This window comes from Klebsiella sp. CB_Kp196 (assembly GCF_040061575.1).
Taxonomy (GTDB): domain Bacteria; phylum Pseudomonadota; class Gammaproteobacteria; order Enterobacterales; family Enterobacteriaceae; genus Klebsiella; species Klebsiella michiganensis.
Genome location: NZ_JBEAFH010000081.1, coordinates 167314 through 223833, shown reverse-complemented (window position 1 = coordinate 223833; position 56520 = coordinate 167314). Strand labels below are relative to the sequence as shown.

General features: G+C 56.4%; 58 protein-coding genes (2 of these 58 cut by a window edge). 19 read left to right on the top strand and 39 right to left on the bottom strand.

The window, feature by feature from the left end; genetic code table 11:
* Both cfa and punC read right to left on the bottom strand, forming a co-directional pair.
* Positions 1-730, bottom strand: partial view of a cyclopropane fatty acyl phospholipid synthase gene (cfa, locus tag ABLU87_RS27630; protein WP_014838673.1) — the 5' portion only. Its footprint begins 419 nt before the window's first position; the window shows 730 of its 1149 coding nt (coding positions 1-730); it begins with the start codon at positions 728-730; the stop codon falls past the left edge of the window.
* A 298-nt stretch (positions 731-1028) separates the two neighbouring features.
* Positions 1029-2213 (bottom strand): purine nucleoside transporter PunC, encoded by a 1185-nt coding sequence (gene punC, locus ABLU87_RS27625; RefSeq protein WP_348865974.1) that lies wholly within the window; start codon positions 2211-2213, stop codon positions 1029-1031.
* Positions 2214-2325: 112 nt separating this feature from the next.
* Between punC and punR the strand changes: the two genes are divergently transcribed.
* Positions 2326-3237 carry a DNA-binding transcriptional activator PunR gene (gene punR, locus ABLU87_RS27620; RefSeq protein ID WP_004851483.1) on the top strand — a complete coding sequence of 304 codons (912 nt, stop codon included), beginning with the start codon at positions 2326-2328 and terminating at the stop codon, positions 3235-3237.
* A gap of 18 nt (positions 3238-3255) precedes the next feature.
* Here punR and purR read toward each other — a convergent pair whose 3' ends face one another.
* On the bottom strand, positions 3256-4281 hold the full coding sequence (purR, locus tag ABLU87_RS27615; RefSeq protein WP_004851481.1) for an HTH-type transcriptional repressor PurR: 1026 nt from the start codon (positions 4279-4281) through the stop codon (positions 3256-3258).
* A 295-nt stretch (positions 4282-4576) separates the two neighbouring features.
* On the opposite strand from purR, the gene ABLU87_RS27610 reads away from it, so the two are divergent.
* Complete coding sequence (locus tag ABLU87_RS27610; protein WP_049082851.1) at positions 4577-4666, top strand: YnhF family membrane protein; 90 nt, start codon at positions 4577-4579, stop codon at positions 4664-4666.
* A 164-nt stretch (positions 4667-4830) separates the two neighbouring features.
* A complete protein-coding gene (locus ABLU87_RS27605; RefSeq protein WP_049082852.1) occupies positions 4831-5997 on the top strand; it encodes an MFS transporter in 1167 nt (388 codons plus the stop codon).
* Between the two features lie 56 nt (positions 5998-6053).
* Here ABLU87_RS27605 and sodB read toward each other — a convergent pair whose 3' ends face one another.
* Positions 6054-6635, bottom strand: a complete 582-nt coding sequence (gene sodB, locus ABLU87_RS27600) for a superoxide dismutase [Fe] (RefSeq protein WP_004851476.1) — start codon at positions 6633-6635, stop codon at positions 6054-6056.
* 124 nt (positions 6636-6759) lie between these two features.
* Entirely contained in the window at positions 6760-7614 is an 855-nt protein-coding gene (locus ABLU87_RS27595; RefSeq protein WP_122117303.1) for a C40 family peptidase, read from the bottom strand.
* A 339-nt stretch (positions 7615-7953) separates the two neighbouring features.
* Here ABLU87_RS27595 and grxD point away from each other — a divergent pair, with 339 nt between their 5' ends.
* On the top strand, positions 7954-8301 hold the full coding sequence (gene grxD / locus ABLU87_RS27590) for a monothiol glutaredoxin 4 (protein WP_004102692.1): 348 nt from the start codon (positions 7954-7956) through the stop codon (positions 8299-8301).
* A 51-nt stretch (positions 8302-8352) separates the two neighbouring features.
* Here the strand turns inward: grxD and rnt are convergent, their stop codons facing one another.
* The 4 genes from rnt to ABLU87_RS27570 all read right to left on the bottom strand — a co-directional run bounded on the left by rnt (position 8353) and on the right by ABLU87_RS27570 (position 11341).
* Entirely contained in the window at positions 8353-8997 is a 645-nt protein-coding gene (gene rnt, locus ABLU87_RS27585) for a ribonuclease T (RefSeq protein WP_014229602.1), read from the bottom strand.
* 106 nt (positions 8998-9103) lie between these two features.
* Positions 9104-9511 (bottom strand): lactoylglutathione lyase, encoded by a 408-nt coding sequence (gene gloA, locus ABLU87_RS27580; RefSeq protein WP_004119471.1) that lies wholly within the window; start codon positions 9509-9511, stop codon positions 9104-9106.
* 79 nt (positions 9512-9590) lie between these two features.
* The gene (locus ABLU87_RS27575) at positions 9591-10688 is read right to left on the bottom strand and encodes an alkene reductase (RefSeq protein ID WP_004851469.1); all 1098 of its coding nucleotides are present in this window, start codon (positions 10686-10688) and stop codon (positions 9591-9593) included.
* Positions 10689-10741: 53 nt separating this feature from the next.
* On the bottom strand, positions 10742-11341 hold the full coding sequence (locus tag ABLU87_RS27570; RefSeq protein ID WP_014229601.1) for a TetR/AcrR family transcriptional regulator: 600 nt from the start codon (positions 11339-11341) through the stop codon (positions 10742-10744).
* A 121-nt stretch (positions 11342-11462) separates the two neighbouring features.
* On the opposite strand from ABLU87_RS27570, the gene ABLU87_RS27565 reads away from it, so the two are divergent.
* From ABLU87_RS27565 to sodC, 3 genes are read left to right on the top strand one after another with little or no spacing between them, the layout of a single operon-like run.
* Positions 11463-11723, top strand: coding sequence for a DUF1289 domain-containing protein (locus ABLU87_RS27565; protein WP_162140793.1), 261 nt, complete (start codon positions 11463-11465; stop codon positions 11721-11723).
* Positions 11724-11771: 48 nt separating this feature from the next.
* Positions 11772-12668 carry an aldo/keto reductase family oxidoreductase gene (locus ABLU87_RS27560; RefSeq protein ID WP_032748921.1) on the top strand — a complete coding sequence of 299 codons (897 nt, stop codon included), beginning with the start codon at positions 11772-11774 and terminating at the stop codon, positions 12666-12668.
* 59 nt (positions 12669-12727) lie between these two features.
* Complete coding sequence (gene sodC, locus ABLU87_RS27555) at positions 12728-13249, top strand: superoxide dismutase [Cu-Zn] SodC (protein ID WP_122117302.1); 522 nt, start codon at positions 12728-12730, stop codon at positions 13247-13249.
* Here the strand turns inward: sodC and ABLU87_RS27550 are convergent.
* The 3 genes from ABLU87_RS27550 to ABLU87_RS27540 are packed head-to-tail and all read right to left on the bottom strand — an operon-like array spanning position 13242 to position 16409.
* Positions 13242-15266 carry an FUSC family protein gene (locus ABLU87_RS27550; protein ID WP_196942017.1) on the bottom strand — a complete coding sequence of 675 codons (2025 nt, stop codon included), beginning with the start codon at positions 15264-15266 and terminating at the stop codon, positions 13242-13244. The genes sodC and ABLU87_RS27550 overlap by 8 nt on opposite strands.
* On the bottom strand, positions 15266-16162 hold the full coding sequence (locus tag ABLU87_RS27545; RefSeq protein WP_014229597.1) for an HlyD family secretion protein: 897 nt from the start codon (positions 16160-16162) through the stop codon (positions 15266-15268). The genes ABLU87_RS27550 and ABLU87_RS27545 overlap by 1 nt, the downstream gene beginning before the upstream one ends.
* 10 nt (positions 16163-16172) lie before the next feature.
* A complete protein-coding gene (locus ABLU87_RS27540) occupies positions 16173-16409 on the bottom strand; it encodes a DUF1656 domain-containing protein (protein ID WP_004851455.1) in 237 nt (78 codons plus the stop codon).
* A gap of 171 nt (positions 16410-16580) precedes the next feature.
* On the opposite strand from ABLU87_RS27540, the gene slyA reads away from it, so the two are divergent.
* The gene (gene slyA / locus ABLU87_RS27535; protein WP_016810099.1) at positions 16581-17021 is read left to right on the top strand and encodes a transcriptional regulator SlyA; all 441 of its coding nucleotides are present in this window, start codon (positions 16581-16583) and stop codon (positions 17019-17021) included.
* A gap of 41 nt (positions 17022-17062) precedes the next feature.
* Here the strand turns inward: slyA and ABLU87_RS27530 are convergent, their stop codons facing one another.
* Together ABLU87_RS27530 and slyB are read right to left on the bottom strand one after the other, a co-directional pair.
* Complete coding sequence (locus tag ABLU87_RS27530; RefSeq protein ID WP_064357277.1) at positions 17063-18415, bottom strand: GGDEF domain-containing protein; 1353 nt, start codon at positions 18413-18415, stop codon at positions 17063-17065.
* A gap of 226 nt (positions 18416-18641) precedes the next feature.
* Positions 18642-19109, bottom strand: a complete 468-nt coding sequence (slyB, locus tag ABLU87_RS27525) for an outer membrane lipoprotein SlyB (protein WP_004851450.1) — start codon at positions 19107-19109, stop codon at positions 18642-18644.
* Positions 19110-19380: 271 nt separating this feature from the next.
* On the opposite strand from slyB, the gene anmK reads away from it, so the two are divergent.
* From anmK to pdxY, 5 genes are all read left to right on the top strand, one after another.
* On the top strand, positions 19381-20505 hold the full coding sequence (anmK, locus tag ABLU87_RS27520) for an anhydro-N-acetylmuramic acid kinase (protein ID WP_032748924.1): 1125 nt from the start codon (positions 19381-19383) through the stop codon (positions 20503-20505).
* A 92-nt stretch (positions 20506-20597) separates the two neighbouring features.
* Positions 20598-20921 (top strand): C-type lysozyme inhibitor, encoded by a 324-nt coding sequence (gene mliC, locus ABLU87_RS27515; protein ID WP_014229593.1) that lies wholly within the window; start codon positions 20598-20600, stop codon positions 20919-20921.
* A 57-nt stretch (positions 20922-20978) separates the two neighbouring features.
* A complete protein-coding gene (pdxH, locus tag ABLU87_RS27510; RefSeq protein WP_004851446.1) occupies positions 20979-21635 on the top strand; it encodes a pyridoxamine 5'-phosphate oxidase in 657 nt (218 codons plus the stop codon).
* Between the two features lie 253 nt (positions 21636-21888).
* Complete coding sequence (gene tyrS, locus ABLU87_RS27505) at positions 21889-23163, top strand: tyrosine--tRNA ligase (RefSeq protein WP_004851444.1); 1275 nt, start codon at positions 21889-21891, stop codon at positions 23161-23163.
* A 61-nt stretch (positions 23164-23224) separates the two neighbouring features.
* The gene (pdxY, locus tag ABLU87_RS27500) at positions 23225-24085 is read left to right on the top strand and encodes a pyridoxal kinase PdxY (RefSeq protein ID WP_009654806.1); all 861 of its coding nucleotides are present in this window, start codon (positions 23225-23227) and stop codon (positions 24083-24085) included.
* A gap of 47 nt (positions 24086-24132) precedes the next feature.
* On the opposite strand, the gene gstA is transcribed toward pdxY, so the two are convergent.
* The 13 genes from gstA to blr all read right to left on the bottom strand — a co-directional run bounded on the left by gstA (position 24133) and on the right by blr (position 35856).
* Positions 24133-24738, bottom strand: a complete 606-nt coding sequence (gene gstA, locus ABLU87_RS27495) for a glutathione transferase GstA (RefSeq protein WP_004851441.1) — start codon at positions 24736-24738, stop codon at positions 24133-24135.
* A 108-nt stretch (positions 24739-24846) separates the two neighbouring features.
* Positions 24847-26352 carry a dipeptide/tripeptide permease DtpA gene (dtpA, locus tag ABLU87_RS27490; protein WP_032748929.1) on the bottom strand — a complete coding sequence of 502 codons (1506 nt, stop codon included), beginning with the start codon at positions 26350-26352 and terminating at the stop codon, positions 24847-24849.
* 597 nt (positions 26353-26949) lie between these two features.
* Positions 26950-27585 carry an endonuclease III gene (gene nth / locus ABLU87_RS27485; RefSeq protein ID WP_004851438.1) on the bottom strand — a complete coding sequence of 212 codons (636 nt, stop codon included), beginning with the start codon at positions 27583-27585 and terminating at the stop codon, positions 26950-26952.
* Positions 27578-28285 (bottom strand): electron transport complex subunit E, encoded by a 708-nt coding sequence (locus ABLU87_RS27480; RefSeq protein WP_004851436.1) that lies wholly within the window; start codon positions 28283-28285, stop codon positions 27578-27580. Before ABLU87_RS27480 ends, nth begins: the two co-directional genes overlap by 8 nt.
* A 3-nt stretch (positions 28286-28288) precedes the next feature.
* Entirely contained in the window at positions 28289-28909 is a 621-nt protein-coding gene (gene rsxG, locus ABLU87_RS27475; protein ID WP_004851434.1) for an electron transport complex subunit RsxG, read from the bottom strand.
* A 10-nt stretch (positions 28910-28919) separates the two neighbouring features.
* Positions 28920-29972 carry an electron transport complex subunit RsxD gene (gene rsxD / locus ABLU87_RS27470; RefSeq protein WP_025105828.1) on the bottom strand — a complete coding sequence of 351 codons (1053 nt, stop codon included), beginning with the start codon at positions 29970-29972 and terminating at the stop codon, positions 28920-28922.
* On the bottom strand, positions 29973-32048 hold the full coding sequence (rsxC, locus tag ABLU87_RS27465; RefSeq protein ID WP_196942018.1) for an electron transport complex subunit RsxC: 2076 nt from the start codon (positions 32046-32048) through the stop codon (positions 29973-29975).
* Positions 32041-32619 carry an electron transport complex subunit RsxB gene (rsxB, locus tag ABLU87_RS27460; RefSeq protein ID WP_122117970.1) on the bottom strand — a complete coding sequence of 193 codons (579 nt, stop codon included), beginning with the start codon at positions 32617-32619 and terminating at the stop codon, positions 32041-32043. Before rsxB ends, rsxC begins: the two co-directional genes overlap by 8 nt.
* Complete coding sequence (rsxA, locus tag ABLU87_RS27455) at positions 32619-33200, bottom strand: electron transport complex subunit RsxA (RefSeq protein ID WP_004102633.1); 582 nt, start codon at positions 33198-33200, stop codon at positions 32619-32621. The genes rsxB and rsxA overlap by 1 nt, the downstream gene beginning before the upstream one ends.
* Positions 33201-33277: 77 nt before the next feature.
* Entirely contained in the window at positions 33278-33718 is a 441-nt protein-coding gene (locus ABLU87_RS27450) for a DUF2569 domain-containing protein (protein ID WP_004851426.1), read from the bottom strand.
* A 79-nt stretch (positions 33719-33797) separates the two neighbouring features.
* On the bottom strand, positions 33798-34013 hold the full coding sequence (gene ydgT / locus ABLU87_RS27445) for a transcription modulator YdgT (protein ID WP_004134363.1): 216 nt from the start codon (positions 34011-34013) through the stop codon (positions 33798-33800).
* A 219-nt stretch (positions 34014-34232) separates the two neighbouring features.
* Entirely contained in the window at positions 34233-35603 is a 1371-nt protein-coding gene (locus ABLU87_RS27440) for a GH1 family beta-glucosidase (protein WP_025105825.1), read from the bottom strand.
* A 103-nt stretch (positions 35604-35706) separates the two neighbouring features.
* Positions 35707-35856, bottom strand: coding sequence for a division septum protein Blr (gene blr, locus ABLU87_RS27435; protein WP_014229585.1), 150 nt, complete (start codon positions 35854-35856; stop codon positions 35707-35709).
* A 188-nt stretch (positions 35857-36044) separates the two neighbouring features.
* On the opposite strand from blr, the gene ABLU87_RS27430 reads away from it, so the two are divergent.
* Complete coding sequence (locus ABLU87_RS27430) at positions 36045-37085, top strand: oxidoreductase (protein ID WP_014838658.1); 1041 nt, start codon at positions 36045-36047, stop codon at positions 37083-37085.
* Positions 37086-37155: 70 nt separating this feature from the next.
* Here the strand turns inward: ABLU87_RS27430 and add are convergent, their stop codons facing one another.
* On the bottom strand, positions 37156-38157 hold the full coding sequence (gene add, locus ABLU87_RS27425) for an adenosine deaminase (protein WP_025105823.1): 1002 nt from the start codon (positions 38155-38157) through the stop codon (positions 37156-37158).
* Between the two features lie 272 nt (positions 38158-38429).
* Here add and metQ point away from each other — a divergent pair, with 272 nt between their 5' ends.
* On the top strand, positions 38430-39245 hold the full coding sequence (metQ, locus tag ABLU87_RS27420) for a methionine ABC transporter substrate-binding lipoprotein MetQ (protein ID WP_004851417.1): 816 nt from the start codon (positions 38430-38432) through the stop codon (positions 39243-39245).
* Between the two features lie 85 nt (positions 39246-39330).
* Here metQ and yedF read toward each other — a convergent pair whose 3' ends face one another.
* From yedF to malX, 5 genes are all read right to left on the bottom strand, one after another.
* Complete coding sequence (yedF, locus tag ABLU87_RS27415; protein ID WP_004102619.1) at positions 39331-39564, bottom strand: sulfurtransferase-like selenium metabolism protein YedF; 234 nt, start codon at positions 39562-39564, stop codon at positions 39331-39333.
* Entirely contained in the window at positions 39561-40772 is a 1212-nt protein-coding gene (gene yedE / locus ABLU87_RS27410) for a selenium metabolism membrane protein YedE/FdhT (RefSeq protein ID WP_049082715.1), read from the bottom strand. Before yedE ends, yedF begins: the two co-directional genes overlap by 4 nt.
* Positions 40773-40960: 188 nt before the next feature.
* Positions 40961-41164 (bottom strand): putative selenium delivery protein YdfZ, encoded by a 204-nt coding sequence (gene ydfZ, locus ABLU87_RS27405; protein ID WP_004851411.1) that lies wholly within the window; start codon positions 41162-41164, stop codon positions 40961-40963.
* Between the two features lie 183 nt (positions 41165-41347).
* Entirely contained in the window at positions 41348-42520 is a 1173-nt protein-coding gene (locus tag ABLU87_RS27400) for a MalY/PatB family protein (protein WP_049082717.1), read from the bottom strand.
* Between the two features lie 47 nt (positions 42521-42567).
* Positions 42568-44160 carry a maltose/glucose-specific PTS transporter subunit IIBC gene (malX, locus tag ABLU87_RS27395; RefSeq protein ID WP_116280995.1) on the bottom strand — a complete coding sequence of 531 codons (1593 nt, stop codon included), beginning with the start codon at positions 44158-44160 and terminating at the stop codon, positions 42568-42570.
* 174 nt (positions 44161-44334) lie between these two features.
* Here malX and ABLU87_RS27390 point away from each other — a divergent pair, with 174 nt between their 5' ends.
* Positions 44335-45363 (top strand): Mal regulon transcriptional regulator MalI, encoded by a 1029-nt coding sequence (locus tag ABLU87_RS27390; RefSeq protein WP_004851407.1) that lies wholly within the window; start codon positions 44335-44337, stop codon positions 45361-45363.
* A 25-nt stretch (positions 45364-45388) separates the two neighbouring features.
* Here ABLU87_RS27390 and ABLU87_RS27385 read toward each other — a convergent pair whose 3' ends face one another.
* Together ABLU87_RS27385 and manA are read right to left on the bottom strand one after the other, a co-directional pair.
* Positions 45389-46951 (bottom strand): YdgA family protein, encoded by a 1563-nt coding sequence (locus tag ABLU87_RS27385; RefSeq protein WP_014838654.1) that lies wholly within the window; start codon positions 46949-46951, stop codon positions 45389-45391.
* Positions 46952-47049: 98 nt separating this feature from the next.
* Positions 47050-48228, bottom strand: coding sequence for a mannose-6-phosphate isomerase (gene manA / locus ABLU87_RS27380; RefSeq protein WP_025105820.1), 1179 nt, complete (start codon positions 48226-48228; stop codon positions 47050-47052).
* Positions 48229-48425: 197 nt separating this feature from the next.
* On the opposite strand from manA, the gene fumA reads away from it, so the two are divergent.
* Both fumA and fumC read left to right on the top strand, forming a co-directional pair.
* Positions 48426-50072 (top strand): class I fumarate hydratase FumA, encoded by a 1647-nt coding sequence (fumA, locus tag ABLU87_RS27375; protein WP_122117414.1) that lies wholly within the window; start codon positions 48426-48428, stop codon positions 50070-50072.
* Between the two features lie 142 nt (positions 50073-50214).
* The gene (gene fumC / locus ABLU87_RS27370; protein ID WP_025105818.1) at positions 50215-51615 is read left to right on the top strand and encodes a class II fumarate hydratase; all 1401 of its coding nucleotides are present in this window, start codon (positions 50215-50217) and stop codon (positions 51613-51615) included.
* On the opposite strand, the gene tus is transcribed toward fumC, so the two are convergent.
* Complete coding sequence (gene tus, locus ABLU87_RS27365) at positions 51605-52537, bottom strand: DNA replication terminus site-binding protein (protein ID WP_102803283.1); 933 nt, start codon at positions 52535-52537, stop codon at positions 51605-51607. The genes fumC and tus overlap by 11 nt on opposite strands.
* Positions 52538-52611: 74 nt before the next feature.
* A complete protein-coding gene (gene rstB / locus ABLU87_RS27360) occupies positions 52612-53913 on the bottom strand; it encodes a two-component system sensor histidine kinase RstB (protein ID WP_014229576.1) in 1302 nt (433 codons plus the stop codon).
* A 318-nt stretch (positions 53914-54231) separates the two neighbouring features.
* Between rstB and ABLU87_RS27355 the strand changes: the two genes are divergently transcribed.
* Positions 54232-54921: a VIT family protein gene (locus ABLU87_RS27355; protein ID WP_064374892.1), complete on the top strand. Its 690-nt coding sequence runs from the start codon at positions 54232-54234 to the stop codon at positions 54919-54921.
* Between the two features lie 177 nt (positions 54922-55098).
* Here the strand turns inward: ABLU87_RS27355 and ABLU87_RS27350 are convergent, their stop codons facing one another.
* Positions 55099-55581 (bottom strand): glutathione peroxidase, encoded by a 483-nt coding sequence (locus tag ABLU87_RS27350; protein WP_025105815.1) that lies wholly within the window; start codon positions 55579-55581, stop codon positions 55099-55101.
* 88 nt (positions 55582-55669) lie between these two features.
* Positions 55670-56520 carry the end of an EAL domain-containing protein gene (locus ABLU87_RS27345; protein ID WP_196942019.1) on the bottom strand. Its footprint extends 922 nt past the window's final position, so 851 of the gene's 1773 nt are visible here — the last part of the coding sequence; the start codon falls outside the window, past its right edge; it ends in the stop codon at positions 55670-55672.

The window sequence follows — 56520 nt, the reverse complement described above, 5'->3', positions numbered from 1 at the left end:
TAGGCCCGACATGTTCGAACATGCCGACGGAAACAATACGATCGAAGCTTTCGTGCAGGTCGCGATAGTCCTGGAGCAGGATGGTGACGTCGAGGTCCGCGCAGCGCTGCTGCGCCATTTTCTGCTGCTCTGCCGAGATGGTCACGCCAACCACGCTGACCTGGTAATGTTTGGCCATGTAGTAAGCCAGCCCGCCCCAGCCGCAGCCGATATCGAGTACCCGCATCCCTGGCTCAAGCTCAAGTTTACGGCAGATCAGATCTAATTTTGCCTGCTGCGCGTCATCGAGAGTCTGCGCGTCTTTCCAGTAAGCGCAAGAGTACTGCATATAGGGGTCGAGCATGCGGCTGAACAGATCGTTACCTAAATCGTAATGCTCTTTACCGACAATCCAGGATCGTTTTTTACTTTGCAGATTGAATAAGCGTGCGCTGGCGATACGCAAGGTATCTTTGAAATGATGGGGAAGCTGATTTTCCAGACCGGCGCGTAAAACTTTATGGAAAAATATATCCAGCCGCTCACAATCCCACCAGCCGTCCATATAGCTCTCGCCTAACCCCAGCGACCCTTCCTGTAAAACGCGCTTAAAAAAGAGAGGGTTTTTAATTCGCAGGTCGGAGGGAGCAGGACCATTAATTTCAATGCCCGCACGGCCTAATAATTCAGCTGCAATTCGGTACCAGTCATCATTTGGTACACTTACTTCTTCTATACACGATGAACTCATAGCTTCTCCATCACGCCCAAGTGATCAGAACCTTAAAACAGCGTAGACGCTTTTTTGGCTTTGTGAGAAATCTCACGGATAATCCGTGAGGCTGCTATCCGACGTAGAACAGAGGAAGGGAGGTAACCCTTGCCGAAAGGCCTTCCATGGTGAAACGGGATGCATCCTGCTCCCGTTAAAATCAATTAGTTTTCTATTTATGTGACGCCAGATCCAGTATAGGCCGCTAAAAACAGGCTTTCAACAAAAATATCTTAGCAAGCTAATTACTGGATCTTATCACTATCAGTACATTACCTTAAGAATGTGACGATTTTGTTGCCAGATGCGCGGCTTTGTGCTGCATGCGGTAGCCCATCCCGGCCAGCACGATGGAGACCAGCATCACGCTGGTGGTCGTTTGCAGCGGGGTGGCAATCAGCGTCGAGACCAGCAGGCTGGTAAGGAAACAGAGGCCAAGCTGCAGGGTGTTTTGCAGCGCAGCGGCGCGACCGGTCGCCTGCGGGAATGGCTTCAGGGCCTGCGCGACGACGATAGGGTAAATACCGCCATTTACCACCGCCATGGCGCAGAACGGAATCATCAGACCAACGAGCGTGGCGTTTTCCCGCAGGCCTACCAGCCAGGTGGCGGCGACGCTGAGGGCGAAAATAGCCAGCAGCCAGGGCAGAATTTGCTGGCCCTGCCATTTTTGCAGCGCCGCGCGGCAGCCATAACCGCCCACCAGAAACGCGATAGTTTGCGGAACGTAGCTCAGGCCGATAACGGTCGGGCCATAGCCCATTTCATGAAGAATAAACGGCGACCCCGTCAGCCAGGCAAAAAAGCTGGCGGAACAGGCGGCGTAGATGAGCACGTTACCGCTATACTCGCGCGAGCGCAGCAGGGTGAGAAACGTGAGCTTCTGCTGGGCGCTGGCAACCGGTTTGTTCGCTGGCTTCAGGCGCAGGGCGGGCAACATCAGCAGCAGGGTAATCGCGAACAGCACGGCAAAAATAGCCTGCCATTCAAAATGGACCAGCAGCCAGCTGCCGAGCAGCGGCGCCAGCGCCGGCGATAAACCGACCAGCGGCATAATGGCGGCGAAAATCCGGTTGGTTCTTTGCGCTGGATAATAATCGGTGACCATCGCCTGCCAGGTCACCGCGGCGGCGCAAACCCCCAGGGCCTGAATAAATCGCAGCGCGAGCATCAGGTTGGCATCGCGAACCCACAGCATCCCCAGACAGCCGATAGCAAAAATGGCCAGCCCGCTCAACAGCACCGGCTTGCGGCCATAGCGATCGGAAAGGGGCCCCCAGAAAAGCTGGCCCAGCGCAAAGCCTGCCAGGAACAGGCTCAGGCTAGCGCTGACGGAGGCCGCAGAAGTGTTCAAATCTTGTTGCATGGCGGCGAAAGCCGGAAGATACATATCGGTCGCCAGAAAGCCCAGTACGCTGAGTCCAGCCAGCCAGACTAAAAATCCTTTCCCAGGTTGTTGCATCATCTTCTCTTTTTATTGTTGCAGGTACGATGGCGCAGAGTGTAGGGAGTGCATTAAGGCTTGTGAAACGCTAATATTTGTCAGGTGAATTCAAAAATTTTGCAGGCAGAAAATGTGGTCCGAATACTCGCTTGAAGTTGTCGATGCTGTCGCCCGTAACGGCAGCTTTAGCGCCGCAGCGCAGGAACTGCACCGCGTACCCTCGGCCGTCAGCTATACCGTGCGTCAGCTGGAGGAGTGGCTGGCGGTACCGCTGTTCGAACGCCGTCATCGTGATGTGGAATTAACGCCGGCCGGCGTCTGGTTTTTACAGGAGGGGCGCTCTGTTATCAAAAAAATGCAGATCACCCGCCAGCAGTGCCAGCAGATAGCCAACGGCTGGCGCGGGCAGCTCTCTATTGCGGTGGATAATATCGTTAAACCCACGCGCATGCGGCAGATGATCGTTGATTTCTATCGTCATTTTGATGACGTCGAACTGATTGTTTTTCAGGAGGTGTTCAACGGCGTCTGGGATGCGCTCGCCGACGGTCGCGTGGAGCTGGCCATCGGCGCGACGCGCTCAATTCCGGTAGGGGGCCGCTACGCCTTTCGCGATATGGGAATGCTGAGCTGGGACTGCGTCGTCGCGAGCCACCATCCGCTGGCCAAAATGGCCGGGCCTCTGAGCGATGACGTCCTGCGCAACTGGCCGTCGCTGGTCAGGGAGGATACCTCGCGCTCGCTGCCGAAGCGGACCACCTGGCTGCTGGATAACCAGAAGAGGGTGGTGGTGCCGGACTGGGATGCCTCAGAAACCTGTCTCTCCGCCGGACTGTGCGTCGGTATGGTTCCCGGGCATTTAGCGCGCCCGTGGCTTGATAGCGGCGCATGGACGGCGCTGGAGCTGGAGAACCCCTTCCCGGACGCCGCATGCTGCCTGACGTGGCAGCAAAGCGATGCCTCGCCGGCGCTGCTATGGCTGCTGGATTACCTTGGCGATAGCGAAACGCTAAACCGGGAGTGGCTGCGGGCGCCGGAATGACCGACGCCGCGGGAAAGGTTAACGGCGATAATCAACAAACGGGCCATCGGCCACGGAACGGCGCTCGACCAGGCGAGGGTGGACTTCAATCGACTGCGAGATTTCACGCTTATTAACGATGCGGTCCAGCAGCATGTTAAACGCCGCTTCGCCAAGAGAGTCTTTAGGCTGATGAATGGTGGTCAGCGCCGGGCTAAAGTAGCGGGCGTTGCGCACGTTATCATAACCGATCAGCGAAATATCCTGCGGCACGCGCAGACCCATTTCATCCGCCGCGCAGATGGCGCCCATCGCCATAATATCCCCGCCGCAGAAGATGGCCGTTGGGCGAGGGTGCTGGCCGAGAATCTGCTGCATGGCGCGGTAGCCGGATTCCGGCTCAAAATCGCCCTGCACAATCCAGTTTTCCGGAACGCTAATCTGCGCCTCTTCCATCGCTTTCATAAAACCTGCCAGCCGGCCTGCGCCGGTGTTACGCTCCAGCGGGCCGGGGATCACGCCGATATCGCGATGCCCGCGTTCAATAAGGTAGCGCCCGGCGATATAGCCGCCTTCAAAGGCGTTATCGACAACCGAGTCGGTGAAGTCGGCTTTTGCCTCGCCCCAGTCCATCACTACCATCGGAATATGACGATACTCTTCCAGCATGCTTAACACCGACTCCGGATACTCGGAGCACATCACCAGCAGGCCGTCTACGCGTTTCTGCGCCATCATTGACAGATAGGCGCGCTGTTTCTCAGGGTCGTTCCACGCGTTGCCGAGGATCAGGGTGTAGCCCTTCTGGAAGCAGCTCTTCTCGACGGCTTCGATAATCTCAGCGAAATAGGCCGCTTCGCTGCTGGTTGCCAGCAGACCAATAGATTTGGTGTGATTGACCTTCAGGCTGCGGGCAACGGCGCTGGGGGAGTAATGCAGTTCTTTTATTGCCGCCCACACCGCATTGCGCGTCTCTTCCGCAACGAATCGGGTTTTGTTAATCACATGTGACACTGTTGTAGTGGAAACGTTTGCGCGCTTCGCTACATCTTTAATAGTTGCCATTACTTCTCACTCCAGACCTTGACCTGATCGTCTGTTTATCGGTACGTAAACGTTTGCCTGTACACACCCTGGCGCCAAAATTGAGCATGGCATCACGTCGGGAAAACGACACAGAACGACAGGAAGGGGTCAATGGCCGATACGCTTTCAAATTAGCGTGGGATTTTGTCCGATCTTGGGGCAAAGGGGAAGAGCAAAAATGTGCATCACTCTAAATCTCGGAAGATTTTTACGCTATTCTGTGTAAAAATGAGCAAGCTCACTTTTCATGTGGGGATAATCAGGGGAAAAATTGATGGATACAAATTTAAAGTTTTCGCTGACGACGACGATTATTGTTCTTGGTTTGATTGTTGCCGCAGGTTTGACTGCAGTACTGCACTAATTATGCGATAAGGGAGGGGCCGCTCTCCCTTTCTCTCCGCCATTATTATCATTTTCGCAAAAATCTTTTGCCATTTCGTTCACTTTTGTTTTTCTGTGATTGATGTCATGCTTTTGACTTCTGATGAGATGCCGTCGCGGAAGGCGGCCTGATGGAGTCCCTGCATGAAAATCAATTTTCCCCTGCTCGCGCTGGCGATCGGTGCCTTTGGTATCGGCACAACCGAGTTCTCCCCGATGGGGCTATTACCGGTTATCGCTAAAGGCGTGGACGTTTCGATTCCGGCGGCGGGAATGCTGATTAGCGCCTATGCCATCGGCGTGATGGTCGGCGCGCCGCTGATGACTCTGCTGCTCTCCCACCGCGCGCGCAGAAATGCGCTGATCTTTCTGATGGCGATTTTTACCCTCGGTAACGTACTCTCTTCCATTGCTCCGGATTACACCACGCTGCTGCTGTCGCGCATTATTACCAGCCTTAACCACGGCGCCTTCTTCGGCCTGGGTTCAGTGGTGGCGGCGAGCGTTGTGCCAAAACACAAACAGGCCAGCGCCGTGGCGACGATGTTTATGGGGCTGACGATAGCGAATATCGGCGGCGTTCCCGCGGCGACCTGGCTGGGCGAAACCATCGGCTGGCGGATGTCGTTTCTTGCCACGGCGGGGCTGGGCGTGATTGCGATTATCGGTCTGTGGTTTTCTCTACCGAAGGGCAGCGCCGGCGAGCGCCCTGACGTCAAGCAGGAGCTTTCCGTGCTGATGCGTCCGCAGGTGCTGTCGGCGCTGCTGACGACGGTACTGGGGGCAGGGGCGATGTTCACGCTTTATACCTATATTTCTCCCGTTTTGCATACCATCACCCACGCCTCTCCGCTGTTTGTGACCGCCATGCTGGTGCTGATTGGCGTCGGCTTCTCGCTGGGTAACTACCTTGGCGGTAAGTTTGCCGACCGTTCCGTTAGCGGGACGCTGAAGGGCTTTCTGCTGCTGCTGATGGTTATCATGCTGGCGATCCCGCTGCTGGCGCAATCGCAGATGGGCGCGGCAATCAGTATGGTGGTCTGGGGCGCGGCGACCTTTGCGGTGGTGCCGCCTTTGCAGATGCGCGTGATGCGCGTCGCCCACGAAGCGCCGGGGCTGTCATCATCGGTCAATATTGGGGCTTTTAACCTCGGAAACGCGCTGGGCGCGGCGGCGGGCGGCGCGGTGATCTCTGGCGGCCTGGGCTATGCCTTTGTCCCGGTGATGGGGGCGATTATCGCAGGCGTGGCGCTACTGCTGGTGCTGTTCAGCGGCCGGGCGCAGCCGGAAGAGGCGTTCGCCAACCGTTAATATTGCGTGAAGTCATACAATAACCGCAGAAGCTGCAAGGCTTCTGCGGTTTGCTTTTATGCAGCCAGATTAGCAGCAACAAACTTCCAGTTTACCAGCGCCCAGAAGTGCTCCAGATAGTTCGGACGGGCGTTACGGTAGTCGATGTAATAAGCGTGTTCCCAGACATCCACGGTCAGCAGCGGAGTTGCGTCGCTGGTCAGCGGCGTACCGGCGTTGCTGGTGGAGACAATAGCCAGGCTACCGTCGGCGTTTTTCACCAGCCAGGTCCAGCCTGCGCCGAAGTTTTTTACCGCTGCGTCGGTGAATTTAGCTTTGAAATCAGCGAAGCTGCCGAAGGACTTAGCAATAGCCGCCGCCAGTTCGCCTTGCGGTTCGCCGCCGGCGTTCGGCGCGAGGCAGTTCCAGTAGAAGGTGTGGTTCCAGACCTGAGCTGCGTTGTTAAAAACGCCGCCATCGGAAGAACGCACGATCTCTTCCAGGGTTTTGCCTTCAAACGGGGTGCCTTTGATCAGGTTATTCAGGTTGGTGACGTAGGCCTGGTGGTGTTTACCGTAGTGGTATTCCAGGGTTTCTGCGGAAATGTGCGGCGCCAGGGCGTCTTTTGCATATGGTAATGCAGGTAATTCGAACGACATTGCTACTCTCCTTTTTATAGTTTGCCTGCGTAATAACCATGTATTACGCAGGGTAATAATAGTAGCAAATTAAAAGATGTGGCAAAAGAGAGAGTTACCCTGCCGCCGCAGCGACAAGGCACAATTAGCGAATGGTTTTCGGCGTCATGACGCGACGCGCGCCAACGTAGTGGCGTACCCAGTAATCGTCGCTTAATGAGGTGATCTGAATATCGCGGCCGGTACGCGGAGACTGGATAAATTTGCCGTTGCCAACGTAAACCCCGACGTGATCGGCAGTGCCGCGCCCGCGGGTGCGGAAGAAGACGAGATCCCCGCTTTGCAGCTCGCCGCGATCCACCGGACGGGCGTCGCGCAGGTGATACATCTCATTGGCGGTGCGCGGAATGTGAATTTTAACCAGGTCCTTATAGGCGTAATAGACCAGACCGCTACAATCAAACCCGGTACGCGGAGAGGTGCCGCCCCAGCGATAGGGTTTGCCAATCTGATCCATCAGCTTGGACATGGCGGTGCTTTGCGCCTTTTGTACCCGAGCTTTATGCGCGTCGGCGATGGTCAGCTGCGGCTCGTCGGCAATCGGTTTGCAGCGGGTTTTATAGCCTTTACGCACCGCGCACTTTTTCTGCACGCTTGCGGTTGCCAGCTTGCTTTCCGCTATCGACCTTGTCGAGCTGGCGCACAGTTTTTTATAGCCTTTGCGCAGAACGCATTTTTTTGTGGCGCTGGCAGTCTGGCGTGACGCGGTTGATTTGCTGCGGCTGGCGGTCGACGTTTTCTTGCTGGGGGTTTTGGCGGTGGTTTTACTTTTAGAACTGGCTGCTTTTTTCTTACGCTCTGCGGTCGTGCCCTTGGCCGGATGCGCTTTTGGCGTGGCCGAAGCGTGCGTATGCCCGGAAGCATGCGCCAGCGGCGTAAGTGAAATAGATGTGAAAAGTAATGCACAGAGCGAAATCGCGATTTTGTTAAGACGCGCCACTGAGCAATCCCCTGATTAAATTACAGACATATACAGATGCCTGACGATGAATGACAAACCGCATCGATTCTAAAGCATAAAATCGTGGAGAGTTACTACTCTTTTGTATCTAACGTCTCGTTTGGTTAACATTTGCAAAAAAATGCTTCCGTCAGCGGTACCCGCGCGTGAAAAACGCGCAACGCGTTGCCGCGTATAGCAATAAAATGATATTTTTAAGGCAACTTATGCCGACAGAAGATAAAATGTGGCAAGTGAAAAAAATGTTATTATCGGTCCTGCGCCCAGGGCGCTACAATGACAAATTACTGCCGTAAAGAAGTTTAAGGAAGCACGACAATGAGCACGACTTTAGAAAAAATCCAACGTCAAATCGCTGAAAACCCGATCCTGCTGTACATGAAAGGGTCGCCAAAGCTGCCAAGCTGCGGTTTCTCCGCTCAGGCCGTTCAGGCGCTCTCCGCCTGTGGCGAACGTTTTGCCTACGTCGATATCCTGCAAAATCCGGACATCCGCGCAGAGCTGCCGAAATACGCTAACTGGCCGACCTTCCCGCAGCTGTGGGTTGACGGTGAACTGGTCGGCGGCTGTGACATCGTGATTGAAATGTATCAGCGCGGCGAACTGCAGCAGTTGATCAAAGAAACGGCCGCGAAGTACAAGACTGACGAACCGAAAGCAGAGTAATTCGGCTGCCAATAAAAAAGCGACTTCCGGTGAAGTCGCTTTTTTTATCGCTTACTCTTCGGCCACGGGTAATGGCCAGCCGCCAAGGCGCTTCCAGCGGTTGACGATTTCGCAGAACAGTTGGGCGGTTTGCTGGGTATCGTAAAGCGCCGAGTGTGCCTGGGTACCATCAAATGCCATTCCCGCGGCAATACAGGCTTTCGACAGCACCGTTTGACCCAGCGCCAGGCCGCTCAGAGCCGCGGTATCGAAGGTCACGAACGGATGGAAGGGGTTACGTTTCAGGCCAGCCCGCTCTGCCGCCGCCATGGTAAAGCTGTGATCGAACGTGGCGTTATGCGCGACCATAATCGCGCGGCTGCAGTCGCTCTCTTTCATTCCCTTGCGGACCATTTTAAAAATCGCGTGCAGCGCATCGTATTCGCTCACCGCGCCGCGCTCGGGATCGTTAGGGTTAATACCGTTAAAAGCCAGCGCTTCGGGCTGCAGGTTGGCGCCTTCAAAAGGCTCAACATGAAAATGCAGCGTTTCGTCCGGCATCAGCCAGCCTTCCTCATCCATTTTCAACGTAATAGCGGCGATCTCCAGCAGGGCGTCGGTTTTGGCATTAAACCCGGCGGTTTCAACATCGATTACCACAGGATAAAAACCGCGAAAACGGTCGCACAGACCATTAAGTTGAACGTTCTCGGACATCAGATTCTCTTAGCTGGAAAAAAGTAGCGCGCATTATGGCAAATTTTGCCGCGGCTTGCAGCAGGAAGGGGATAAAACAGCAGGCACCGCGGGTGCCCGCAGCCGATTAGTTGCCGAGGCCTTTTCCGGCGTCTTTCTCTTCAATCAGTTCAATTTTATAGCCATCCGGATCTTCGACGAAGGCGATGACGGTGGTGCCGCCTTTGACCGGGCCGGCTTCACGGGTCACGTTACCGCCGTTCTGGCGGATACGCTCGCAGGCTTCGGCCGCGTTTTCAACGCTGAGCGCGATATGGCCATAAGCGCTGCCGAGATCGTACTTATCAACGCCCCAGTTATAGGTCAGCTCAATCACGGCGGTATCGCTCTCTTCGCCGTAACCCACGAATGCCAGCGAGTATTTATACTCAGTGTTTTCGCTGGTGCGCAGCAGTTTCATGCCCAGCACGTTGGTGTAAAACTCAATAGAACGTTGCAGGTCGCCAACGCGCAGCATGGTGTGAAGTAAGCGCATAATGTCCCCTATGCAGTTTATTTTGATACATCAGAGCGTTGAGTATAGCGGCGATAACCCGCCGCTATCAATGGAGGGATTACAGGGTAGGGTAATCGGTATAACCTTCCGCGCCGCCGCCGTAGAAGCTTTCCGGACGCTGCGGATTCAGCGCGGCCTTCTTCTGCAGGCGCGCGACCAGATCCGGGTTGGCAATATAGTCGCGACCGAAGGCCACGGCATCGATCAGGCCTTTACCGATCAGATCGTTTGCCTTTTCCACCGTGTAGGCGCCAGCGCCGATAATAGCGCCCGGGAAGCGGTCGCGGACTTTCTGACGGAATTCATCGCTGTACGGTTGGCCGCCAGCCCAGTCCGGCTCGGACATATGCAGGTAAGCAATACCGCGTTTGGCCAGCGCTTCGATGAGATAGAGCGCGTCGGCTTCTTCATTCGGGCCATTATCGACGTTCTGGAAGCTGCCGATAGGCGAGACGCGAATCCCGATACGGTCGGCGCTCCACTCTTTACTCGCCGCATCAACCACTTCCAGCACCAGGCGAGCGCGATTTTCCACGCTGCCGCCGTACTGGTCAGTACGATGGTTGGAAGAAGGGGAAAGGAATTGGTGCAGCAGGTAGCCGTGCGCGGAGTGCAGTTCGACAAGGTCAAAGCCGGCATCGCGGGCGTTGCCTACCGCCTGGCGGAAATCATCAACGATCCCCGGGATCTCGGCGGTTTCGAGCGCGCGCGGCATCGAGGTGTCTACGCGAATAGCGTGGCCGTTTTCATCACGCAGCGAGGTACGGGTGCCCGCGCTAATGGCCGATGGCGCAACCGGCGCGGCGCCACCCGGCTGGATGCTGCTGTGGGAAATGCGCCCGGTGTGCCACAGCTGAACGGCAATACGCCCGTTTTCGGCGTGTACGCCGGCGGTGATTTTTTTCCATGCGGCAATCTGCTCCGGGCTGTGCAGGCCCGGTGCGCCCGCGTAGCCTTTAGCCTGAGCGGAGATCTGGGTGGCTTCGGAAATAATCAGACCTGAGCTGGCGCGCTGGCGGTAGTATTCGCCCATCAGCGGGGTAGGAATATCGCCCGGTTCAATGCTGCGCAGACGCGTCAGCGGAGCCATAAACACGCGATTCGGTACGGTTACCGCACCCACTTTCAACGGGGTAAACAACTTTGATTCTGACATAATGACTCCTGAGTAGACCGGTCGTCTTGAAACGGGGTAAATAAAAACGCCTGTTAAACGGCAGGCGCAGCAATAATACGTTTGGCGTGGGCAAGGGCGCTTTCCAGCGGCGTTGCGCTACGCGTAATTTTAGCCTGCAGATTCGCCCCCAGCCACAGGGAGTAAAGCACCTGCGAGAGCGTTAAGGCGTCTCCGTCAAACGCAAGGCTGCCCTCCTGACGGCCTTTCTCCAGCGCGTCGCCGAGGAGAACGATGATCTGGCTGGCGCCTTTATCCATCGCGGTGCGCATATCTTCCGATAGATCGCAGACCTCTGCCGACAGCTTCACCGTCAGACAGCCGCTGATGATGCCCTGCTGGCAAAACTGCGTCAGCGTATGCTGATAGTAGGCCAGGAGGCGATCGCGATAGTTCCCCTCGCCGTGGTCAAAATGATCGACCAGGCGCTGAAGATATCCGGCGTAGTGATGGTCGAGCAGCGCAACGCCAAAGGCTTCTTTAGAGCGAAAGTAGTGATAGAAAGAGCCTTTCGGCACCTCCGCTGTTTTCAGCAGTTCGCTCAGACCCATACCGGTAAACCCCCGATGCATGCAGAGCTGCTCGCCGGTGGCCAGGATATGTTCGCGGGTGTTACATTCACTGTGCTTGTTCATGGCGCTCACTGTAATAGACCGATTGGTCTAATGCAAGTCATAATTAAAAATGCCGCCTGGCGCAGAGGCTGATGAACAAAATTTGCGTACGGCGGATGAAACGTCTTCAATAAAGAAAGAGATGAGCGGCAGGAGAGGCGAAGTGGCTGAACAACTGGAATTCTTCCCGGTACAGAGTCCGTGCCGGGGGATTTGTCAGTCTGATGAACGCGGCTACTGTCGGGGGTGTATGCGTAGCCGCGACGAGCGTTTCAACTGGCAGAAAATGAGCGATGCGCAAAAGCAGGATGTTTTGCGTCTGTGCCGTCAGCGGCTACTGCGCAAATTACGCGCAGCTAAGCAGGATAGTGCGGAAGAACCGCAGCAACCCTCACTGTTTTAAGCCTAAAATTGCGTATACTCAGGGCACTTTTTTATTGAGGAAGCTGTTATGGTTCAGCGTATTGCTATGGCTCCGCAGGGGCCGGAATTCTCTCGTTTTGTGATGGGCTACTGGCGTCTGATGGACTGGAATATGTCCGCTCAGGCGCTGGTGGGCTTTGTTGAGCAACACCTGGATCTGGGCATTACCACCATCGATCATGCCGATATTTACGGTGACTATCGCTGCGAGGCTGCGTTTGGCGAAGCGCTAAAGCTGGCGCCGCATCTGCGCAGCAGGATGGAAATTGTCACCAAGTGCGGGATTGCCACGAAAGCGCGGGCGGAAAACACCATCGGCCACTATATTACCGACCGCGACCATATTGTTCTCAGCGCGGAGCAGTCGCTGCGTAACCTTGCCACCGACCATATTGACCTGCTGCTGATTCATCGTCCGGACCCGCTGATGGATGCGGATGAAGTGGCGGAAGCCTTCCTGGCCCTTCACCATAGCGGCAAGGTTCGTCACTTCGGCGTATCGAACTTTACCCCCGCCCAGTTTACCCTGCTGCAGTCGCGCCTGCCGTTTACCCTGGCGACCAACCAGGTGGAAATTTCTCCGGTTCATCAGCCGCTGCTGCTTGACGGTACGCTGGATCAGCTTCAGCAACTGCGTATTCGCCCGATGGCCTGGTCCTGCCTCGGCGGCGGTCGTTTGTTTAACGACGACAGCTTCCAGCCGCTGCGCGATGAGCTGGCGCGCGTTGCTCAGGAGCTGAATGCGGAGAGCATTGAGCAGGTGGTGTATGCCTGGATCCTGCGCCTGCCGTCGCAGCCGTTGCCGATTATTGGCTCAGGGAAAATGGAGCGCGTGCGTTCCGCGGTGGTGGCCGAAAAGCTGAAGATGTCCCGCCAGCAGTGGTTCCGTATCCGCAAAGCGGCGTTAGGCTACGACGTTCCGTAAACCCCATCACCTCCGCAATGGCCTACACTTAGTAGCGACAGAGCCATTAAGGAGGTGTTATGCAACGATGTATTCTCGCCATACTTACCCTGGCCGCGTGCGCAGGCGCGCAGGCGGCCAGTGAAAGCGTCGATATCAATCTTGTCACCAGCCAGAGCGTCGGTCAGGCTATCGGTAGCGTTAAAATCAGCGAAACCGCGAAAGGCCTGGAATTTACGCCAGACCTGAAGGCGCTGCCTCCCGGCGAGCACGGCTTCCATATCCACGCCAACGGCAGCTGCCAGCCCGCGATTAAAGAGGGTAATGCCGTCGCCGCTGGCGCGGCAGGCGGGCACTACGATCCGCAAAAAACCGGTAAGCATGAAGGTCCCGACGGCGCCGGTCACCTCGGCGATCTGCCGTTCCTGGTGGTCAATAACGATGGTAAAGCAACCCAGCCGGTGGTCGCGCCACGCTTAAAAACGCTGGATGAGGTTAAAGGGAAGGCGCTGATGATTCACGTGGGGGGCGACAATATGTCCGATAGCCCGCAGCCCCTTGGCGGCGGCGGCGAGCGGTTCGCCTGCGGCGTGATTAAGTAGTTCTTTCCGTTAAGGTGCCGGCAATGGGCGCCTGCTCCAGCTGCGACAGCGCGCACCACAGTCGCCAGATAACCGCCGCCAGCTCTTTGGCTGCCGGCTGGTGGTGGTGATTAAGCGCGTCGCAGATGCGCTGCAGCTCCTGCAGCGTCGAGGCGAGTGGCCGCTGCTGTACCCCGCGCTCGCTCATCACATCCCGCAGCAGGCTGATGCATAAATCGCGCACCTGCGATAGCGGGTCGGAACGGGTTTCCCACTCGCGAAGCTGCCACACCACGTGGGAACAGTTGAGCAAAACCACGCCCCAGCGCAGCAGCCAGCGGCGCGCCAGCGCATCCTGGCTATTGCTGAGCTGGCTGATGTGGTGATAAACCAGCGATTCAAATTCATGCTCGCTATGCTGCGGGCGGCGGCTTAGCTGGTCGACAAAGTGACGCCGTAACGCACGGATATGACGGCGGCTTTTACGCGCGTCTGAACCCGGGCTGATGATGGCGAACGCCAGCCAGGCAAGGCCGACGCCGATGATTTTGCCCAGATTATCGTTAAGAAACGATGCGTAGTCGTAGACCGGCGGGTTGGTCACCGAAATAAATGACCCCATAAATACAATCAGCTGCCCCCACAGTACGGCGAGCTTAGGCATCTGGAGTTTCAGCAGTTGCATGGTGGTCAGCAGGGGAAACAGAAACAGCAGGAACTGCCATAAATCGGTTATCTGCACCATCAGGCCAAACTTCACCACAAAGCTAAAGAGTGAAAGCAGGATCAGGGTACGCATCAGCAGCGTTAGTGACTTAAACGGCGAAGGAGAGACCGAATAGAGCACGCAGCAGATCGCCGCCAGGGTCAGGGCTGCAGCGCAGGCCTGCCATTGGGTGCTAATTCCCCAGGCGCCGACCATCACCAGCGCGCAAAAGGTGCGTACGCCGTTCCATAAGGCTTCGGCCTGATCGGTATGGCGGGCCAGCGCTGGCGCGGAAGGTACGTTAAATTCGGTTATCGCGCTGGCGTTTTCGATGCGCCTGAGCCAGCGGCTGCTCTCCAGATAAAGACGACAGAAGTAGCGCAGACGCTTCCAGAAGGCGATATGCCGGTAGTCAGCGTCCGCGGGGGGCGCCAGCGGAGCGATGATGCGGGCAACGCTCAGGGCGTCGGCGTTGGCATGAGATAACTCGTTGAGCAACGACTCCAGTATCTCGCGGGTGCGGGCGGGCGCGGTGGGCCAGTTGAGCAGCATTCGCCGCAGGCTCGAAATCACGCTGGTCATTCGCAGCTGTTGATGCAGCAGGTAGTTCAGCAGCGGGTTTTGCCGACGAAAGCGATAGTGGCTCCAGAAAGCCTGAATGCGCAGCAGATTCATGGTCAGGATTTGCCCGATCACGCTCTCGTGCGCGGTGCGAATGGCATCGGTCGTTTCCGGCACCCACAACAGGCTGGCGTGTTCCAGCAGGCGCGCATGCATGTTTTTCAGCGCCGTCAGCAGCGTAGCGCCATCGGAGGTGCTCGGTAAGATCATCATCATCAGCCCGCCGCACAAAATACCGACGATGACTTCGCAGACGCGCGACTGGGCGATGGTCCACAGTTCGTTCGCGTCGGTGATATTGATAACCGGGAAAGCGATAATCGCGCAGGTGTAGCCCGCAAGCTGGAAAGCGTAGGCGACGTTATTGGTAAACATCGCGCAGGCCCACGTGCAGAGGGCTATCCACGCCGAAATGCTGAACAGAAACAGCCACGGATCGTTGAGCGTATGCCCGGCCAGCAGCAGCGCCGCGCAGGCGCCGAGCAGGCTGCCGGCAATACGCCCGAAGCTTTTGCTGATCACCCCGCCGACGGTGGGAAAGCTGACCACCGCGGCGGAGGTCATCGCCCAGTAGGGTTCGTCAAGATTCAGCCAGTAGGCGACGCTCAGCGCCAGGCACATGGCAATCCCGTTACGCAAGGCATAGCGCCACTGCGGACGGCTGGCCTTAATCCACGGGAGCGAGCGCCACGTCAGAGCCTGCAGCTTCATTATTGCGCGCCGATGGCTACGGTGCAGGTGGTACCGGAGACCAGGATGGTATCCGGCGGCAAATGATCAAACTCAATACGCACCGGCACGCGCTGGGCAAGTCGGACCCACGGAATATTCGGTTTAATGTTCGCCACCAGATCGCCGCCGCTCTCCACGCTCTGGTCGACGATGGCGCGTCCGATGCTGCTCACGTGACCCTGTAACTTCTGCTTGCTGCTATAAAGAATGATCTGCGCGCTGTCGCCGGGACGGATATTGCGCAGTTTCGTTTCTTCAAAATAACCCACCACGTAGAAGGAGCGGCTGTCCACGAGGGCGAAAACCGGGTGGCCAACGGCGGCGTAGTCGCCAACCCGGGTTGAGAGATTGGTGACCCAGCCGTCAACCGGCGCTTTTATTTCCGTCTGCGTGAGCTGCCATTGGGCGTGATCGAGGGTTGCCTGCGCCACGCCAACCACGGCCTTAGCGGCTTCGAGGTTGGTCGTGGCGGTATTCAGCGCGGTGTTGGCGTTTTCTAAATCTTCTGCCGAGATAAAGTTCTGTGAAAGATGACGCCGACGGCTGGCATCGCTGGCGGCTTTTTTCTGTTCTGCCTGCGCGCGGGCGACTTCCGCTTTGGCTTTAGCAAGCTGCGCCCGGGCGTTGAGCAGGGCGATTTTATAAGGCGTGTCATCGATTCTGAACAGCACGTCTCCCGCTTTAACCAGCTGGTTGTCGCGCACGTTGAGCTGCAGGATGCTGCCGGAAACCTGGGGCGTGACGCCAACCTGCTCGGCGCGGACCTTGCCGTCGCGGGTCCACGGGGATTGCGTGTAGTAATTCCAGACCAGCCAGGCGGCAATAATAGCCAGCGCGGCGACCAGCAGCGTGGATAAGTATTTTAGTTTCTTCATGTAATGAACATTACCAGATAGTCAGTAAAACCAGCGCCAGACAGACGGAGAGCGCAAAGAAGGAGAGGTCCATTAGCAGGGGATGCCAAATCTCGCCTGCATACATCCAGTCCCGCAGCTGGCGGTGGATAATCAACCAGATAAAAAAGCCCAGCAAAACGGCTTTAAAGACGGGAGGGAAATAGACAGAAGCGCCGAACACCAGGTCCTGGAGCGACAATCCGGCAGTGTTAAGACTCAGTTTCACAAGCAAAAATCCTTTGCCGTTGCAGGAAGAATGTTCAGGTTATGCGATTATTCACATTGTAAATCATTGTTCTGATTTTAGTGAATCGGGTAATTCATTTGTTTTGGTAATTTAAATGCTGCACACTATTCTAAAATCAGTATAATAACTTAGCAAGCTAATTATAAGGAGATGAAATTGGAATCGCCACTTGGTTCTGATCTGGCACGTTTGGTGCGCGTCTGGCGCGCGCTAATCGACCATCGCCTGAAACCTCTGGAGTTAACGCAGACGCACTGGGTCACGCTGCATAACATTCACCAGCTGCCGCCTGAACAGTCGCAGATTCAGCTGGCGAAAGCCATTGGTATTGAGCAGCCGTCGCTGGTTCGCACGCTCGACCAGCTGGAGGAGAAAGGGCTTATTTCTCGCCAGACCTGTGCTAACGATCGGCGGGCAAAACGTATCAAGCTTACCGAAAAAGCCGAGCCTCTGATCAACGAAATGGAAGAGGTTATCGGCAAAACGCGTGATGAGATTCTGGCCGGCGTATCTAAGGAAGAGGTGGAAACGCTGCTTAATTTGATTCGTAAACTTGAACACAATATTCTCGATCTCCAGGCAAAAGATTGACCTTAGCGAGGCCTTGAGGACTCTCAAGGCCTCTTTTTTATTTATTCACGCCAGACCACTACGCGGTTACGCCCGCTGTTTTTCGCTTCATACATCGCGGTATCCGCGCGCTTAACGCACTCTTCTGCCGAAACGTGCGCATCCTGCGTGGTGAACACGCCCATACTGATGGTCATTCTCTCCGGTAATCCCTCCTGCTTCTCGCTGACCGACAGGCGGATACGTTCGGCGATTGCCAGCGCTTCGTTGGCGCCGATATTCACCAGCAGCACGGCAAACTCTTCCCCGCCGATACGCGCGGCAGCGTCGTCCTGGCGCACGTTGTTCTGCAACACGCTGGCAGCAAACTGAATCACCTTATCTCCCTGCACGTGACCGTAGGTGTCGTTGATGCGCTTAAAGCGATCGAGGTCGCAGACGATGACCGACAGCGGCTGTGAAGCGGAAGCCTTCGACAACCGCTGGGTCAGGGTGTCATAGAAATAGCTGCGGTTATACAGCCGGGTCAGGGGATCGCGAATCGAGTTCTGGTAAGAGCGGACGTATCTTTCGTTTGATTCACGATAGAGTATAAAAACGTCACCAAGCAGAATTAAAATCAGAAACAGGGTGCTCAGCGTTTCAAAAAGCCGCGCCTGGTTCCAGGAGTGAGCGTTACCGCTAACCGTGGAGAGCAGCACCAGCAGCGTAAAGATATAGGCGGTACAAAAAAAAGCGCCGCTGTACCAGAATATATTACGCAGCCGAGTCAGGCCGATCAGTAAAATCAGCGTTAATGACCATATGATAATTAATAGCCAGCCAATTCGATTATGCCATAGTGGCGTAAAGGTGTAGGTTAGATTGTCAATGAATTCAATGCTTAGCAACGGCGAGTTGCTTGAATGAACCCACGATAATATGAGCGTTGCGGTGATAAAAATAAAACAACTACTGAGCACCGCGCCGTGAATTTTTCTTGAGTGGCCGGTAATATGTCGGATGCGATATAAAATAATTGAGGTTATAAATAAAACAGCCATCATTACGTTGCGGAAAAAATAAAAAATCAGCGCGTCATTTTGATTGATCTCGCGCCCCTGAGCGCAGACCAGCCAGTCGGGATAGCTGCCTATCGTTCCCAGCATCAGCAGGGCCGAGCAGGTAAACGCGAAGGCTATCGGGGCCAGGTACAGCTGTTTTTTATCACACAGATATTTCATGCCCATAAAGCAGGCAATCATAATATGAAAACCCATCAGTGAAATAGTTAGCACAGGGAAAAGCATGGATGATGTTGTAGAAATACGATGAATTAATGAGGTGGTAATAAAATTAACCACAGCAATAGAAAGACTGCACGCGATAGCGTAAATAAATATCCGGTAGGGTAAGCTTTTTATATTAACGCGCATAGTCAACATCCCTGAAAAATGCGAAGGTAAAACGACAGAATTGCCGCAATGTTTAAATAATACTGGCTGGAGAATACTTGATGGTGACGGGCGGAATATTGCGCGGGCGCAAATTAGTGCATGTATAAAAGAAAAATATAAATATATATGAATTATTTATTTACGCTGGGAAAATAATACGTATTTTATATCAATAAGCGGCCCGTCCGGGCCGCAGAGAGAAGATTTAGCGCGGGGAGACCGTCACCTGGCTGCCGCTGCCGGCAATGGCTACGCGCTGGCCGACGGAGAACGGCGTGCTGCCTTGCTTCTGCACTACCATGATGGTGTTACCGTCATCTTTGCGGATTTCCAGCTCAACGCCCTGAGTTTTGTTCATCGCGCCCTGTACGCCCTGACCGGCTACGCCGCCGGCGACAGCGCCTGCCGCCGTTGCGAGGGAGCGACCCGTGCCGCCGCCAATGGTGTTACCGAGGAAGCCGCCGAGCACCGCGCCGCCGATAGCGCCGATGGCGTTGCTGTCATCTCCGCCCTGAATCTGCACCGCGCGGGTATGCACAATGGTGCCGTAGGTCACGCTCTGGACCTGTTTGGCTTCAGATGCGGAGTAAACATCGCCGGACAGGCCGCTGCTGCTGACGCAGCCTGCAAGCGTAAAACCAATCATCGAGACAGCCAAAACACGTAAAATCATTTATGAATCTCCTGTTCACCAAGAAGCGTTCTGTTGAACTTCCTTGTAGCCAATTATATGGCATTTAAGCGTCTGCTGGCATAGCAGATGCAACGACTATACAAAAAATAATAATCAGAGTCGTCTCAACCTAAACTAAACACAAGTTCTTTACCCTAAGAACCGGCAGCGCTGCTTGTATTGTTAAAAAGTATTATAGCAGCGTAGCTTTGCCCCCTCGTTTATGATGGAGTGTGGGGATATACGAGAGTCATGGAATGAAGGAAAGCGTATGAAATCAGGCCGCTTTATCGGCGTTATGTCCGGCACCAGCCTTGATGGTGTTGATGTTGTTCTCGCAGCAATTAATGAAAATCTGGTTGCCCAGCAGGCCAGCCTGACCTATCCCATCCCCATCGCGATTAAAGAAGATATCCTGGCCATCTGCCAGGGGCAGCCGCTGACTCTCTCGCAGCTGGGGCGGCTCGATACGCGCCTGGGACGGCTATTTGCCGATGCGGTTCTGGCATTGATGGCTCAGGAAAAGCTTAAGGCGGCGGACATCATCGCTATCGGCTGCCACGGCCAAACGGTCTGGCATGAGCCAGCAGGCGATGCGCCGCATACTCTGCAGATTGGCGACAATAACCAGATTGCCGCGCATACCGGCGTGACGGTGGTCGGGGACTTTCGCCGTCGCGATATGGCGCTCGGCGGGCAGGGCGCGCCGCTGGTCCCGGCGTTCCACCACGCGCTGCTGGCGCACCCGGTTGAGCGTCGAATGGTTCTCAACATTGGCGGGATCGCCAACCTCTCTTTGCTGGCGCCAGGTCTGCCGGTGCGCGGCTACGACACCGGCCCGGGCAACATGCTGATGGATGCGTGGGTCTGGCGTCAGTGCGGTAAACCCTTCGATAAAGACGCACAGTGGGCCAGCGAGGGTAAAATTGTGCTGCCGTTGCTGCAGGATATGCTAAGCGATCCGTGGTTTGCGCTGCCGGCGCCAAAGAGCACCGGTCGTGAATACTTTAACTACGGCTGGCTGTCGCAGCATCTGGCGCGTTATCCGGGGCTTCGCGCCCAGGACGTTCAGGCGACCCTTGCGGAGCTGACCGCCGTCAGCATCAGTGAACAGGTGCTGCTCAGCGGGGGATGTGAACGTCTGTTGGTATGCGGCGGCGGGGCGCGCAATCCGCTTCTGATGGCCCGTCTGGCGGCGCTGCTGCCGGGAACCGAGGTATCGACGACCGATGAGGCGGGGATCAGCGGTGATGATATGGAGGCGCTGGCTTTCGCATGGCTGGCGTGGCGGACGCTTGCCGGACTACCCGGCAATCTCCCTTCCGTGACCGGCGCGTCGCAAGCTTCCGTGCTTGGTGCGATTTTTCCGGCCAATCCGCCGCAAAATCAGAGTTAACTGAAATCACCCGCGCCGGTTTCTTCGTAAACTGGACAGCGTTGAGGGAGGGCGTTATGCCTTCCCGGACCGGGAAAGTCGAAGGCAAATTGATGAAAAAAATTCTTATTCTTGCTGTACCTTTTATGCTGGCGGGCTGTAGCTATTACAACCAGTTTGTCGAGCGGATGAATACGGACACCCTCGAGTATCAGTGTGACCAGAAACCGTTGACCGTCCATCTCAATCATACTCGCCAGCAGGTCAGCTTTATTTACGATAATCAGCAGCTCAATTTACAGCAGGGGCTCTCCGCCTCTGGCGCGCGCTATACCGATGGCGTTTACGTTTTCTGGTCGAAGGGCGATAGCGCCACCGTCTATAAACGGGACCGTATCGTGCTGGAAAACTGTCAGCTGCAAACCGCCAAACGTTGAGATTTCAGCCATGGGGGCGCACAATAACGCTACCCTTTGATTATTTTCTCAATTGCCATGTCTGATAACGACGAATTGCAGCAAATCGCGCACCTGCGCCGTGAGTATACCCGTGGTGGCCTGCGCCGCCACGATCTTCCCGCCGAACCTCTGGCACTCTTTGAGCGCTGGCTGCGTCAGGCCTGTGACGCAAAGCTCGCCGACCCAACGGCGATGGTTGTCGCAACCGTCGATGAAAACTCGCAGCCTTACCAGCGCATCGTGTTGCTCAAGCACTACGATGAGAAAGGCCTGGTGTTCTATACCAACCTCGGCAGCCGCAAAGCCCATCAGATTGAAAAAAATCCCCGCATCAGCCTGCTTTTCCCATGGCATATGCTGGAACGTCAGGTGATGGTTATCGGTAAAGCGGAACGCCTTTCAACGCTGGAAGTGGTGAAATATTTCCATAGCCGTCCGCGCGATAGTCAGATTGGCGCATGGGTGTCGCAGCAGTCCAGCCGTATCTCGGCGCGCGGCATCCTTGAGAGTAAGTTCCTCGAGCTTAAGCAAAAATTCCAGCAGGGCGAAGTGCCGCTGCCGAGCTTCTGGGGCGGATTCCGCGTCAGTATCGAACAGATGGAGTTCTGGCAGGGCGGCGAGCATCGTCTGCACGATCGTTTTCTCTACCAGCGGCAAAACGGCGGCTGGCAAATCGACCGACTGGCGCCATAAAGGACGCAAAAATGTTGTGTTAAGCGCTGGTGCATCGTGGCCCGGCGCTTTATTCTATACGCTTCATTTTTCAAGCTGCATCTTTGTTAGCTGCGCCTGCCTGGCTCTGTCGCTTACCTGAGTAAGTTCCCTGGGCTTTCACATGCTTGCCGCGGCGACGCAGCTTGAATAATTTTGCGTAGATATTTTTTTCGCGTCTGGCGAAAAGTCGTGTACCGGCAGAGGTGCAGTCGTTTTATAGATGGAGAATTTGATGGCAAGCAGTAACTTGATTAAACAATTGCAGGAGCGGGGGCTGATAGCCCAGGTGACGGACGAAGAAGCGTTAGCAGAGCGACTGGCGCAAGGCCCGATCGCGCTCTATTGCGGCTTCGATCCCACCGCTGACAGCTTGCATTTGGGGCATCTTGTTCCATTGTTATGCCTGAAACGCTTCCAGATGGCCGGCCATAAACCGGTTGCCCTGGTGGGCGGCGCGACCGGTCTGATTGGCGACCCGAGCTTTAAAGCCGCGGAGCGTAAACTGAACACTGAAGATACCGTGCAGGAGTGGGTAGATAAAATTCGCAAACAGGTCGCGCCTTTCCTCGACTTTGATTGCGGTGAAAATTCTGCCATTGCCGCCAATAACTACGACTGGTTTGGCAGCATGAACGTGCTGACTTTCCTGCGTGATATCGGCAAGCACTTCTCGGTAAACCAGATGATCAACAAAGAAGCGGTGAAGCAGCGTCTGAACCGCGACGACCAAGGCATCTCTTTTACCGAGTTCTCCTACAACCTGCTGCAGGGTTACGACTTTGCCTGCCTGAACAAGCTGCACGGCGTGGCGCTGCAAATCGGCGGTTCTGACCAGTGGGGCAACATTACCTCCGGTATCGACCTGACCCGTCGTCTGCACCAGAACCAGGTCTTTGGCCTGACCGTTCCGCTGATCACCAAGGCGGACGGCACGAAATTCGGTAAAACCGAAGGCGGCGCAGTGTGGCTGGATCCGAAGAAAACCAGTCCGTACAAGTTCTACCAGTTCTGGATCAACACTGCGGATGCCGACGTTTATCGCTTCCTGAAGTTCTTCACTTTTATGGACATGGCTGAAATCAATGCCCTGGAAGAAGAAGACAAAAACAGCGGTAAAGCACCGCGCGCCCAGTATGTGCTGGCCGAACAGGTGACCCGCCTGGTGCACGGTGAAGAAGGTCTGGTGGCGGCAAAACGCATTACCGAGAGCCTGTTCAACGGTAACCTGAGCGATTTGAGCGAAGCCGATTTCGAACAGCTGGCGCAGGATGGCGTGCCGATGATCGAAATGGATAAAGGCGCCGATCTGATGCAGGCGCTGGTGGATTCTGAACTGCAGCCGTCCCGCGGTCAGGCGCGTAAAACCATCGCATCCAATGCGGTGACCATCAACGGCGAAAAACAGTCCGACCCGGAATACGTATTTGTTGATGCCGACCGTCTCTTTGGTCGCTACACCTTACTGCGTCGCGGTAAGAAAAATTACTGTCTGGTCTGCTGGAAGTAATTGCGTAAAGGCAGGGGCGTGGGAAACCGCGCCCCTTATTTTTTGCTCTCAGGTAATCAAGATGAAGAATATCCTCGCCATCCAGTCCCACGTTGTGTTTGGCCATGCGGGCAACAGCGCCGCTGAATTTCCGATGCGCCGCCTTGGCGCCAACGTCTGGCCGCTTAATACCGTACAATTCTCCAACCATACCCAATACGGAAAGTGGACCGGCTGCGTGATGCCGCCAGCGCATCTGACGGAAATTGTTCAGGGGATTGCCGATATTAACCAGCTGCAGCGCTGTGACGCGGTATTAAGCGGATACCTGGGATCGGCGGAACAGGGCGAACATATTCTTGGCATCGTGCGTCAGGTGAAAAGCGCCAATCCGGCCGCGAAATATTTCTGCGATCCGGTCATGGGGCACCCTGAAAAGGGCTGTATCGTAGCGCCCGGCGTCGCGGAGTTTCATGTACGCTATGCGCTGCCGGCGAGCGATATTATTGCGCCAAACCTGGTTGAGCTGGAGATCCTCTGCGGGCATCCGGTGGCGAACGTTAACGAAGCGGTGCTGGCCGCGCGCGAGCTGATTGCACAGGGGCCGGAAGTGGTGCTGGTGAAGCATCTTTCGCGGGCCGGGCTGAGTATGGATCGTTTTGAAATGCTGCTGGTCACCGCGCAGGAAGCCTGGCACATCAGCCGTCCGCTGGTGGATTTTGGCATGCGCCAGCCGGTGGGCGTCGGCGATGTCACCAGCGGGCTGCTGCTGGTTAAGCTGCTGCAGGGCGCGGGACTGCGCGATGCGCTGGAGCACGTGACCGCCGCGGTGTATGAAATCATGCTGGCGACAAAAAATATGCAGGAGTATGAGCTACAGGTTGTGGCGGCTCAGGATCGCATCGCGCAGCCGGAGCACTACTTCAGCGCCACGCAGCTTTAAGAGGCGTGAGAACAACTTGCCCGACCTGCGTCGGGCAAGCATCGGCTTCACTTCAGCCCTTCAGCCTCGAGGGCGGCGGCTACCGCAGGCCGCGCGGCAACGCGCTTCATCCAGGCTGCAATATTGCTATAGCCTTCCATATCCAGCTTCACGGCGTACGCCCAGCGCAGCACGGTAAACAGGTAGCCATCGGCGATAGTGAAACGGTGCCCGTTAATCCACTCTTTATCTTCCAGGCATTCGTTCACGTACTGCATTTTTTTGTCCAGCAGCGCGCGAGCGACAGGTTTGTAATCCTCCGGCGTATCCGGGCGAAACAGCGGGGTAAAACCTTTATGCAGCTCCGTCGCCACGTAGTTTAGCCACTCCAGCGTCTGATAGCGGGCAATGCTTCCCACCGGCGCCAGCAGCTGGCGGTCCGGCACGCGATCGGCGATATATTGCATAATGGCCACGCCTTCCGTCAGCAGCACATCATCGTCCAGCAGCAGCGCCGGTACCTGACCCTTCGGGTTGATCTGCAGATAATCATCCCCGTTTTCGAGACGTTTTTTCATCACGTCAACGCCCTGCAGGGTGAAGTCCAGCCCGCTTTCGCGTAGCGCGATATGCGAAGCAAGAGAACAAGCGCCGGATTTGTAGAACAGTTTCATCGGTAACTCCTCGTGGCTGCGGTTTCCTGTATGTTAGTCCGCCCAGGGGTAAAAAAAAACCGCTAACAGCGCGTTAGCGGTTTAAATTTATGGGTTTTCCCGGGGAGCTTAAGCCGTAGCGGTATCGCTGGCTTTTGCCGTTTTATCGTCGTCCTGGGTCATACGGTTCAGCTTCGGCGCCGTCATGAGCATCAGGATGGCGATAATGCCGGTGGCGACACCGATATGCAGGAACACGCGACCGTAAACTTCCAGCGACATCAGCGGGTCAGTCACGTTATCCGGCACCGCCATCATGTTCGCCACGTAGCCGCCGATCAGGTTGGCGCCAGCGGTAGTCAGGAACCAGCTACCCATAATGAAGCCCATCAGGCGCTGCGGAACCAGCTGTGCCACCATCGCCAGACCCAGACCGGAAATCATCAGTTCACCGATACTCTGCAGGCCGTAGCTGATCACCAGCCAGCTGACGTTTACGATGCCCGCATCGCTGGCGAACTTAGCGCCCAGCGGCAGGACAAGGAAGGCGCCGGAGCACAGGACCATACCAATAGCAAACTTCATCGGCATCGGCAGGGTATCGCCCATCTTGTTATAAATGGCGGCCAGAATCGGGCTACCGATAATGATCCAGAAAGGGTTCAGCGCCTGGTACTGCTCAGGCTCGAAAGCGATGCCCAGCAGAGAGTGTTCAACGTTGCGAATCGCAAAGAAGTTGAGGGAGGTTGGCATCTGGCTGTACAGAACGAAGAAGATAATCGCCTGCAGCATCAGGATGAAAGCGACGATCATTTTACGACGGGCCGCGCCCTGCATCGCGAAAGCTTCTTTAGCGAAAATAACGATGATGCCCAGCGCAACCACGCCCAGCGCCATACGTGCAATACCCTGGTTGTGCAGCAGCCAGGTTGCAATCGCGATGAGAACCACCACGCCAACGATAGTCGCCAGCAGCTTGCCTATCTGCAGCGGGGCGAAGTCAGGCTTCGAGCCGTACTGTTTAACCCAGCGCTGGCAGAAAGTGAAGTTGACGATGGTGATCACCAGGCCGACAAAGCTCAGGGCGAAAGCGACGCTCCAGCCGAACTTCGCCGCCAGCCATGGCGTGGCCAGCATAGAGAAGAAAGAACCGATGTTGATGGACATGTAGTACATGGTAAATGCACCGTCCAGACGCGGGTCGTTCTTTTCATAGCAGGTTGAGAGCAGGGAAGAGGGGTTAGCCTTAAACAGGCCGTTACCGACGGCAATCGTCGCCATACCTATATATACGATGCCTGCATCGTGCCCTGACCACGCCACCAGGCCGTAGCCGATAGCCAGAACGATTGCGCCGAGCATGATGACGCGCTTAGTGCCAAGCACCTTGTCGCCCAGCCAGCCGCCAATCGCCACCAGACCGTAGACCAGCGCGCTAAAGGAGGAGAACAGAGTAATAGAGTCCGCTTCTGACATACCCAGCTGTTTAACCAGGTAAACGGCCATGATCCCTTGCAGGCCGTAGAAACCAAAACGTTCCCACAGCTCAATAGAGAAGATGAGATAGAACGAACGTGGTTGTTTGAAAGCGTTTAAACTTACGCTTTCTGTTGGTTTATTGTTTGCAGTCGACACAAATACCTCTTTTTTTACATCCCATATTAACGGGGGGTGTTCGGGGCGCAATCTTCTCAGACCGCCGCCTTTATAGTTATTCTGGAGGGAAAACGGCAGGTAATGTTCACTATCCTGCCCCTTCAGGCAATAGCTTTGCAATAATCTGTTACACATATTCCATGCGGCATAATACACCGCCTACTCAAATGTTATTCAGAGTTAAATTTCAAGGTTTAGCCAAAGGGAGAGTTTTTATCTGTTGGAATCCGAAGTTTTTCGCATAATGGCGATATGTTCGGCTGTATGCGCTTGCATCCAGTGATATAGCCCGTAATCCTAAAAATTGATGGGTTATTGTTTTGGTATTTAACTTAAGGGTATTTGAATCAGCAGGTTTGCACGCAAAAGCGTTAACATTAAATCAACAATAAATTGACCAGGTGATCTCGATCACAAATGTATAGAAATTTTGCCTCTAAAAAAAATGAATAAGCTGGCCGATGATTATATAACCGCATAATCACCCGCAACAGCGCGAAAATGATGGCGTGAATGTCGATGAAGGCGGGGGAAAAGCAGCGTCATCACCCTGATGGATAATGACGCGATGCGTGTTCAGAGATCGACCTTCTCTTTGTACTCGCAAAGGTCTTCTATCAGGCAGGAGCCGCAGCGCGGTTTGCGGGCAATACAGGTATAACGACCGTGCAGGATTAACCAGTGATGGCAGTCGACTTTAAATTCCGCTGGAACCACCTTTAACAGCTTTTCTTCGACCTGTTCAACGTTCTTACCGGGCGCAAATTGTGTCCGATTGCAAACGCGGAAGATATGCGTATCGACGGCGATTGTCGGCCAGCCGAAGGCGGTGTTGAGTACCACGTTCGCGGTTTTACGGCCGACGCCGGGAAGCGCCTCAAGGGCCGCCCGATCTTCCGGCACTTCACCATTGTGCTGCTCAAGCAGGATACGACAGGTCTTGATGACGTTTTCTGCTTTGCTGTTAAACAGGCCAATAGTCTTGATATACGACTTCACGCCCTCAACGCCCAGCGCCAGCATGGCCGCCGGCGTGTTGGCGACCGGGTAGAGTTTTGCCGTCGCTTTGTTGACGCTGACGTCGGTGGCCTGCGCCGAGAGCAGGACGGCGATCAATAATTCAAACGGCGAGTGAAAATTCAGCTCCGTGGTGGGGTGCGGGTTGTTATCCCTGAGCCTGGTGAGGATCTCCAGGCGTTTACTCTTATTCATTCCAGGCTTTTCCCGTCACATCAGACGGCGCAACGACATCGGCTTGTACCGCTTTAGCTTTGCGCTGTTTGCTACGTTCATCGATAAGGTATTTTACCGCCAACATCATGCCGAGGCCAATAAATGCCCCCGGCGGCAGCATCGCCAGCAGAAACGGCGTATCGGTATGAAATACTTCAATGCGCAGAACTTTAGCCCAGCTGCCGAGCAGGCTATCGGCACCGTCAAACAGGGTACCGTTGCCGAGAATTTCCCGCATTGAGCCGAGCACAAACATCGCGCAGGTTGCCCCCATACCGATGGAAAAACCATCCAGCGCCGACAGCGCCGGGCCTTTTTTCGCGGCAAAGGCCTCAGCGCGCCCAACCACGATACAGTTGGTGACAATCAGCGGGATAAAGATCCCCAGAGACTGATAGAGGCCGAACGCGTAGGCGTTGATCAGCATCTGCACGACGCTCACCACCGAAGCGATGATCATGACGTAAATCGGAATACGGATTTCCGCCGGCGTCCAGCGGCGCAGGCTGGAAATAGTCAGGTTCGTCAGGGTGAGCACCAGCGTCGTCGCCAGCCCAAGGCCAAGGGCGTTGGTGGCGGTCGAGGTCACGGCGAGTAGGGGACACATCCCCAGCAGCTGAACCAGCGCGGAGTTGTTTTTCCACAACCCCTGAACAATAACGTCTTTTACTTCGCTCATGATTTAGTCTCCACAGGGAGTGAATGCGGAAATCTGCGCGGGCAGCGTTTGTGCGTACAGGCCGGCGCGCTTGACGGCATTGACCACCGCGCGCGGGGTAATGGTGGCCCCGGTAAACTGGTCGAAGTCGCCGCCGTCTTTTTTCACGGCCCAGTGGCTGTCGTTTTGCCCATGAATCACTTTACCGGCAAAGAGGGTGATCCAGTCGGAAATTCTGAGTTCGATTTTATCGCCCAGCCCCGGCGTCTCATGATGTTCGGTGACGCGGGTACCCAGCACGGTACCTTTAAAATCGGCGGCCACCAGCAGCTGAATGGCCCCGGAATAGCCGTCCGGTGCGGTGGCTTCCATCACCGCAGCCACCGGTTTTTCGCCATCCTGAGCGATCCAAACCTTGTGCTGGCCTTTTCCCAGCGCCGGGGCGGTAACTTGATAACAGCTTTTCAGCAAGTCGTTGTTATAAAGATTAGCCGGCATAACCTGGTCAAATAAGGCTTTTTGCTGCTGGGCAGCCTGGTCTTCAATGGTGCTTTTGGTCAGCTCGTTAATCGCGGCCGTCAGCCCGGTAGACCCCGCCGCAAAGAGGGCCAGCGTGATGCCGTGTTTACGCATGCTTTGTAACATGTTCGGGTCCTCAGCGGTGGCCGTACGCGCGCGGGCGCGTATAGTAATCGATCAAGGGAACGGTAATATTGGCCAGCAGAACGGCAAAGGCCACGCCATCCGGATAGCCGCCAAAGCTGCGAATTAGCCATACCAGTAATCCCGCCAGCGCGCCGAAGATCAGGCGTCCGCGATTGGTGGTGGAGGCGGTTACCGGATCCGTCAGAATAAAGAACGCGCCCAGCATGGTGGCGCCGGACAGCAGATGAATCTGCGGCGAGGCGAGGCTTTCCGGGGAGAACAGCCATCCGAGGGTAGCGCAAACGGCAAGGCTCAGCAGAAAACTGACCGGAATATGCCAGCGAATGGCTTTCTGCCATAACAGGAACAGACCACCCGCCAGATACGCCACGTTAACCCACTGCCAGCCGAGGCCGGCGAGCGCGCCGCCGTAGACAGGATACTGGAGAATCTCTTCAACCGCGTGACCGGCATGAAGCGAGGTTTTGAAGGTATCCAGCGGCGTGGCCTGGCTGATACCGTCAATGCCCATTCGCAGGCTGTTCATGTCTCCACTGCTCGCCGTATGGCCTGTGAAAATCATCCGCAGCGCGTCGCTAAATCCGGGAACATTGGCGGCTATCTCATGCGGCGGGAGCCACGAAGTCATCTGGACCGGGAAGGAGATGAGCAGGACGACATAGCCGATCATCGCCGGGTTAAAAGGATTATGACCCAGACCACCGTAGAGCTGTTTAGCGATGATCACCGCGAACGCGGTCCCCAGCACCACCATCCACCAGGGAGCAAAAGGCGGAATACTGATGGCCAGCAGCAGGCCGGTCAGCAGCGCGGAGTTATCGGCGAGGATCGCGGGAATATTTTGTTTGCGCAGTTTAAGGATGGCCGCTTCGGCTCCCCACGCCGTGATGGCGGCAAGGATAATTTGCAGCACGGTACCCCAGCCGAAAAACCAGGTCTGAACCGCGATGCCGGGCACGGCGGCGAGCAGCACCAGCAGCATAATCCGCGAAGTCTGGCGCTGATTGTGGGTATAAGGGGAACTTGCGATTCTGAAAACCATTTAATCCTCGTTAACTGCCTGCCGGGATGCTTTCCGGGCCTGAACGCGGGCGATTGCTTCAGCGACTGCCGCTTTGCGGGCGTCATCATTGGCTGCCGACGGGGGAACTGCTTGTTGCTGTTGTTCTGCTTTACGCGCTTTAGCCCGGGCGATGGCGGCATCAACGGCGGCCTTGCGCGGGTCAACGGCGGCGGGCTGCTCCGCTGGGGCGTCTTCTGCCGGAGCGGCCTGCTGTTGGGCTTTACGCGCTTTGGCGCGGGCGATGGCGGCCTCGACGGCGGCTTTGCGCGGGTCACTGGCGGCGGGCTGCTCTGCTGGAGCGTCTTCCGCAGGAACCGCCTGCTGTTCGACTTTGCGCGCTTTGGCTCGGGCGATGGCGGCCTCTACGGCGGCTTTGCGCGGGTCAACGGCGGCGTCAGATGACGGCCCGGCGACGTTGCTTTGTGCCTGTTGCTGAGCTTTGCGTGCCCGGGCCTCGGCCTTGCGGGCTTCGCGGGCGGCAATGGCTTCGCTGTTATCCGGTTTGGCGCCGGAGAGCACGATAATCGGCTGCGCCGCGTCACGCTGCTTTTCCCGTACCCGGGCAAGGGCGGCGTTAATCGCGTCCTGATCTTTCGCCGCGGGCTGGGCCGCGGCCTGCTTATGCCGTTCAAGACGCGCGGCTTTATCGCGCTCAAGACGCGCCTGACGGGCCTCAAAGCGTAATTTCGCCTCCGCCGCGCGTTTCTCTTCCTGAGCAAGCGCGTAAATCTCCGCTTTTTCCTGGCGGAAGTACTGCACCAGCGGGATATTGCTTGGGCAGACCCAGGCGCAGGCGCCGCACTCAATGCAATCCGCCAGGTTATGGCTGGTGGCTTTGTCGTGCTGCTGGCCTTTGCTGAACCAATAAAGCTGCTGCGGCAGAAGATCTGCCGGGCAGGCGTCCGCGCAGGCGCTGCAGCGGATGCAGCCTTTTTCCTCTTCCGGCTCGCCCATTTCGCTCGCCGACGGCGCCAGCAGGCAGTTGGTGATTTTCACGACCGGCACGTCGAGCCACGGCAGGGTGAAGCCCATCAGCGGCCCGCCCATAATTACCATAGGATCGCCGCTCGGACAGAAACCGGCATCGTTGAGCAGATGGCTGACCGGAGTGCCGAGGCGCGCCCAGACGTTGCCCGGACGCGAGATCGCTTCCCCGGTCAGGGTGACGACGCGCTCGGTCAGCGGCTCGCCGTCGATTACCGCGCGTTTCACCGCATAGGCGGTGCCGACGTTCTGCATCAGCACGCCGATGTCAGAGGAGCGTCCGCCGTGAGGCACCTGCTTGCCGGTGAGGATCTGCGTCAGCTGTTTCGCGCCGCCGGAGGGATATTTCGTGGGGATCACGCGCAGGGAAATACCGTGCGTGTCGGCTAATACCGCGCGCAGCATCGAAATCGCCTGCGGTTTATTATCCTCGATGCCGATCAGTACCTGAGCTGGCTGCAGAATATGGGCAAGGATGCGAATACCCTCGACGATCTGCGCCGCGCAATCCTGCATCAGACGGTCGTCGGCGGTAATATAGGGTTCGCACTCGGCGGCGTTGATAATGAGTGTGTCGATTTTGTCGCCGCCGCCGCGCAGCTTGGCGCCGGTCGGGAAACCCGCGCCGCCCAGTCCGGCCACGCCAAACTGGTGAATACGCTCAATCAGCGCTTCGCGGGATTTATTCTGGTAATCGTTCCAGCCATCGCGTTCAATCCAGCGGTCTTCGCCATCGGCATCAATAATCACGCTCATTTCGGCCAGCGCGGAAGGGTGGGCGGTAGAGTGGGGAGCAATGGCCGCCACCGTACCGGACGTCGGGGCGTGCACCGGCAGCATTCTGCCCCAGCCGCGCGTTAACGGCTGGCCGCGCAGGACGCGATCGCCAGGCTGAACGCAGAGCTCACCTTCCGCGCCAATATGCTGTTTTAGCGGAATGACAAAACGCTGCGGCAGCGAAACCTGACGCAGCGGGGTACCGTTGGACTGGGTTTTCATTTCTGGCGGATGGATGCCGCCGTTGAAGTCCCAGACTTTATCTTTGCGAAAAGCGGAAAATAACTTAAACATGTTGTTCCACGGGAATAATGCGTACCGGGATGGTCTGAAGATCCCATTTCCAGGTTTCTGTCGTCGGCGCCACCGGGCGCAGTTCAATACATTGTGTCGGACAAGGCGCGACGCAAAGATTACAGCCGGTACAGAGATCGCTCATCACCGTATGCATGGCGCGCGTGGCGCCGACGATGGCATCGACGGGACAGGCCTGAATGCATTTTGTGCAGCCGATGCAGTTCGCCTCGTCGATCACCGCCAGCATTTGCGCCGGTTCGGCTTCCTGCGCATCGCCGTCTGTCGGCTGCGGATCGACGTTCAATAGCTCAGCGATTTTCAGCATCACCGCTTCGCCGCCGGGGGCGCAGCAGTTGATTTTCTCGCCCTGGGTCCCCACCGCTTCAGCGTAGGGACGACAGCCAGGGTAGCCGCACTGGCCGCACTGGCTCTGCGGAAGCAGGGCATCAATTTTTTCCACCACCGGGTCATCTTCCACCTCAAAGCGGCGGGAGGCGTACCCCAGAATTAAGCCGAAAATTAGCCCCAGCAGGCTAATGGCGACCACGGCTATCCAGACAGCGTTCATTACAACTTCACCAAACCACTAAAGCCCATAAAAGCAAGGGACATTAAACCTGCGGTGACCAGTGCAATCGCGTTACCGCGAAACGGCGCGGGAACATCCGCTACCACCAGCCGCTCGCGAATGGAGGCGAAAAGCACCATAACCAGCGAAAAACCGACCGCGGCGGCAAAACCGTACAGCGCCGATTGCAGGAAATTATGCCCAAGGTTAATGTTGAGCAGCGCCACGCCGAGCACCGCGCAGTTGGTGGTGATCAGCGGCAGGAAGATGCCCAGCAGGCGATACAGCGCCGGGCTGGTTTTACGCACGACCATTTCGGTAAACTGCACCACCACGGCGATGACCAGGATAAAGGCCAGCGTACGTAAATAGACCAGATCCAGCGGGATAAGGATCCAGGTATCAATTAACCAGGCGCAAATAGAGGCCAGCGTCATCACAAACGTGGTGGCGAGCCCCATCCCCATAGCGGCTTCCAGCTTTTTGGAAACCCCCATAAACGGGCACAGTCCAAGAAACTTCACCAGCACGAAGTTGTTAACCAGGACAGTGCCAACAAAGAGCAGTAAATAATCAGCCATCATTCGACCTGAAATAGAAAAAGCCGTCTATTATCGAATAAATCGATACCGGCGACAACAGGTTAACTGTGTGGTTATTACGGATTCACAAAGGTCCGCTTAACCCGTTGAGAACGCCTGAAATAGGGCGCAAGCAGCGCTGCGGCGAGGAGAGGGAAAAGCAGCTGGCGCAGCGCGAGCGCGTCGGAAATCGGGGAAAAGGCAAAGGCTTTTACCGCCAGCAGAAGCGTGATCAGCAGCCAGATAATGTAGTGCTTCGGTACCCCTTTCCGCCGTTTAAAGAAGGCGATGGTCAACCACAGCGTGTAGTACCACATGGCGATCGCAAACGCTAAGGAGGCGATCCACAGAGCGAGATGTTCGATACTCATCGCGCTCAGCAATGTGTAAGTCTGGGAAGACATCAGGGCATCAGCAAAAAACAGCAGCGACAATGAGGCGCTAAGCAGGGCTACAAGGAGCCATGCCAGCGGTGCCAGAAGCCATCCGCCAATACGTTCCACAGAGTCAGAAGACATTATTACTCCAAAATTCAACGCCAGTTATAAATAAAAGCAGGGCGGAAGTATAAGCAACTGGCGTGAATGATGACAGTCTTTATTGCACGTAGCGCCAGACGGACTTGGGCACTTCGCCGATGTTGAACAATTTGCCGCCAGAAACCAGCTCCGCCCGGCGATGGTCGGCCGCGCGATACATGTTGACGATCTCTTCGTTATCGGTCAGGGAATAGTTAAGGTGATCAAAAAGTTTTTCCAGACTTTCAAGCGAACTGATTTTACGAAATTTTAATAAGTAGTCCTGAACGGTCATTTGCGTATCCATTTTATAATCGGAATAAATTAAGTTGAATATACCCATACTGAGTAAACCTGTTCTCAACCGGCAGTTCCTTTCTAAGATAAACTGTATGCAATTATTTCGGTTGTAAATACCGGTGACAAGAACAGATGATGTTTCCGGCCTGGTAAAAAGAAATTTAAGAGTATTCCAGAACTGAATCAGGCGCCGGAAGGCGCCTGGGAGAGAAGATTAACGCTGTTCGCCTCGGCTGGCAATAACGTTTTGGTACCAGAAAAAACTCTTTTTCCGTTTACGCGCCAGATTTTGCTGGTGATCGACATAAACGAATCCGTATTGTTTTTTATAACCGTTCAGCCAGCTCAAAAGATCAATAAAGGACCAGGGGTAGTAGCCGCGCACGTCGGCGCCCTGTTCCAGCGCTTTTTCAAGCGCGGTAATGTGGCTACTGAGATAGTCAATCCGCGGGTCGTCGACGATTTCGCCATTGATAATCGGGTCTATTGCCCCCAGGCCGTTTTCGGTGATGTAGATCGGAATATCACCGTAGCGCGCTTTAATCATCATGATCCCGTCGGTTAAGCCCTGAGGCCAAATTTCCCAGCCCCATTCGGTATAGGTGCTTTGCGGGTTGCGCACGAAGTGGAAGAGCCCATCCACGCCCGGCTCGCCGCCGGTCGGTACTTCAGGAGGCTGCGCCGACACGGTTTCACGGCGATAGTAGTTCAGGCCGATAAAGTCACAGCGGTTGTCACGCAGCAGCGCGTCGTCTCCCGGTTCAAAGACCGGAACCCCCCACAGCGCCCGGGTCTGCTGCAGTAGCTCTTCGGGATAGCCGCCTTTTAATACCGGATCGTAGAGCCAGTGGGTATGGATGGCGTCCGCCATCTCTGTCGCCCGCTTATCTTCCTCACTGTCGGTTAATGCGGTGTGCGGCTGCAGCACGTTGACAAACCCTATCTCCCCCGCCACGCCCATTTCACGAAACGCTTTCACGGCCAGCGCATGGGCGATAAAGACGTGATGGCAGGCCTGAATGGCGCGCGCCGGATCGCGCACCGCAGGAGGATGGAGGCCGTTAATGTAACCGTGGCCGATAAAGACGATAGTCTCGTTAAAGGTTGCCCACAGTTTGACCCGGGAGCCAAAACGTTGATAGCACAGGCGAGCGTACTCAGCGAAGGCTTCCGCGGTACTGCGCGCCTCCCAGCCGCCTTCATCCTGCAGCGCCTGGGGAAGATCCCAGTGGTACAGGGTAATCATCGGTTCAATGTTATGCGCCAGCAGTTCGTCAATCAGGTCGCTGTAGAATTGGACGCCAGCCTCGTTCACTTCACCGCGGCCGCCAGGCAGCAGGCGGGGCCAGGAAATAGAAAAGCGATAGCTTTGCAAACCCATTTCCGCCATCAGCGCTACGTCTTCGCGAAAACGATGGTAGTGGTCAACGGCGACGTCACCGGTCGTCCCCTGATAGGTGGTGCCCGGAAGGTGAGAATAAATATCCCAGATAGAAGGGCCTTTGCCGTCGGCATCGTGACCGCCTTCAACCTGCCAGGCCGCTGTCGCGGCGCCCCATAAAAAGTGTTGCGGGAATTTGGACATGAAGAAACTCCTTATCGATTGATAAAGAGAGTGTAATAAAGGCGTATGCAACTATGCAACCGGTTTCAGAAACCGGTTGCATAGTTGCGAAGCGGGTCACTGTTTATTTCGACAGCGGCTTCGTCTGAACAGCATCAACGGCAGGCGGGGACTGGTAGTTATCAATATGATGAGCGATAACTAAAAGCAGGGCCGAAACGCCCAAAACAATCCAGCCAATAAGTTCTACAATACGGTTAAAAACGTTTTCCATAACTCTACGGCAAATGGTGAAACCAGACTGAAATGGTACTCAACGACTGAAGTAACGCAAGTGTTACATGATCTTAGCTGCGCAAATGGCGTAAAGCTGAGCAACCGGTGCAGGGGCAAACGCGTCGAAGATGCGTTCAGAATCGCGGTGTTAGTGCGGCTGCGACATTTCGTTAAGGGGGCAGAAAAATGAGTGACCCTATCCGGGTAGGTTTAATCGGGTACGGCTATGCGAGCAAAACCTTTCATGCGCCGCTGGTCAGCGGTACGCCGGGGATGACGCTGGCGGCGGTCTCGAGCAGCGATGAAACGAAAGTGCTGGCCGACTGGCCTGCGGTGAAGGTGGTGACCGCACCGCAGGCGCTCTTTAGCGACCCCGATATCGATCTGGTGGTGATCCCCACGCCCAATGATACCCATTTCCCGCTGGCGAAAGCTGCGCTGGAAGCGGGCAAGCATGTAGTGGTGGATAAACCGTTTACCGTGACACTGTCACAGGCTCGCGAGCTTGAGGCCATTGCCAAAAGCGAGGGGCGACTGCTGTCCGTGTTCCATAACCGCCGCTGGGACAGCGATTTTCTGACGGTGAAGTCGCTGATTAACGAAGGCCTGTTAGGGGAAGTCGGCTATTTTGAGTCGCATTTCGACCGCTATCGACCGCAGGTACGGCAACGCTGGCGCGAGCAAGGTGGGCCGGGCAGCGGCATCTGGTACGATCTTGCCCCGCATCTGCTGGACCAGGTGGTAAATCTCTTCGGTCTGCCGGTGAGTATGCAGGTCGACCTGGCTCAGCTACGGCCTGGCTCCCAGTCCACAGACTATTTTCATGCGGTGTTGGCCTGGCCGCAGCGTCGCGTGGTGCTGCACGGAACCCTGGTGGCCGCGGCGGAAACGGCGCGCTTTATCATCCACGGTTCGCGGGGAAGCTATGTGAAATACGGCCTTGATCCGCAGGAAGAACGGCTGAAAAGCGGCGAGCGCCTGCCGCAGGAGGATTGGGGGTATGATATGCGCGACGGGCTGCTGACGCGTGCCGAAGGCGAGGAAATCACCGAGGAGTCGTGGCTGACGCTACCGGGCAACTATCCGGCCTATTACGCCGCCATTCGCGATGCGCTTAATGGCATCGGCGTTAACCCGGTTCCGGCAAGCCAGGCGATTCAGATTATGGAGCTGATTGAGCTTGGGCTGGAGTCGGCCAGGCATCGGGCGACGCTGTGCCTGAATTAGGCCGACCTGACGAAACGCGCTGGCCAGGCGCTGATTGAGCTTCCCCCCGTGCTGGCACGGGGGAGAAACATCAAGCCTGCTGCACGCGCTGGATCAGCGCCGCTTTTTCCTGGGCGCTTAAAAAGGCGAGCTCCAGACCGTTTCTCTGCGCCTGGCGAATTTGCTCGCGGCTTAAACCGGCAGCCGGGGCGGCGACGGTGTATTCGTGGATAATATCGACGCCCTGAACGGCAGGGTCGTCGGTATTGATGCAGGCCAGCACGCCGTGTTCAAGGAATGTTTTCAGCGGATGCTCGGCCAGGGATGGCACGGTGCTGGTCTGAATATTAGAGGTCAGGCAGGACTCAATCCCGATTCGCTGCGCGGCGAGATAATCCATCAGCGCCGGATCCTGCACCGCCTTCACGCCGTGGCCGATACGCTCGGCGCCCAGTTCGCGAATCGCCTGCCAGATGCTTTCCGGGCCAGCGGCTTCGCCCGCATGTACGGTGATGCGCCAGCCCGCATCGCGCGCGCGGCTGAAGTGATCCATAAACAGATTTCCCGGGAAGCCGAGCTCATCCCCGGCGAGGTCGAGGGCGGTGATGCCATCGCGATGGGCGAGCAGGGCCGCAAGCTCCTCTTCGCAGGCCGCTTCGCCAAAGGTGCGGCTCAGAATGCCGATCAGGCGGGCCTCAACGTTAAAGTCGCGGCTGCCTTCTTTAACGCCAGCGATCACCGCTTCGACTACGCCCGCGACCGGCAGCTGGTGGGTCATCGCCATATAGCGCGGAGAGAAACGCAGTTCAACGTAGTGCAGGCCGTTGCGAGCGGCATCTTCGAGGTTTTCATAAGCGACGCGGCGGCAGGCTTCCAGCGAGGCCAGTACCTTTACGCCCCAGTCCAGCTTAGCGAGGAAGCTGACCAGATCAGGCTCATTGCTGGTGACCTGTACATGAGGACGTAAGGTGTCGAGGGTGTCTGCCGGAAGGGCGAGGTTGTACTGGCGGCCAAGATCGAGAATGGTTTGGGCCCGGATATTACCATCAAGGTGGCGATGGATGTCGGTTAATGGCAAAGTTAAATCAATCATGGTCGCACTCTTTTTTTAGTTAAAGTGCGCGTCATTGTACATCAGAACGATAAATGGTTAAAAGCGGAGAAAATTACCGAACAATACAAGGGAAAACGGTGAGGGAAGGGAAGATTGCCCTCTCAAAGGGAGCAATGACGAAATCGCTCATAGCAAAACGCTATTAATCATAGACAATCAGTATTTAATTTCGCGCCCGAGATTTTCTATAGTCTCAGGCGCTGGTTTTCCTGCAATGAATGGCAGGCAATTTTAAAAAGGACTCTGGGAATATGATCTTCACGTTAAAAAAAGTCGCGGTACCGCTGGTTGTCGCAGGCTCGCTGCTGCTGGCCGCCTGCAAACCTGGCGAGCAGGACCCCAACCACATCAAAGTGGGCATAAGCGCAGGCGTTGACCAGGAAGTCTGGGCGGTGGCGCAAAAAGTGGCTAAAGAGAAGTACAATCTCGACGTTGAGGTGGTGACGTTTAATGATTTCGTCCTGCCCAACGAGGCGCTGAACAATGGCGATCTTGATGCTAACGCTTTCCAGCATAAGCCCTATCTGGACAAACAGATCCAGGAGCGCGGCTATAAGCTGGTTCAGGTTGGCACCACGTTCGTTTATCCGATAGCGGCCTATTCGAAGAAAATCACGTCGGTCGCTCAGCTGCCCGATGGCGCGCAGGTGGCGGTTCCCAACGATCCAACTAACCTCGGCCGCTCTCTGCTGCTGCTACAAAAGCAGGGGCTGATTACGCTGAAGGACGGCGTGGGTCTGCTGCCCACCTCGCTGGATATTATTAACAACCCGAAAAAGCTAAAAATCGTCGAAATTGAAGCGCCGCAGCTCACCCGCGCGCTGGACGACCAGCAGATAACCATGGCGATTATCAATACCACCTTCTCAAGCCAGGTCGGGCTGTCGCCGTCGCGCAACGGCCTGTTTGTGGAAAGCAAAGATTCCCCTTACGTGAATATCTTCGCCAGTCGTATCGAAAATAAAGACAGCGAAAAGGTGAAAAACCTGGTGAAGGCCTACCAGAGCGATGAGGTGGCCGCGGCGGCAGAGCAGCTTTACAAAGGCGATGCGGTTAAGGGCTGGTAATCGTTGACGTTTTCAGGCCCGTGCCGCGCGGGCTAGCGCATGTGATGCGGAAGACAGCCGGTAGCCCACTACCGGCTTTTTCTGGCTATTTTTGAATCAAATAGCGGATGGTTGGCCCATCCTGCTGAATGTCGAGCACGGTATAGCCGTGGTTTTTGGCATCCAGCGGGATGTTGTTAATCGACTGCGGACAGTCGCTGACCACTTCCAGAATCTCGCCTTTCTTCAGCGAAGGCATGGCTTCGAGCGTGGCGATGGCCGGATAGGGGCAGGGTTCGCCAACCATATCGAGGCGATAATCGGGGACCAGAGTTTTCATGCGCTTTCCTTAACGGTCGAGGGGGCGAGAGACTGGCGGCGGAAAAACCGTTTTTCCCAGCCAATCACCAGAATCAGCGTGATCAGCAGCAGGAGATAGGTCACCAGCAGGCCGCCGAATGGTCCGAAGGTCGCCAGCAGGTTGATTTTATCCCAGCTTGTGGCTAGCGCCGGAGAGAGCCCGTCCCAGTAGTAGGCGAGGATCGTTGAACCGATAACGTTGCCCAGCCCGACCCACCAGTAGTGCACCTGACCTTCCACCGCGCGGTACATCCAGCCGGTTTCGCAGCCGCCCGCCAGGACGATGCCAAAGCCAAACAGCAGGCCGCCGATAACCGCGTTGGGCCCCGCCCACATGATTTTCGGCTCCATACCCAGCTGCACGTAGCTGAAGATCCCAATAGCGCTGGCGGCCATGCCGAAAATAATCGCCTTCGCCATATTGGTACGTCCGGTGATCCACATATCGCGAAAGGCGGAGGTGAAGCAGATCTGCGCCCGCTCGATGAGCAGGCCAAATCCGACGCCAAACAGCAGCGCCAGGCCGAGCTTCGGCCGATCGGCCGCGGTGAGCAGGCCCCAGGCGATCATGGCGAAAAAGACCACCATGCCGAGACGGAACCGGCGCCGCGCCTGGTCAGGTTTTTGCGTCAGCGGCGAGGCCTGGGACACTTTCTGCATTTTTACCGGAATACGGAAGATGGGCAGTAAGGTAAAGCGCGCGCCGAACCAGGTTCCGATAGCGGTAGCGATGGCAAAGAACCAGGCGTGCAGGGAAAACTGTGGGATACCGGTAAAAAATGCGGCCAGATTGCAGCCCATCGCCAGACGGGCGCCGAAACCGGCGATGATTCCCCCGGCGACGGCCTGCAGAATGCGGATCCGGCTGCGGGGGAAGCGCAGCTTGACGTTATTTGCCCACAGCGCGGCGGCGAAACAGCCGCCGAACATGCCGATGATCATCATGCCGTCGATACGGGTGAGCGGGGTGCCCTCGAGATGAATGAGCTTATAGTAGCCCCACTCTTCGCTGTGCACGCCGACGAGCTGCAGCAATTGCCCACCCCAGCGGGTGAATTCGCCGGTGACGGCCCAGAAGGTGCCGGTAATACCGAAGTAGTAGGTTGAGAGAATACCCGCGGCGATAACGGCGGGGACGGGCGACCAGAATTTAATCAGCCACGCCTGTTTGAACTGTTGCCATGTCATGAAGATGCCTCTGAACTCAGAAGGTATATTACCCGTAGCGGGTAGAAGAGGGGCGATAATACGCTGCTTATTAATGTAAAACGCTCGATGGGATCAAATTGAACGATAAAGAGAATATCAAAGGCCACGCTTGGGTGGCCTTTTACGCCTGCGGATCCGCGGTCAGATATTGATGACGGATATTGCGATTAATTAAAGCCCAGGCGAATAAGGTTTAGCGGGCAATATAACCCCTGATGTCCGTCTATTTCCACACAGTCCGCCCGGCGGAGCTGCTCCGCGGTTTTACCCTCGGCGTGGATGGCTTTGATGACGCCCGTCGCGCCGCTGTCGGCCACCATAACCATGCTGCCGGTAGCGATAGCGTTACGGTTACGATCGTAGGTGTTCATATTTTTTCCTCCTGGTGAATATTTTGACGGGAATTAAAAACGGCATTTAAATACACCTTTGTGAAATAGCGTTTTTTGAGTCTCGTCAAAATATCGTTTTATTGTGCCGGGAGGACGGATGAGTGAGCGGAGAGTCAGCGGTAGCGGACAGGCCGCTACCGCGTTGGCGGCCAGCGAAAACAATCAGCGCAGCGAGCCCAGGGCGGCAATTAATCCCTGCACGCCTTTTTCCAGCTTTTCACGTGGGCAGCCGGCATTCAGGCGGACAAAACCCTTACCCTCATCGCCGTAGGTGTCCCCTGGCATAATGGCGACCTTCTGTTCCTCAATAAGTGCTTTTTGCAGGGCGCGATCGTCCACCGCCAGCGGGCGCAGGTCAATCCACGCCAGGTAAGTCGCCTGCGGCGGCTGCCAGTTTAGCTCGGGAAACGCCTGATTCAGTTCGCGCGCGATGTAGCGCATATTCTCCTGCAGATAGGCGCGCAGGGCATCCAGCCAGGCGGCGCCCTCGCGATAGGCGGCGATATGCGCCACCAGCGCCGGTACGGAAGGGGAAGAGAGGCCATCGCGGGCCTTGAGCGCGTGCAAATAGCTTTCGCGCGTCGCGGGATCGTCAATCAGCCCGTATGCGCCGGTAAACGCCGGAATGTTGAAACTTTTCGATCCGGAGGTGAACAGCGCCCAGGGACTGCGCGCCACCTCGCACCACGGGGTGTGCTGATGTTCGTCCCACACCATGTCCATGTGGATCTCGTCGCTAATTACCTTTACGCCGTGCTTCTCGCACAGCCGCGCCATGGTTTCCAGCTCTTCGCGGGTCCATACCTTGCCGGTGGGGTTATGCGGACTGCACAGCAGCAGCACGGTATTACGCGGCTGAGCCAGTACCCGTTCCAGCTGCGCCATATCGCAGCGCCACTGATGGTTGTCGAGGGAGAGCGGAACCGCCGCGACGCGTCGCTGGTTGCCTTCAATGGTTTTATAAAAGGCATCGTAGGCCGGAGTGTGTACCACAATACCGTCACCCGCTGCCGACCACTGACGAATCATCTCCGCCACCATATAGATAACCGACGGCCCGTAAACAATTGCTTCGCGGTCGATTGGGCTATGAAAACGGCTGGCGAACCAGTGGCTCACCGCGCCGAGGAATTCATCGTTTTTCCAGCGGCTGTAGCCAAAAACGCCGTGCGCCAGGCGTTTGCTGACGGCATCGATGATGCAGGGGGCGGTGGCGAAATCCATGTCGGAGATCGTAAAGGGCAGCAGGTCGGCCGCGCCAAAACGGTCGGCGACGTAATCCCACTGGGTGCACCAGGTGCCGTGACGGTCGACCGGCGTTGAAAAATCAAACATCTGCACTTCCTTCATCATGTCCCCCTCCTGTACGGAGGGGGCGGAGCCTATGCCTCGACGGTATTCATCAGGACAGCCATTTCATCTTTCACCGACTGCACCTGCGGGCCAATCACCACCTGCAGGTTGTGCTGGTTAAGCTGCACCACGCCGATGGCGCGATTCGCTTTCAGCGCGGCGCTGTCGACTTTGCTCATGTCGTTAACCGACAGACGCAGGCGGGTGATGCAGTTATCGAGCGAAACGATATTTTCCGCGCCGCCGAGCGCCGCCAGAATCGCCGGAACGTTATAGCCTGATTTTCCGGTCACGCCGGTGACGGCCTTTTCGAAAGCGCTATTGGTTTCAATATCGCGTCCCGGGGTTTTCAGGTTAAAACGGGTGATAGCGAAACGGAAGATACCGTAGTAAACCGCAAACCAGATGGCCGCGACCACCGGTACCAGATACCACTTGGTTGACAGACCGTGCAGAATGCCGAACACCACAAAGTCGATAACGTTGCCGTCGGTGTTGCCGATAGTCACGCCCAGAATGGCCATCATGGTAAAGCCCAGTCCGGTGAGGAGCGCGTGGATAACGTACAGCACCGGGGCGACGAACAGGAATAAAAATTCCAGCGGCTCGGTCGTGCCGCCTACCACGCAGGCGATAACGCCGGAAATCAGCAGCCCCTTAATTTTATGGCGGTTTTCCGGGCGAGCGCAGTGGTACATCGCCAGCGCCGCTCCCGGCAGGCCGCCGAGGAAGGCCGGCATTTTGCCTTGCGAGAGGAAACGGGTCGCGCTTTCGGAGAAGCCGTGGGTGGTTGGGCAACTGAGCTGGGCCTGGAAAATCGTCAGCGCGCCGCTGACGCTATGGCCGCAAACGTCCATGGTTCCCCCCGCCTCGGTAAAGCGGATCAGCGCCACCAGAATATGGTGCAGGCCGAAAGGCAGCAGCAGGCGCTCTCCGGTACCGAAAATCATCGGTCCGAAATCTCCCGCGCTATTGATGACGTGGCCGAGGGCATTAATCCCCATGGCGAAGACGGGCCAGATCAGCGGAATGACCAGACCGACCAGGCCGAGAACCACGGTGGTGATAATCGGTACAAAGCGGGTGCCGCCAAAAAAGGCCAGCGCGTCGGGCAGGCGGATATTGTGAAAACGCTCATGCAGCATCCAGACGATGATCCCGGCGATCACCGCGCCGAGGATCCCGGTGTCGATCGATTGAATGCCGATAATATTCTGGATGTTGTTCGCTTTGAGGACGGCGGCATCGGTGGTCGGCAGAATGCCTTTGGCCGTCAGCCAGAAGTTAACCGCCAGATTCATCACGGCATAGCCGACAAAACCGGCAAACGCGGCGACGCCTTTGTTTTCCCGGGCCAGTCCTAGCGGAATAGCGATACAGAACATCACCGGCAGAAAGCTGAAGGCGAAGGAGCCGACTTTGCCCATCCAGATGAATACGGCCTGCAGCGGCGGCACGTCCAGCCACGGCAGGAGTGTCAGGACATCATGGCTGCTCAGAGAGCTGCCGATCCCCAGCATGATCCCGCAAAAGGAGAGCAACGCCACGGGTAACATGAAGGTTTTCCCTAACTGCTGGAAAAACTCCCACAGGGTAATTTTGGTTGCTGTTTTCGCCGTCATAACACGAATCCTGGTTCTTTAAGTTATCGGTAGGATGTAACGCCACGGAAAGATAAAACGTTTTACCAGATTTTAGTGCGATAAAAATCACATATTCCGGCGATAATAACGTTTATAAAGAGAGTATCTTGATAAAACGTTTTATCGACAGCCAAAGGGAGTCGGCCTGCAGTTATGGCTATCGCGAAAAAAATCACCATTAATGATGTCGCCCAGGCGGCAGGCGTGTCGGTCAGTACGGTATCGCTGGTGCTGAGCGGCAAGGGGCGTATTTCGTCGGCCACCGGCGAGCGCGTCAATCATGCCATTGAACAGCTGGGCTTCGTGCGCAACCGCCAGGCGGCGTCGCTGCGCGGCGGCCAGAGCGGCGTTATTGGCCTGATCGTCAGCGACTTATCGAAGCCTTTCTACGCGGAGATGACCGCCGGATTGACCGATGCGCTTGAGTCGCAGGGCAGAATGGTGTTTCTCACCCAGGGGGGGCACAGCGGTGAAAAAATGCTCCAGCGTTTTGATACGCTGGTGGCGCAAGGTGTCGACGGCGTGGTGATTGCCGGGGCGATCGACCAGGGAGCGGAGCTGCGCGATCGCGCGGCGCAAGCTGGAATGCCGCTGGTGTTTGCTTCCCGCGCCAGCTATCTCGACGATGTCGACCTGATCCGCCCGGATAATATGCAGGCGGCGCAGATTGTCACCGAGCACCTGATCCGCCGCGGCCATCAGCGCATTGCCTGGCTGGGAGGGCAGAGCTCGTCCCTGACGCGCGCCGAACGGGTAGGCGGCTACTGCGCCACCCTGCTGAAGTATGGCCTGCCGTTTCATAGCGAGTGGGTGCTGGAGTGCGAGTCGAGCCAGAAGCAGGCGGCAGAGGCGATGGCGGCGCTGCTGCGGCAAAACCCAACGATTAGCGCGGTGCTGTGCTACAACAGCGTGATTGCCACCGGGGCGTGGTTTGGGCTGATGCGCGCCGGGCGCCAGAGCGGCGAAGCTGGCGTCGAAAGCTATTTTGAACAGCGGGTCGCGCTGGCGGCCTTTGCGGAGTTACCCGAGGAGGCGCTGGACGATCTGCCGCTGACCTGGGTGACGACGCCCGCCCGGGAGCTGGGACAAAGCCTCGCGGAGTGTATTTTACGGCGTATGGAAGAGGGACAGGGCGCGGCGAGAAACCAGATTATTTCTCCCCGACTGATTACCCGAAAATAGCCCCTGGGCAGGGGCTATTTGCCGTTTATTGCTGCGGCGCGGCGGGTGGCACCACGTCTTGCGGCGCGTCATCTTGCGGCTGAGTTTCCTGCGGCGCTGCGGGTTCAGAGACGGCGGGAAGCGCTAAACCGAACATTCCGGCAAACTCATCCAGCGGCATTTTCTGTCCGTTCAGCGTAACCTGGCCGTCAGCGTACTGCAGGCTTGAGGTGATGGCGTTATCTTCCATGGTGGTGATGCGGAACATCTGCCCCATCGCCGCCAGGCCTTTCACCTGCTGATCCGCAAGCTTAGCGGCGTCGGCGGGCTGATAGCCTTCCAGCCCGGCAATCTGGGTCATAAACGCCGTCGCCATATCCACCGGGATCACCAGCTTGCCGTCGAGCGATTTAACGCTACGATCCACTTCATCCGCCAGCGTCTGCGGCGGCGTGGTGGTCAGCGACGGGTCTTTGAGCAGAATCGAAAGATTCAGGGTGGTTTCCCCCTTCGCATTGCGCCAGCTCAGCGGCGAAATGGTCAGAGACGGGCTGCCTTTCAGCATCATCGGCAGCGCGCTAAAGAAGGTCTGCGTCAGCGCCTGCTGATAGAGCTCAGGATTCTGCGCCAGCTGCGGATCCGCCATCAGCGCCTGCGCTTCAGCGTTGTATTTTTGGCTGAACTGATGGAAGGCTTCGCCATCAATATTGTCCAGCTTCAGCGTCAGCCGGCCGCTACCGATATCCTGATTTTGCAGCTTGAGGCTATTGACCGTGTAGTCCAGCTGGCTGTTAATACCTTTACCGTCGGCAGTCAGCGACGAATTGCCGTCAATTTTCATCCCTTCGAACAGCGCCAGCTCTTTGCCTTCAACGCCAATCGCCAGCTTGTCCAGCGAGATAGCCTGTTTACCGATACGCTCGTTGAAGCTGGCCATTTCGGTAGAGCCGTCGGTTTTCAGGTTATTAAAGGTGAGCTGAACTTTCTGGTTGTACTCGTTAACCGCGTTAATCTGCCCGCTACCGGCTTCGCCGCTCAGGCTGAGGGTTTTCCCTTCGCGGTCAGCGTCCAGCTGGAACTGTCCGCCGCTGAAGGTCACCTTCTCATCGCCTTTCGCGTAATCAAGCGGGTTGAGCACAATAGCGGATGTGTTGTCGCCGCTATAAGCGATACGGGTATCAATGGTGAACGGCGTTTCGCCTTTAGCGATGTCGAACAGCGCCTTGCTGGCGTCGTTATTGGTCAGGGTGGTTTTGACGGACGCCATCGCCGGGGCGAGGTTAAAGGATTTGAGCGAAGCCAGCGGGAAAGGGCCGTGATCGACGACTTCATCAAACACCAGCGACTGTCCGGCGGCAAGCCAGCGGGGCGCTTTGCCGGCAGCAGGCTTCAGCACCAGCTGTAAATGGCTGCGGAACAGCCCGCGCTGATAGCCCTGATACGTCAGCTCCACGCCAGCCTGCGGCGCGCTGCTTTGCAGCTGAGCATTAGCCTGCTGCACCATGTCGGCAATGCGGCTTTCCAGCTGCTTCCCCGTATACCACGCGCCGCCCGTCCAGACGACGCCCAGCGCAATGATAACTCCTGCTGCGACCAGCGATTTTTTCATAGCATTTGTCCATAAATGAAACCAGGCGGATCGGGCCGCCTGGTTGTGTTGTCATGATGGGTGAAAGTCTAGCAACTGTGGCTAAAAAGTTCAGTAACTTACTGGAGCTTATTAAACACGCGCGCCACGCGGCCGCGGCCGCTGACCTGCACCGGTGATTCATTACAGCCGATAAACGCGGATTCACCCGGCTTCAGCGTCAGGCGCTGTTCGCCTTTGGCAATCGTCGCCTCACCCTCGACGCAGAACAGGATCGCCGCGCTCTGCTGGGCGATGGTTGACGCCTGCGCTGACAGGTCGTGCAGCGAGAAGGCAAAATCGTCAACCGGGATGGGGAAGTCCAGCTCCGCGCCGTGAATTACCGGCTGGGTCAGCAGTTGGCCCGCGGGTTTTGGCTCAAATTTGACGTTCGCCACCAGTTCCGGAATATCGATATATTTCGGCGTCAGGCCCGCGCGAAGCACGTTGTCAGAGTTGGCCATCACTTCCAGCGCCACGCCCTGCAGGTAGGCGTGCGGGGTTTCCGCAAACAGGAACATCGCCTCTCCGGGATTCAGTTTGACCACGTTGAGCAGCAGCGGAGAGAAGAGGCCGCTATCGTCCGGGTAGAACTCGGCGATCAGGCGGATAGTCTGCCAGGGCTCACCCTGCTCGCTGTCCAGCGCCGCCTGCAGCGCCCGTAAGGCGTGCGCTTTTTCATCGCCTTTCATGTTCAGCAGGCTGGCGAACAGTTGGCTCAGATGCCCGGCATCAGGCTGCGCAAGGAACTGGGCAATCGCCGGATGCGCATCGGCAACCGGCTGCAGCAGGGTGACGATTTCGGCAAACTCGCGGAAGGCGTTCATGGCGAGGAACGGCGTTAAGGCGAAAACCAGCTCCGGCTTGTGGTTCGGATCTTTATAGTTACGTTCGGCGGCATCAAGCGGGATCCCGGCAGCGTTCTCTTTGGCAAAACCGATTTCCGAGGCCTGCTTGTTGGGGTGGACCTGGATAGAGAGCGGCTGCGCGGCGCACAGAACTTTGAACAGGAACGGCAGTTCGCCAAAACGCTCGGCGACTTTCGCGCCAAGCAGGGTTGCTTTATCGCTTTCGATCGCGTCGCGCAGAGAGCGCGGCGCCCCGCTATTATCCACAATCTGCGAGCTGCTTTTGGGATGCGCGCCCATCCACAGCTCCGCCATCGGCAGGTTGTCCGGGTTAGCAATCCCATAAAGTTCGGTTAAGGCGGTATGGCTTCCCCAGGCGTAGTTTTGCACTGAGTTAATGAGCTTTTGCATTCTCAATCCCTGTTTCCACTTAATAGTCATGGCACTATTAAACCAGCAATCGACCGATAAGCAACCGGCGCGAAGAAAAAGTCGTCCTTGTCTCAGTTTTTGTTAAAAAATTGTGTAAAATCGATCGACTCGCTTTTCCACGGGCAAATGGAGTGTCTGCCTGAAATATAATCAGCTAAGCAGTAAGTGAGAGCACAATGTCGAATAAACCGTTTGTATATCAGGATCCTTTTCCACTGAAAAAGGACGATACCGAGTACTACCTCCTCAGCAGTGATTACGTCTCCGTCGCCGAATTCGCCGGCCAGGAAGTTCTGAAAGTTGAACCTCAGGCGCTAACTTTACTGGCACAACACGCTTTCCACGACGCCTCCTTTATGCTTCGCCCGGCGCACCAGCAGCAGGTGGCCGATATTCTCAACGACCCGGAAGCCAGCGAAAACGATAAGTACGTGGCGCTGCAGTTTCTGCGCAACTCGGATATCGCCGCCAAAGGCGTGCTGCCGACCTGCCAGGATACCGGTACCGCGATTATTACCGGCAAAAAAGGCCAGCGCGTGTGGACCGGCGGCGGCGATGAAGCCGCGCTGGCGCAGGGCGTTTATAACACCTATATCCAGGATAACCTGCGCTATTCGCAGAACGCGCCGCTGGATATGTATAAAGAGGTCAACACCGGCACTAACCTGCCTGCGCAGATCGATCTTTACGCCACCGACGGCGAGGAGTACAAATTCCTCTGCATCGCCAAAGGCGGCGGCTCGGCGAATAAAACCTACCTGTACCAGGAAACCAAAGCGTTAATTACCCCGGCGAAGCTGAAAAACTATCTCGTCGAAAAGATGCGCACTCTGGGAACCGCCGCCTGCCCGCCGTACCATATTGCTTTCGTCATTGGCGGCACCTCGGCGGAGTCCACCCTGAAAACCGTTAAGCTGGCCTCAACCAAGTACTACGACGGCCTGCCGACCGAGGGCAACGAGCACGGCCAGGCTTTCCGCGATATTCAGCTGGAACAGGAACTGCTGGTGGAGGCGCAAAACCTCGGTCTCGGCGCGCAGTTCGGCGGTAAATACTTCGCCCACGATATTCGCGTCATCCGCCTGCCGCGCCACGGCGCCTCCTGCCCGGTGGGCATGGGCGTCTCCTGCTCGGCGGATCGCAATATCAAAGCCAAGATCAATCGTCAGGGGATCTGGATTGAGAAACTGGAGAGCAATCCGGGCAAATATATTCCCGAGCATCTTCGTCAGGCCGGCGAGGGCGAGGCGGTCAAGGTCAACCTCAACCAGCCGATGAGCGATATTCTGGCGCTGCTGTCGCAGTACCCGGTGTCGACCCGCCTGTCGCTGAGCGGGACGATTATCGTGGCTCGCGATATCGCCCACGCGAAGCTGAAAGAGCTCATCGACAGCGGTGAGGCGTTGCCGCAGTACGTCAAAGACCACCCGATCTACTACGCGGGCCCGGCGAAAACGCCCGACGGCTACGCGTCCGGCTCCCTTGGCCCGACGACCGCTGGCCGCATGGACTCCTACGTCGACCTGCTGCAGGCGCACGGGGCGAGTAAAATCATGTTAGCCAAAGGCAACCGCAGCCAGCAGGTGACCGATGCCTGTCATAAACACGGCGGTTTCTACCTCGGCAGCATCGGCGGCCCGGCGGCGGTACTGGCGCAGCAGAGTATCCGCAGCCTCGAGTGCGTGGCGTACCCGGAGCTGGGTATGGAAGCCATCTGGAAAATTGAAGTCGAAGACTTCCCGGCGTTTATCCTCGTGGATGACAAAGGCAACGACTTCTTCCAGCAAATCCAGAGCTCGCAGTGCGCCCGCTGCGTGAAATGATTTCAGCCGCCCTTCGGGGCGGTTTTTTTATGCCGCTTAGCGGCACGAACCACCAAAACAACTTATAAATCTGACCCATACTTTACCCTTTGAGCAGGTGAGCTTTGTCGCTATTACGCACGTTGAATCCAAGGAGACAGTCATGACAACGCATCGCAGTGAAAAAGACTCAATGGGCGCCATCGATGTGCCTGCCGACAAGCTATGGGGCGCGCAAACCCAGCGCTCGCTGGAGCATTTTCGTATTTCGACGGAAAAAATGCCGGCCGAGCTTATTTATGCGCTGGCGCTGACCAAGCGCGCAGCGGCGAAGGTGAATAACGATCTCGGCCTTCTGGCCGCGGAGAAAGCGCAAGCGATTATTCAGGCCGCGGACGAAGTGCTGGCAGGCAAACATCCGGACGAGTTTCCGCTGGCTATCTGGCAAACCGGCTCCGGCACGCAAAGCAACATGAATATGAATGAGGTACTGGCCAATCGCGCGAGTGAACTGCTGGGCGGGGCGCGCGGGATGGAGCGTAAGATTCACCCCAACGATGATGTCAACAAGAGCCAGAGCTCTAACGACGTGTTCCCGACGGCGATGCACGTGGCGGCGATGATTGCCCTGCGGGAGAAGCTGATCCCGCAGCTCAACGTGCTGAAGCAGACCCTGAACAATAAAGCCGTTGCCTTCAGCGATATTGTCAAAATAGGCCGCACCCATCTGCAGGATGCGACGCCGCTGACCCTCGGTCAGGAGATCTCCGGCTGGGTAGCCATGCTGGAGCACAATTTAAAACATCTCGACCATAGCCTGCCGCATCTGGCCGAGCTGGCGCTGGGCGGGACGGCGGTGGGAACCGGGCTCAATACCCATCCGGAATATGCGGTACGCGTCGCCGCCGAGCTGGCGGCCTTAAGCGGCCAGCCGTTTGTCACCGCGCCGAACAAGTTTGAAGCGCTGGCGACCGTTGATGCGCTGGTGCACGCGCACGGGGCGCTGAAAGGGCTGGCCGCTTCGCTGATGAAAATTGCCAACGATGTGCGCTGGCTGGCCTCCGGCCCGCGCTGTGGGATTGGCGAAATTGCGATCCCGGAAAATGAACCGGGTTCGTCGATTATGCCGGGCAAGGTGAACCCGACCCAGTGCGAAGCCCTGACCATGCTGTGCTGTCAGGTGATGGGCAACGATGTCGCGGTGAATATCGGCGGCGCATCGGGCAACTTTGAGCTCAACGTCTATCGCCCGATGGTGATCCACAACTTCCTGCAATCGGTGCGGCTGCTGGCTGACGGGATGGCGAGCTTTAACGAGCACTGCGCGGAAGGCATTGAGCCGAACCGTGAACGCATCAGCCAGTTGCTGAATGAGTCGCTGATGCTGGTAACCGCGCTGAATACCCATATCGGCTATGACAAAGCGGCGGAAATTGCCAAAAAGGCCCATAAAGAGGGGTTAACCCTGAAAGCGTCGGCGCTGGCGCTCGGCTACCTGACGGAAGCCGAGTTTGACCGCTGGGTGCGCCCGGAAGAGATGGTGGGCAGTATGTCTACTCGCTAGCCAGCCACAGGTGCAGCCGCGGAATCAGTAGCCTGAGCGACTGCGCCTGCGGTTTGTAGCGATACTGCACGTTATCGGCGTCATAGTTCAGGAGTTCACCGAGGTCCGGCACGCTGACGCCCTTGGTGCCGGATATCAGCGCAATCATCGGTCCCGGACAGGCGTATTGCACCTGTTTTTGTTCCCCGCTGTACCAGACCCTGGCGATGGGCTGCACCTTCACCGGCCGCTTTATTTTCAGCTTTGCCCGCTGCGGCAGGGCGGCAATATCCTGATACTCTCGCTCCAGCTTGCTTTGCCACTGCTCGCGGGTCCACGGCGGAACCGCCCGGGGCGACTGAAGGCTTTTTTCCAGCTGCATGAGTACCCGATCGCGGGTGAGATTTTTAATCACGTGCTTATTGGCCCAGCCGAAGCGGATGGTGCTCGGATCGAGGAGGGGAGTTAGCGTGCGATAGGCGCTCAGCGTAATCAGTCCCGGCAGGTGGCGATGGACCCACTCAAACCGCGCGGCGGCAGGCAGGCCGGAATCCACGGTGATAATCTTCTCGAAGCGCGCTTTGAGGGCGTTGATATGGGTGATTTTGTCTAAGAGTTCAGCCTGTTCGCGGGCGTCAGTTTGCAGACAAATCGCGCCGGGTAAACGCACGGCGGCTTTGCTGCTGCGGGTTTCCGACTGCTGCTGGATAAACAGATGACTATAGTGCCTGAGCGCCATCTCCAGCGCGGTTTTGCCGGTGTGCTGAACCACGTTGATGCTCTCCAGCGGCTGGTGTTCTGCGTCTTTACTCACCGGCGGCAGCTCAAAGACGCGGGCGGCCAGCAGGCGGCACTGGCTCAGGGCGTGTTTTAGCGTCTGTAGTTCATGCTCGAGCTGGCGAAAGGTGTCGTTCAGACGTTCAACAAGGTCATAGCTGGCCATATTCCCCACCTTAGTTACAACATACTTAGCGATTTTTTAACTATAGCAGGCCTCAGCTTTTGCGCAAAGGCGTATCAGGCGGAGGTAAAATCCGGCAACTGATGATAGACCGGCCAGCTAAAGCAAAAACAGGCCCCGCCCAGCGAACTCGCTTCGCAATGCACTTCCCCGGCCATTGCCTGGGCGATGCTGTGGACGATAGCTAAACCGAGGCCACAGCCGCCGGTCGCGCGATCGCGGCTCGGGTCGAGGCGTACGAAAGGCTCGAACACTCGCTCACGTTCATCAGGCGCAATTCCGGGGCCATCATCTTCGACCCGCAGCGTCGCGCGCGAAGCCTGCAGCGTCAGACTGATCTGAATACGCTGGTTACTGTAGCGCAGGGCATTATTCACCAGATTATCCAGCACCCGTTCCATTAAGCGCATATCCAGCGCGCCGTAACTCCCGGCCACGACGTCGGTTAGCGCAATCTCGCGCTGGGGATTAACCGTCTGAATATCTTCCACGTGATCGCGGATCCACGCCGGGAAATTGGGGGTCGTCAGCTTCAGTTCGTTCTGCGGGCGGTCAAGCCGCGCGTAGGTCAGAAGTTCTTCAATCAGCGCCTCCAACTGCCCGATATCGCGGTTCAACGCCTGCGATTCGGCTTCGGTGAGGTTCTCGCTCATTTCCAGGCGATAGCGCAGGCGCACCAGCGGGGTCCGCAGCTCATGGGCGATGCCATCGATCAGCTGTTTTTTGCTGGCGATAAGCGCGTTGATGTTATCGGCCATCTGATTAAACGCCACCCCCAGCCGCGCGAAGCTGGACATGCTGTCGAAATGAATGCGTTCAGTAAGATGTCCGTCGCCGAAGCGCTGGGCGGCGGTCTCAATACGCAGCATCTCCTGCCAGTGAGGACGCATCCAGATAAAGACCGGAAAGGCCAGCGAGATGGCGATAAAAGCCATCAGGGCCAGATCGAGCAGGCGCATCTCATGCAAAAAATAGAGATACGGCACCGGACCGACGGAGAGCACGTAGTGGCTGCGCGGGATCCGCTGGATAAAGGTGTACTGATCGTCGAGGGCGACGATATCCCCGGCGCGCAGATGCTGCATCGAGTTTTCCGAGAGCTTGAATTTGCTGATGGGCTCGATATGCAGATCGAAAGAGAGATTGAGGTCCAGCTCTTTGAGCGTTTTGCTCCAGTCGCGCGGCGGGATCTCCCGCAGCTCGCTGCGCATCAGATACAGCGAACTTTTCATCAGATCGTCCAGCGACTGACGCCCTGCGCGTTCGGCGGTGAATTTGTACACCAGGCCCACCATCATGGTCATGACCAGGAAGCAGACGAACAGCAGGAGGTAAAACTGCACAAACAGCTTTTTCATTAAATCTCACTCAAAATCAAAAGGTTAAATTCCTGCTTTTACCTGCAGGGGCACTGCGGGGGCATTTATCCAGGCGCAATCTACGTGAAAAACCCTTGTTGCGTTTTATGCCCATTTGATTTGCTATGAAAGCAGGGTTCGCTGCGGCTGACAACATCCGGCACGCATAAGTATGATGGTGTGGGTTGAAGCCAAATCAGAGAAGAATGTAATGTACCTCGGTCGGCGCCGATGTGCGAAGCGTTCTCTGTTTTAATCCGTTTTATTCCACCCTCATCCCGGTAGGCTGAACAGGCGTACTTAAAGGAGAATAAAAGCATGCATCTTGAACGACACAGCATTGAACGCGTCGGATGGTTAAGGGCTGCTGTACTCGGGGCTAACGATGGTATTGTTTCGACAGCGAGCCTTGTTCTTGGCGTTGCGTCTGCTAATACGGGCTCTTCCGGGGTTTTACTGGCGGGCATTGCCGGGCTGGTCGCGGGGGCGATGTCGATGGCCGCGGGGGAATATGTTTCCGTCTCATCTCAGGCCGACACGGAAAACGCGGCTCTCGCTCAGGAAAAGAGGGAACTGGAAACAGATTATCAGGGAGAAGTACGCGAGCTGACTTTACTTTATGTGCAACGCGGACTCGAGCCAGAGCTTGCCCAAAAGGTTGCCGAACAACTCATGGTGAAAGATGCTCTGGACACGCATGCCCGCGAGGAGCTGGGACTGACGGATACCAATTCTGCGCGCCCCCTGCAGGCTGCCGTTTTCTCGGCGCTGAGTTTTTCCGCTGGCGCAACGTTGCCTTTAGTCGTTGCATGGCTTTCTCCAGCAACGCTGGTTTTTCTCTTTGTTATTCTCTCCTCCCTTTTTTCACTGGCCGCTCTTGGCTATATATCTTCAATTGTCAGCAGAGCCTCCCCTCTCAGGGCGATCGGCAGAATTACTTGCTGGAGCACCCTGGCGATGTTTTCGTCGATGGGAATAGGTCATCTTGCCGGGCAGGTATTGTTTTAATAGATGGCTTAACTCGCAGAAAAGAGAAATATCTGCCATGTAGTGGGCTGAAAAAATGAGTGAGTTGTATCGCGTGCGCGGGACTTATTTATAGCCCATCGTCATTTTTTCAGGCGCACTTCCGGCGCGGAGCGAACATTCACTCGCGCACAGGCAGTGGTCAGGGAGGCAAAAGATTTAAATCTTTAGTGCGGCAAGGATGGCGGTCTCCATTTTCTCCGGGGTGGTGAACGGCGCGAAACGCGTGAGAGGGGTGCCGTCGCGACCGATCAAGAACTTCGTGAAGTTCCATTTGATCCGCCCGCCCAGCACGCCGGGTAACTCATCTTTCAGGTAACGAAACAGCGGGTGCGCGCCGGCGCCGTTGACCTCCACTTTCTCGAACATCGGGAAGCTTACACCGTAATTGATCCGACAGGTCTGCTCGATGTCATCGACGCCGCCGGGCTCCTGCTTACCAAACTGGTTGCAGGGGAAACCAAGCACTATCAGCCCCTGAGCTGCGTATTTCGCGTAGAGCGCTTCCAGCCCTGCATATTGCGGTGTGAAGCCACAGTGGCTGGCAGTATTGACCACCAGAACGAGCTTGCCAGCATAGTCAGCCATTGAGATGGGCTGGCCGTGCAGGCTGGTGGCAGTCAATTGGTAAAAGGTAGTCATATCGTGTTCCTCAGTGCAGCGCCCGTTGCGCGTCTTTATCGCTGGATTGGTTCATATACTGAAAGAACATTGAAAAGAGTCGTTCGTCTCAGGATTGCTTTCCCAGGTCTGCCTTTCTGGCGCGATACCATGCGGCAAAATCAACGGAGACCATCGGCCAGGCATAAAAATATCCCTGAACCTCATCGCAGCCCAGGCTGCGTAAAATCTCAACCGTTTCGAGATCCTCGACGCCTTCGGCAAGGACGACGTAATCGAGCTGCTTGAGGAGCCTGATAACGTTGTGCACAATAATGCGGCTGGCTTTCTCATGGACTATATGCCTCACAATAGACCGGTCGAGTTTGATGATGTCCAGCGGGATTTGCCGCAGGTAATTAATGTTGCTGTATCCCGATCCAAAGTCATCCAGAGAAATTTTAAACCCGCGTTTTTTGAGCATGTCCAGTCCGTTCAGCGCGGCCGGACTTTCAAGCATCTTCTCAGTCTCCAGACACTCCACCCCCAGCAGGGCTGGGTCAAGACACGCCTCCCGCAGTTTCTGCTCAAGCTCCTCAGCGAAATCGGGTCGAGAAAAATCGCTGGCGGCGAGATTAATTGAGACGGGAAGAGAAAGCCCCCGATCCCGCCAGTCACTCAACTGCGCGATAGTATGATCGATAACCCAGGCCGAGAGTTCGCGCATCAGGCTAGTCTTTTCGACCAGCGGAATAAATTCACCCGGCAGCACTTCGCCATTGATAGGATGCTTCCATCTTATCAAGGCTTCAGCGCCCGTCACGTCTCCCGTCGTCAGCGAAATTTTTGGCTGAAAGACCAGATATAACCCCTGGTTTCCCTGCAGCGTTTGCCTGAGTTCGGTGAGCAGGCTGAAATCTCGCTTCTTGCGGATGTCCAGTGCGTCATTATAGGTCGTAAAACGGTGCCCCTGGCTTATCG

Coding starts and splice junctions, on each gene's coding strand:
- punC (WP_348865974.1), bottom strand. CDS start 2,213: ATGCAACAACCTGGGAAAGGATTTTTAGTCTGGCTGGCTGGACTCAGC.
- punR (WP_004851483.1), top strand. CDS start 2,326: ATGTGGTCCGAATACTCGCTTGAAGTTGTCGATGCTGTCGCCCGTAAC.
- purR (WP_004851481.1), bottom strand. CDS start 4,281: ATGGCAACTATTAAAGATGTAGCGAAGCGCGCAAACGTTTCCACTACA.
- ABLU87_RS27610 (WP_049082851.1), top strand. CDS start 4,577: ATGGATACAAATTTAAAGTTTTCGCTGACGACGACGATTATTGTTCTT.
- ABLU87_RS27605 (WP_049082852.1), top strand. CDS start 4,831: ATGAAAATCAATTTTCCCCTGCTCGCGCTGGCGATCGGTGCCTTTGGT.
- sodB (WP_004851476.1), bottom strand. CDS start 6,635: ATGTCGTTCGAATTACCTGCATTACCATATGCAAAAGACGCCCTGGCG.
- grxD (WP_004102692.1), top strand. CDS start 7,954: ATGAGCACGACTTTAGAAAAAATCCAACGTCAAATCGCTGAAAACCCG.
- rnt (WP_014229602.1), bottom strand. CDS start 8,997: ATGTCCGAGAACGTTCAACTTAATGGTCTGTGCGACCGTTTTCGCGGT.
- gloA (WP_004119471.1), bottom strand. CDS start 9,511: ATGCGCTTACTTCACACCATGCTGCGCGTTGGCGACCTGCAACGTTCT.
- ABLU87_RS27575 (WP_004851469.1), bottom strand. CDS start 10,688: ATGTCAGAATCAAAGTTGTTTACCCCGTTGAAAGTGGGTGCGGTAACC.
- ABLU87_RS27570 (WP_014229601.1), bottom strand. CDS start 11,341: ATGAACAAGCACAGTGAATGTAACACCCGCGAACATATCCTGGCCACC.
- ABLU87_RS27565 (WP_162140793.1), top strand. CDS start 11,463: ATGAGCGGCAGGAGAGGCGAAGTGGCTGAACAACTGGAATTCTTCCCG.
- ABLU87_RS27560 (WP_032748921.1), top strand. CDS start 11,772: ATGGTTCAGCGTATTGCTATGGCTCCGCAGGGGCCGGAATTCTCTCGT.
- sodC (WP_122117302.1), top strand. CDS start 12,728: ATGCAACGATGTATTCTCGCCATACTTACCCTGGCCGCGTGCGCAGGC.
- ABLU87_RS27550 (WP_196942017.1), bottom strand. CDS start 15,266: ATGAAGCTGCAGGCTCTGACGTGGCGCTCGCTCCCGTGGATTAAGGCC.
- ABLU87_RS27545 (WP_014229597.1), bottom strand. CDS start 16,162: ATGAAGAAACTAAAATACTTATCCACGCTGCTGGTCGCCGCGCTGGCT.
- slyA (WP_016810099.1), top strand. CDS start 16,581: ATGAAATTGGAATCGCCACTTGGTTCTGATCTGGCACGTTTGGTGCGC.
- ABLU87_RS27530 (WP_064357277.1), bottom strand. CDS start 18,415: ATGCGCGTTAATATAAAAAGCTTACCCTACCGGATATTTATTTACGCT.
- slyB (WP_004851450.1), bottom strand. CDS start 19,109: ATGATTTTACGTGTTTTGGCTGTCTCGATGATTGGTTTTACGCTTGCA.
- anmK (WP_032748924.1), top strand. CDS start 19,381: ATGAAATCAGGCCGCTTTATCGGCGTTATGTCCGGCACCAGCCTTGAT.
- mliC (WP_014229593.1), top strand. CDS start 20,598: ATGAAAAAAATTCTTATTCTTGCTGTACCTTTTATGCTGGCGGGCTGT.
- pdxH (WP_004851446.1), top strand. CDS start 20,979: ATGTCTGATAACGACGAATTGCAGCAAATCGCGCACCTGCGCCGTGAG.
- tyrS (WP_004851444.1), top strand. CDS start 21,889: ATGGCAAGCAGTAACTTGATTAAACAATTGCAGGAGCGGGGGCTGATA.
- pdxY (WP_009654806.1), top strand. CDS start 23,225: ATGAAGAATATCCTCGCCATCCAGTCCCACGTTGTGTTTGGCCATGCG.
- gstA (WP_004851441.1), bottom strand. CDS start 24,738: ATGAAACTGTTCTACAAATCCGGCGCTTGTTCTCTTGCTTCGCATATC.
- nth (WP_004851438.1), bottom strand. CDS start 27,585: ATGAATAAGAGTAAACGCCTGGAGATCCTCACCAGGCTCAGGGATAAC.
- ABLU87_RS27480 (WP_004851436.1), bottom strand. CDS start 28,285: ATGAGCGAAGTAAAAGACGTTATTGTTCAGGGGTTGTGGAAAAACAAC.
- rsxG (WP_004851434.1), bottom strand. CDS start 28,909: ATGTTACAAAGCATGCGTAAACACGGCATCACGCTGGCCCTCTTTGCG.
- rsxD (WP_025105828.1), bottom strand. CDS start 29,972: ATGGTTTTCAGAATCGCAAGTTCCCCTTATACCCACAATCAGCGCCAG.
- rsxC (WP_196942018.1), bottom strand. CDS start 32,048: ATGTTTAAGTTATTTTCCGCTTTTCGCAAAGATAAAGTCTGGGACTTC.
- rsxB (WP_122117970.1), bottom strand. CDS start 32,619: ATGAACGCTGTCTGGATAGCCGTGGTCGCCATTAGCCTGCTGGGGCTA.
- rsxA (WP_004102633.1), bottom strand. CDS start 33,200: ATGGCTGATTATTTACTGCTCTTTGTTGGCACTGTCCTGGTTAACAAC.
- ABLU87_RS27450 (WP_004851426.1), bottom strand. CDS start 33,718: ATGTCTTCTGACTCTGTGGAACGTATTGGCGGATGGCTTCTGGCACCG.
- ydgT (WP_004134363.1), bottom strand. CDS start 34,013: ATGACCGTTCAGGACTACTTATTAAAATTTCGTAAAATCAGTTCGCTT.
- ABLU87_RS27440 (WP_025105825.1), bottom strand. CDS start 35,603: ATGTCCAAATTCCCGCAACACTTTTTATGGGGCGCCGCGACAGCGGCC.
- blr (WP_014229585.1), bottom strand. CDS start 35,856: ATGGAAAACGTTTTTAACCGTATTGTAGAACTTATTGGCTGGATTGTT.
- ABLU87_RS27430 (WP_014838658.1), top strand. CDS start 36,045: ATGAGTGACCCTATCCGGGTAGGTTTAATCGGGTACGGCTATGCGAGC.
- add (WP_025105823.1), bottom strand. CDS start 38,157: ATGATTGATTTAACTTTGCCATTAACCGACATCCATCGCCACCTTGAT.
- metQ (WP_004851417.1), top strand. CDS start 38,430: ATGATCTTCACGTTAAAAAAAGTCGCGGTACCGCTGGTTGTCGCAGGC.
- yedF (WP_004102619.1), bottom strand. CDS start 39,564: ATGAAAACTCTGGTCCCCGATTATCGCCTCGATATGGTTGGCGAACCC.
- yedE (WP_049082715.1), bottom strand. CDS start 40,772: ATGACATGGCAACAGTTCAAACAGGCGTGGCTGATTAAATTCTGGTCG.
- ydfZ (WP_004851411.1), bottom strand. CDS start 41,164: ATGAACACCTACGATCGTAACCGTAACGCTATCGCTACCGGCAGCATG.
- ABLU87_RS27400 (WP_049082717.1), bottom strand. CDS start 42,520: ATGTTTGATTTTTCAACGCCGGTCGACCGTCACGGCACCTGGTGCACC.
- malX (WP_116280995.1), bottom strand. CDS start 44,160: ATGACGGCGAAAACAGCAACCAAAATTACCCTGTGGGAGTTTTTCCAG.
- ABLU87_RS27390 (WP_004851407.1), top strand. CDS start 44,335: ATGGCTATCGCGAAAAAAATCACCATTAATGATGTCGCCCAGGCGGCA.
- ABLU87_RS27385 (WP_014838654.1), bottom strand. CDS start 46,951: ATGAAAAAATCGCTGGTCGCAGCAGGAGTTATCATTGCGCTGGGCGTC.
- manA (WP_025105820.1), bottom strand. CDS start 48,228: ATGCAAAAGCTCATTAACTCAGTGCAAAACTACGCCTGGGGAAGCCAT.
- fumA (WP_122117414.1), top strand. CDS start 48,426: ATGTCGAATAAACCGTTTGTATATCAGGATCCTTTTCCACTGAAAAAG.
- fumC (WP_025105818.1), top strand. CDS start 50,215: ATGACAACGCATCGCAGTGAAAAAGACTCAATGGGCGCCATCGATGTG.
- tus (WP_102803283.1), bottom strand. CDS start 52,537: ATGGCCAGCTATGACCTTGTTGAACGTCTGAACGACACCTTTCGCCAG.
- rstB (WP_014229576.1), bottom strand. CDS start 53,913: ATGAAAAAGCTGTTTGTGCAGTTTTACCTCCTGCTGTTCGTCTGCTTC.
- ABLU87_RS27355 (WP_064374892.1), top strand. CDS start 54,232: ATGCATCTTGAACGACACAGCATTGAACGCGTCGGATGGTTAAGGGCT.
- ABLU87_RS27350 (WP_025105815.1), bottom strand. CDS start 55,581: ATGACTACCTTTTACCAATTGACTGCCACCAGCCTGCACGGCCAGCCC.